The organism is uncultured Treponema sp., assembly GCF_945873775.1.
Taxonomy (GTDB): domain Bacteria; phylum Spirochaetota; class Spirochaetia; order Treponematales; family Treponemataceae; genus Treponema_D.
In genome coordinates, this window is the sequence record NZ_CAMCEC010000004.1 from 57672 (window position 1) to 115342 (window position 57671).

Genomic DNA, 57671 nt, shown 5'->3' on the forward strand with positions numbered 1-57671 from the left:
TTAAAAGGCGACATTCCGATTTTGATGAACGAAGACAGCGTTGACTGCTGGACTTACCCTGAATTCTTTAGACAGGACTTGCGCGCTGGTTCTCCGCCAGATGGAGAAAATCCGCTTGGACAAAACTGGGGATTTCCAACTTATGACTGGGAGCGTCTTGAAGCAGACGGATTTGCTTGGTGGAAAGACAGAATAAAAGTTTCTTCTCAATATTATGACGCATTCCGAATCGACCATGTTTTGGGCTTTTTTAGAATTTGGGCTGCAAAAGAATCTGAAACAACCGCTTATCTTGGACACACAGTTCCATATTCTGATTTTTCAAGAAAAGCCTTGAACGACTTGGGATTTTCTGACGACAGAATCAAATGGATTTCTGAGCCACATATTCCGACCGGGCTTATTGAAGAGATAACTTGGAACCATGACGAAGCTGTTGCGTTCCTTGAGCAAGTTTGCGACCGTGTGAACAACGAGGAGCTTTGGAACTTTAAAAAAGAAATTTCTGGCGACAAGGAAATTTATTCCAAGAAGTTCTGCGATGATGAGCGCAAGGATTCCGCAGTGAAAAATGCGCTTGCTGAAAAATGGCGCGACCGTTCATTGATTCAAATTAAAAAAGACAGATTCATAAAAGTCTTTACGTTTGAAAAATCTTCAGCCTGGAAAACTTTAAGCTGGGATGAGCAGGAAAAACTGAAAAATCTTTTTGCCCAGACAGAAGAAAAAGAAAACGAGCTTTGGAAGCAGCAGGCTCTTTCTACTTTGGGCGCGATTGTCCATGCTTCTGACATGATTCCTTGCGCGGAAGATTTGGGCGTTAATTTAAAAGTTATGCCTGAAGTTCTTCAAAAACTTGAAATTCTTTCGCTTAAAGTTGTGCGCTGGTGCCGTGAGTGGGAAAAAGACGGACAGCCTTACATTCCGTTTGACCAGTATCCATCTTTGAGCGTTGCAACAACTTCTGTGCATGACAGTTCAACTTTGCGCCAGTGGTGGAATTCCGAAAAAGACAGCGTAAGAGCGTTCTTGTCTGCCTGCAAAACTGAAAACTGTCCTGATGCGAATTCAGCTTTTACTCCTGACATTGCAGAATTTATCTTGAAGACTGTTGCAAAATGCGAAAGCTCACTTCTTATAAATCCGCTTCAGGATTATTTGTTCCTTGAGCATTGCTTTTATCTTGAAAATGAAAATGACGAGCGCATCAATGTTCCGGGCAGCGTAAACAGCTTTAACTGGACTTATAGAATTCCTGCTTTAATTGAAGAAATGTCTGAAAACAAATCTTTGATGAACAAGATAAAAACTGTGGTTCAGCTGCACGACAAATAAAATAAAACTTTTTTATTGGAGTTAAATATGAAGATTTCTTACAATGAATTTCACATCAGCCGGAAAGTAAGAGAGGAATGCAATTTTGAAGATTCGCTTTTTTCTTCTGCTGGAAATGTTGTTTTTGCAAACTTCAAGGCTGTGCATAAATTTCAGACAAAACTGAATGAGCTTTTTGACAAACGCGGTCAAAGTGAAAAAAAAGTTTCCGCAGGCTCTTTGAACGCAATGGGACTTATCGATGAAATTTTCCATTACGTTTGCATGATTTATAGAAGAGACAAAGCTCCTGATTGCTTTAAAAATCTTCTTGCTGATTTGGACAGAAATTTTTCACAAGTAAAAATTGACAAATTGCTTTTGCAGTTCATGGAAGAATTTCCGCCTGTGGAAGTGTTTAAAAATAAAATTTCCGCGGAAGAATTTTTAGCGCAGAACTGCATTGATGCCGGCACAAAAATGGAACGCTCAAACCGGGAGCAGGTTTTGGAAGAGCTTGTGATGCTTCATCTTGCAAATGAAAATCCGGCGTTTTATCCGTTTGCAATTTTGTTTGACGATTCAAATCTTGCCGCCAATGCTGACTACATTAAAACTTGGAATCAGATTAAGGCGTTCTTTTTAACTCAGCCTGTCTTTGGTCCTAAAAATAATTCGCTTATAAATATGCTTAAAGAGCCGGTTGTTGCTTCTCCGACTTCTTTAAAAGGCCAGTTGGATTATATCCGCACTTACTGGAGCGATGTTCTTGGCGAATGGATTCGTCGTCTTCTTGAGGGAATCGATACAATTTCCGAGGAAGAAAAAGCTGCGTGGCATCCTACAAACGGCGGTGAGGTTTCCATGGAAGCCTACACTTACGATGAAGAAAATCTGATGAAAGAATACGAGCGGTTCAGTCCTGACCGTGAATGGATGCCAAAAGTTGTTTTGATGGCAAAAACTGTTCTTGTATGGCTTTATCAGCTTTCTAAAAAATACAACCGCGATATTTCACGCCTTGACCAGATTCCAGATGAAGAGCTTGATGCTTTGCGCGATGAAGGATTTACAGGGCTTTGGCTGATTGGACTTTGGGAGCGCAGTTATGCTTCAAAAAGAATCAAGCAGATAAACGGAAATCCAGAGGCAGCCGCTTCTGCATATTCTTTGCTTGACTATGAAATTGCAGGAAATCTTGGCGGATGGCAGGCTTTGGAAAATCTTCGCTACAGATGCTGGATCCGCGGAATTCGTCTTGCAAGCGACATGGTTCCAAACCACACTGGAATGGACGGAACTTGGGTTACAGAGCATCCTGATTATTTTATAACAACAAAGGAATGTCCGTTTCCTGGCTACACTTTTAATGGAGAAAATTTGAGCCGCGATGGTCGTGTTTCAATTTACCTTGAAGACCATTATTATTCAAAAAGCGACTGCGCAGTTTGCTTTAAGCGCGTGGACAATGCGACAGGAGACGTTACTTATATTTACCACGGAAACGACGGAACTGGAATGCCTTGGAATGACACAGCCCAAATTGACTTTTTGAATCCAGTTGCGCGCGAAGCCGTTATGCAGCAAATTTTAAAAGTTGCCCGGAATTTCCCGATTATCAGATTTGATGCCGCGATGGTTCTTGCAAAAAAACATATCCGCCGCCTTTGGTATCCAGAGCCAGGACACGGAGGAGACATTGCAAGCCGTAGCCGTTATGCTTTGACTTCCGCGGAATTTGAAAAACGCATTCCAAATGAATTCTGGCGCGAAGTTGTTGACCGTTGCGCTCAGGAAATGCCGGACACGCTTTTGCTTGCTGAAGCGTTCTGGATGATGGAAGGATATTTTACACGAACTCTTGGAATGCACCGTGTTTACAATTCCGCCTTTATGAATATGCTCAAGAAGGAAGAAAATCAAAAGTACCGCGACACTGTAAAAAACACAATAAAATTTGATCCGCAGATTCTAAAGCGTTTTGTAAACTTTATGAACAACCCGGATGAAGAAACTGCTGTGGCTCAATTCGGAAAGGGCGACAAATATTTTGGTGTCTGCACGCTGATGATTACAATGCCTGGACTTCCAATGTTCGGACACGGTCAGCTTGAAGGCTTTGAAGAAAAGTACGGAATGGAATACACAAAGGCCTACAAAGATGAAAAAGTTGATCAGGATTTGATGAACCGCCATTGGCACGATATTTTCCCTCTCATGCACAAGCGTTATCTTTTTGCGCCTGTTGAAAACTTTTTGTTCTATGATGTTTGGGACAACGGAACTGTAAATGAAAATATTTTTGCTTACTCAAATGTCGTAGGCAACGAGCGCACAATTGTTTTCTATAACAATAAATATGAACGTGCCCAAGGCTGGATAAAGCAGTCGTGCGAGTACGCTGTAAAAACCGGCTCTGACGAAAATGACAAAGTGATGGTTTCAAAATCTTTGGCTGAAAGCATGGGATTCACTTATGGTTACAATCACTATGTAATTTTCCGTGAGCACAGAAGCGGACTTTGGTTTGTACGCAGAAGCGATGATTTGATTAACAACGGAATGTTTGTTGCTCTCAATGGATTTGAATATCAGGTTTATCTTGATGTGCAGCAGGTTGTTGACGGCGCGGATGGAAAATACTTTAAGCTTAATGAACTTTTGAACGGTTCTGGTGTTCCTGACCTTGAAATTGCATGGCAGGAATTCCGCTACAAGGATTTGTTTGCCGCTCTTAAAAATTTCGTCACAAAAGAATTTATTCAGGATATTCATGCTTTGTTCTCTAGCGATTCTTCAAAAGAATTCAAGCTTGAAAACAAAGAGCCAACATCGCTCAAAAAAGTTCTAAAATCTGCAAAAGAAGCCGCTCTTGCTTACTACGAAAAAGAAAGCGAGTTTGCGCTTGAAGAAGAAAAACTTGCATCTGAAAATTCCAAGAAGAAAGCAAAGTCAAAGAAAACTGAATCATCTCTTGACCTTGATCAGAAATTCAAGGCATTTGAAAAGTGCGTTGAATATTTATACGAAGCTTATTCTGCGCCGGAAGATGAAGATTCTCCAAACAACTTGGAGCTTGAAATTTCTTCTGGAATCAAGTCGAATGAATTTAGCGCGGAAATTCTGTGTGCCTTTGCAGCAGTTGCTTCAGCTGGCGGTGAAAACTGCAAGAAGTGGGGCTACAGCCGCAAACTTTCTGAAATAATCGAAAGCGCAGGTTTCTTCAATTCAGAAATGAGAAACAACTTTATCCGCATTTTTGAAAGCATGAAGATAAGCGACTTGAACTTTGGAACTTCTGGATTTGTAAAGTCAACATATACTGTGGCGAAATCACTTGTGGACTCTGAAAATTCATTTGTTCTTACAGGCGCAAATGAATTCAACGGAGTGCGCTGGTTCAACAAGGAAAAAATGGATGCCACACTTTGGTATGCGTTTGCTTCCAACTGCATGACAAGCAAAAGAATTCTCCGCGAGCAGATTTTCAGACTTTACAGAACTTTGTTTGCTTCAAAGGAACTTGCTGAATACAAGTGCGAGCAGTTTACAGAAGCCGTAAAGCCCGTGAAGATGCCAGCTCCAAAAACAGAGAAGGCAAAAGCAAAAAAATCTTCCGCGGAAAAAACTGATGCTAAAAAATCAGCTGTGAAAAAAACTAAGAAAGATTCAAAGAGTTCAAAATCGAAATAACTGAATCTATATCGTCCGGGGCAATTGGAGCTTTGTCAAGTTTGACTGGCTTGAATGCCTCGGTGATATTGTTCGGCATTGCAGGAGATTCTCCTAAGTTGTGCATAAGAAAATCTTTGCTAAGCGCAGGCGAGTCTCTTGCAACAAGAACAATTGCTCCGTCTTCTTCCGCGGCAACATCACTTCTTTTTAGAACTGCCGCATAAGTTGCCGCTGTGTCATGGTCTGCATAGACTTTGTATTGCATAAAAAGCTTTTTGCAGGCTGCTTCAACTTCTTTTTCCGAAACTGCCGCTGGGTAAACAAAGCTTCTAAGCATAAGCGAATTTGCCTTGAAAATCTGTTCAAGCCTTTCTATGTTTGAAGGCGAAGCTGGATCTGCAGGCGTGCGTTTTTCAAGAGGAATCATGCTGTTCATAACCATGCAGTTTCCGCCGGCATCAAGAGTAAGTTCCGGTGTTGAAGGAACGATGAATCCGTTTACAGGAAGTGCCATTCTCCAGCCGTAAAGACCTGAAACAAGATTTCCGTAGTTGCCAGCAGGAACGGCATAAAAAATGTCTCCGTTTATAATTCCCTTGAGCCTTGAAAATGCGAATGTGTAGAAAAATGACTGCGGTAAAAGCCGCCCGATGTTTGCTGTGTTTGCCACTGTCAGGCTGAGTTTTTTTACAAGCTGCTTGTCTGCAAAAATTTTCCTTACGATTTTGTGGCAGTCCTGTTCTGTTCCGTCTATTTCAATTGGATAAATATTTCCGCCGTTCCAAACAAAGCTTTTTTCATCAATTCCGCGCAATTTTCCTTTTGGCGCAAGAAGCACAGATTTTAGAAGTTTTTTTCCGTCGATAGCTTTTGCCATGCACGCTCCAAGTTCGCCCGTAGTCGCATCGAGCAGAATGGCTTTTTTTCCGTCCATCTGTAGAATCGTTTCCAATGCAGAAGTTAAATAAGAAACTCCGAAGTCTTTAAAAGTTCCAGTTGCGCCGTGATAAAGCTCAAGAATAAAAAGATTTTTGTCCAGCTGCCTAAAAACTGGATCTTTTGGAAATGCGTGAGTTGCAATTGCTTCGCATATTACAGGGCTGAATTCTTCATTTATCATTGCGGAAGTGAGCGCGCCTGAAAGAGAAGCGAATGTTGTTTTTTCGTTTGTATAATAAATCCAGCGGCGCAAATCGTCTGTGTCGTCTGGAACGTAAAGTCCGCCATCAGAAGGAATGCAGTCCAAAACTGCCTGTTTGAATCCTACGATATTCCGGGCATCACGTGTGCTAAAAAATTTCATTTATGTATCCCCAACCATTTTTATTATTCAAAATAATAACATTTTTAGGGGCTTCTTTCAATTGAAAGGCTTGATATGGAAAATTTTACTATTCCTGCTTTGGCTGTTCTTCTGGTTTTGGGGTAGGAGCGGCTGCGGTCTTTGGAGCGGATTTTTTCTTCTTTGGCTTAGGCGGACGTTTTCTGTACCTTACGACGTAGTTTCCGAGCGAGATAAAAAAAATTGTAAGAATTGCAGCTGTAATAACGCGTATATCTTTTAAAACTGAAATGCAAAGATTAACAAGAGCCGTAATGTCCATATTGAATTTATCGGCAGTTTTTAATATAAACTTACTTGAAACATTCAATCTTTCATTGGAGCAAAAAATGACTGGAATCATAGATTACAATGCAGGAAATATAAAAAGCGTGGAGCATGCGCTTGAATCCCTTGGTGCTCCTTATATTCTTTCTGGAAATCCCAGCGACTTGAAAAATGTTGAGCGTGTGATTTTCCCCGGAGTAGGAGATGCGGCTTATGCAATGCAGCAGCTTAAGTTAACCGGCTTTGATTCTTTTCTGAAAGACTGGGCGGAATCAGGAAAGCCGATTTTAGGAATTTGCCTTGGCTCTCAGATTGTGTTTGACTACAGCGAGGAAGGCGACACTGAATGTCTTGGGCTTTTAAAAGGAAGCATAAAGCATTTTTCATCTTTAAAGGAAAGTGGATTTGATTCAAGTTTAAAAGTTCCGCATATTGGATGGAACAATGTTTCGTTTGCAAATGGCGGCTCTTCACTTTTGAATGGAGTTGTTCAGGATTCAGACTTTTATTTTGTGCATTCCTATGTGATTCAGCCGGAAGATTCTTCTATAGTAAAAGGCTATGCGGATTACGGAATAAAAGTTCCTGCCATAGTTGAAAAAGACAATATTGCGGTTTTTCAGTTTCACCCGGAAAAATCAGGAAATCCCGGACTTAGAATTTTGAGAAACTTTGCGGCTTCTGACCTTTCTGCAAAGGAGGAATTTTAAAATGCTAAAAAAACGAATTATAATTTGCCTTGATGTAAAAGACGGACGCACAACAAAAGGAATAAAATTTCAGAACAATATAGACATTGGCGATCCTGTGGAAATGGCCGCTGAATATTACCGTCAAGGTGTAGATGAGCTTGTGTTTTACGACATAATGGCGAGCGCGCGCGGAAGAGGTCCTATTCTTGATTTGATTGCAAGAGTCGCTTCACAAGTTTTTATTCCGTTTTGTGTTGGCGGCGGAATTGGAACTCTTGACGATATACGTTCTACAATTCTTGCTGGAGCTGAAAAAGTTTCGCTTAATTCTCAGGCTGTAAAAAATCCAGAGCTTATAAAGCAAGGCGCGCGTGTCTTTGGAAATCAGTGCATTGTTCTTGGAATGGACGCTGCAAAAGATTCTCAAATGCCAAGCGGCTACAGAGTTTACATTAACGGCGGAAGAACAAAGACTGAGCTTGATGCAAGGGAATGGGCGCAGAAAGCAGTTGAGCTTGGAGCTGGTGAAATAGTTTTAAATTCAATTGATGCTGACGGAACAAAAGAAGGCTATGAACTGAATCTTACAAAAATGATTGCTGAGTCTGTTCCGGTTCCTGTAATTGCAAGCGGCGGCGGCGGAACTCCTTCTCATCTTGCGGATGTTCTTACAAAAGGAAAAGCTGACGCTGCCCTGATTGCCTCAATGGTTCATTCAGGAGCGTACACAGTTTCTTCTATAAAGAATGAGCTTTCCAAAGAAGGAATTCCTGTAAGACTTGTTTAGCTTTACTTTAGCAGATTGCTCCCTCGTAAATAAGTCCCTGTTCTCCGTCTATGGAAACAGAAAGATTGTCTTCAAGAATTTTGCAGGCATCGGGAACATTCTGTATATAGACTAAGTTCGGATTTACAAGTTTCAGGTTTTCCTCTTGCAAGTCGCTTCCGGATTCAGAAATAACTCCGTCTATAATTCTTAATACTGGAATAAGTTCTTCTGTTATTCTTTCGCAGACGAGAATTGTTCTGTGGTTCAGCTTTACGGTATCGCGGATTTCAACAATGTCTTCCGCGTGAATTATTCTTCCGCAGATTTTTTGTTTTTCGCTGTTGCAGAATCCGAATGAAGTTCCTCTTGCGATTATGTTTCCTACAACAAGCACACGGATTGTGTTTACCATGAGCGGACTTGAAAGCGGAATTCCTGCGCACACAACAACTCTGTCTGAAAGTTTTACGAGGTTGTTTTCAATTGCAAGTTTTACAGCATTCTGAATCATCATGTCGGAATCTCCTGCGATTCTGCAAAGAACCGGAGTTACGCCCCACTGAATCATAAGCTGCCGCTGAACTTTTTTATCTGGAGTTACCGCAATTACAATTTGCTCCGGCCGGAAGCTTCCAATCATTCTTGCTGTGTTTCCGTGCAATGTCGGAATTATGATTGCCTTTGCCTTTATGTTTTTTGAAAGTTTGTATGCGCTGTGGGCAACCATGTGTCCTACTTCTGTTCCGGGAACATAGTCTGAATCTATTTTTCTCATGTGCTCTTTGTATTCAACTGAATCTTCTGTTGTGCGGGCAATCAGAGCCATAGTCTTTACAGATTCAACTGGATATTTTCCGCCAGCAGTTTCCCCGGAAAGCATGAGCGCGTCTGTTCCGTCAAAAATTGCGTTTGCGACATCTGTAAGTTCTGCTCTTGTTGGTCGCGGATTTACAATCATCGAGTCAAGCATTTGTGTTGCAGTGATTACAGGTTTTCCGGCGGTGTGGCAGCATCTTATAATGGCTTTTTGCGCAAGCGGAATTCTTTCTGTCGGAAGCTGAACTCCCAAGTCTCCGCGCGCAACCATTATTCCGTCTGCCTCGCGTGTAATTTTTTCAATGTTGTTCAAGCCTTCTTCGTTTTCGATTTTTGCAATGACACGGGCTTTTGCGCCTACGGATTTTAAGTATTCCTTAATCTGTACAACTTCTTCCGGGAAACTTACAAAGCTTGCCGCAACAAAATCAATATCCTGTGTTGCTCCGAATTTCAAATCTTCCTTGTCTTTTTCTGACATGATTGGAAGCCCTGCATGAACTCCGATTAAATTTACATTTTTTCTGCTGCCAAAAGTTCCGGCGTTTGAAGCCTTGCATATAATTTCTTCGCCTTCAATTTTTTGAACAACAAGTTCAATCAGTCCGTCAGCAATTAAAATTTTTATTCCCGGGGAAACTTTTTTTGCAGCTTCTTTCCATGAAATTGAAATTCTGCACGGTTTCCCTTCCGAAGCATTTACACAAGTGCAGTCGTCTGTTGTAACAATTACTGTTTCACCCGCGGAAAGCTTGATGTTGTTTGTGCCGTCTATAAGTCCAGTGCGGATTTCAGGTCCTTTTGTATCCAAAAGAATTGCAACAGGAACATCTATTTCTGCGGAAACTCTGCGCACTCTGTCCATCGCTTGTTTGTGCCAGTCGTAAGTTCCGTGCGAAAAGTTGAATCTGGCTATGTTCATTCCTGCTTTTATCATTTCGCGGATTGTGTCGTCGTTGTCGCAGGCAGGCCCGATTGAGCATACGATTTTTGTTTTTCTTGTAAGCATTTTGTTCTCCGATAAAAATTATTCAGCAATATACCTTGCGCGGCTTGTTTCTGTTTCAAAAACATCGATTGCATAAAGCCATGCTTTTTTTCCGTCTGTTTTTTTTAGTGAAGGAATTTCTTCTATAATATGATTGTATATGTAAACAGCAATTCTTTCTGCGCTTGGATTTTGGTCAAAGAATTCTATGTCGTTTAAATTTGTGTGGTCAATTTTGCCGCAAACTTCCCGAAGCGTTTTTTTCAGCTTTGTAAAATCCAAAAGCATTCCGCCTTTGTCAAGTTCTGTTCCGCGGACGTGCGCATAAACTTTGTAATTGTGTCCGTGAAGATTTTCGCATTTTCCGTTGTAGTCTTTTAAAAAATGTGCCGCGCTAAAATCAGCAGTAACTCTAACTTCAAACATATCGGTTTTTATTATACAGTTTTTCCTCTTTTATGAAAATTGAATTTTCAAACTTATTGTCTTTGTTTTAAAAATGAAATAGCCAGGCTTTGCAAAAAAGTTTATAATTAAATATTATTATCAGACTCGATCCGATAATCTATTAAAATTTTAAAATAGATTATCATGCGTTATTGAAAAAAGTCATATAAAAAGGGTGTTTTATGAAAAAGCTTTTGTTTTTGATTTTAATTCAGTTTGCCTGCGTTTTTTCTTTTGCGGATGATTCTGAATTTTCTCAGCCTTATGAAGAAAAAATTCTTGTGCCTTTTGGAAGTTCCAGAAAAAAATTGCAAGAATCCAAGCAGCAAATTGTGCGTGAAAAAAGTTTTCCATTTTTCTCTGAATATAAATTTTCAGAAGGAACAAAAATTTCAGAAGAAGAAGCAATGAAACTTATCGGCGGAATTTCAGAAAACAAGTCAGTCATAAAAAAAGAAAAATTTTGGTATTGGACAACTGTTGTAAATGCGGCAGCCGCAGGCGGACTTTCCGTAGGATGCATTGACGCGGATAGCACAAAAGAACTTGGCACATTTGGAATTCCTGCCGCAATTTTCTTTTTGGGAGCAGTTGCAACAAACCGCCTCTCTGCCCATTACGAAAAAAAATCCTTGCAGAACTACAACGACTATGTTGAAGAATATAACAAAAGGATAACAAATCACGCTGAAAATATAACAGAATAAGGTTTTGCCCTATGAGAAAATTTGTTTTAGGTTTTATAATGATATTTTGCTTTTCTGTTTTTGCGCAGGAGAAGGAAAACTGCGGAATTATTTTTTCAGAGCAGGCTGCTTTTCAAAAAACGGTTAATCAAGATGGGCTTTTTTCTTTGGACGAATTTCAGTTTGCCAGCGGGAAAAATATAGGAACAAAAACGGACTTTAACGTTGTTTTACTCGTTATTGAAGAATCTAAGTTTTTGTCAGAAAAAGCTGATTTTTGTCGGAACATGACTTTTGCATCTGTCATTGGCGCAGTTGGCTGTACAGCTGTTGGCGCGTTTAATGAAAATCTTTCTTGCGATACAGGAGATGCTTTGTTCGATATTGCTTCTAATTGTGTGCTTTCGCTTTTTTATTTTCCTTTGTGCGAATCTTCCTACAAAAATGACGCGGCAAATAAATATAATCAGTTTGGAGAAATTAATTGACAAAGAGAATAACGTGTGTTATAAAAGATACACAGGAGATTTTCTTTATGAACAGAAATGGATTTTTGTTTTCATTGTCAGCTTTGCTAGATGCCGTAGACTGCGATTCTTCTTTTGATTCAGAATTATTTGAAGAAAACTTGGACAGAACCGAATGCTGTTCAAGCCGGGACTGGGAAGATTACACGGAAGATGCTTTGTGGGACAGAGGATTTTTTTTGCAAAGCGGATTTAGCGCGTAAAAATTAAAACTAAAATATTCCCTGTGCTGTTTTTTTCTCCTTATTCTTTCAGTGCAGGGATTTTCTTTTTTAAAGGCCTGTTGCTTCGTCAATTCCCATCATTATGTTCATGCACTGAACTGCTGCTCCGCTTGCGCCTTTTCCAAGGTTGTCGAAACGGCTTGTTATTGTGATGCGCTCATCGTTTCCGCAGACAAAAATTTGCATATTGTTTGTCCCAGCCAAAGTGTTTGCCGCAATAAAATTGTCCTGCAAAATTCCTTCACCAAGAAAATCCGCAGTTTTTACAAAATGGCAGTTCTTGTAATGCTCCTTGAATGTTTCGCAGATTTCTTTTGCGCTCATTTTCTTTTCCAAAAGCCTTGAATAAAGCGAAATTGTAACGGTCATTCCTTGAAAATAGTCGCATACATAAGGATTGAAAATTGGCTTGTAATTTAATCCGCTTACTTTTTGCATTTCAGGCAAGTGCTTGTGTTCCTGTGTAAGGGCATAAAGGCGCGGGCTTTTTAGTTCTGGATTGCGGTTTGGATCTTCGTACTGCGCGATTGCTTTTTTTCCGGCACCTGAATATCCAGAAACCGCATGGCAGACAACAGGATAGTCCGCAGAAATTATTCCATGTTTTACAAGCGGAAAGCAAATTGAGGCGAATCCTGAAGCATAGCAGCCCGGCACTGCGACTCTGCTGGAATTTGCGATTTTTTCACGGTGCGCAGGAGAAAGCTCTGGAAATCCATAAGCCCAGTCTGGATTTACACGGTGCGCTGTGGAAGCGTCTATGATTTTTGTCTTTGGATTTGTGCAAAGGCTTACAGCTTCTATGCTGGCGGCATCTGGAAGGCACAAAAATGTAAAATCAGACTCATTGATAAACTTTGCGCGTTCTGCAGGATCTTTGCGTTTGTCTTCATCGATAAGCAGGATTTCAATGTCTTTTCTGTTTTCAAAACGCTCAAAAATTTTTAAGCCTGTAGTTCCTTCTTTTCCGTCGATAAAAATTTTGTATGCCATAAGACGCCTCTTTTTGATGTAACTTTATAAAGCCAGTTTTTTTATAAAAGATATATAGCCTGAATGTCGAATTTTGAAAAGAACAGTCATTTATGTGTCATTCTCGTGCTACGACACGGGAATCTGTTGTAAACTTTCAATAGATTATCGGGTCAAGCCCGATAATGACATTAAACTATAAAACTCGAAGTTTAGGCTATATAGAATAAAAACTTAGATTGTGCATCAAGTGCTGAAATGATATACTTTAGGAATGAAAGATTCAATATTTATGAAAAAAATTGTTTTTAGCTTTTTAATTTCTTTTGCTTCAGTTTGTTTTTTTTCATGTGCGTCAACAAAGGTTGAAGTTCCAGACAATGCTTCGAGCCTTGAAATAATTCAGCTTGCGCAGACTGCATTGGACAAGGGAAGCACAAAAAAATCTTTGCAGTATTATGAAATTCTTTTGCAGCGTTACGGAATGAACACTGCTTTTTATATTGAAGGCCGCTACGAAATTGCGCATATTTATGTAAAGCAGAAAAAATACAGCAAGGCAGAGCCAATTATAAACGAAATTCTTGAAATTTATAATGCAAGCCAGCCTGGACAATTCCCCGGCGCATACAGAAAACTTGCCCAGAAAGACTTTGAAAAAATTCAGAACGGAAAACGCAATTAGTCTGCGGATTTTCCTTTTTCGTCAGGAACGATAATGCAGTCGAGCGTGATTCCTTTTTCATTTGCAAGCTGCATTACTTTTTCCTGCGTTATTTTTCTTGGGCCTCTTGGCTTTGGATGCGGTTCTGCGTCTCCAAGAAGAATGATTTTTCTTTGCGCGTCATTTCTCCATTCGTAGAAATTTATTGAGGCAAAAAGAGCTTCGTGAACGGCTTCTGGAATGTCTCCGCCTTCGTTTCCGTGGATTATTACGGAATCCAGCTGCTTTTTGATTTTTTCAGGCTCTCTTGTGAAGTCAAAGAATTTTACGGGAAGCCCTTTGTAGTTGTAGGAATCGTTGTAATCCCTGTAAAGCAAAAGCGCAATTCTTAAGTCTTCAAATTCCTTTGCCTGCTCAATGAACGCCGGAATCCATTTTCCGCGCAAAACTTCCATGTCGTCTTTCATGCTGCCGGTTGTGTCTATTGCAAGCACAATGTCCGCCTTTGTTTTTGGCGTGATTCTTTCAACTGAATCCAGCAAGTCCTGAACAAGATTTTCCGGCTTGGAATAATACAAAAGTCCGCCGCCTTCATTTGCAAGCTGCGAAAATTTTTCTACCGCCAAAGGATTGTAGTCGTCCGTTAAAATTTGCTTTTCTTCTTTCTGCGGAATTATTTGCGGCTCTTCATTTACTTCTGGCTCTGGAATTTCTTCAAGCGCGGTTTCAACTTTTTGTGGCTCTTTTTTCTTTGGAGCTTCGCCTATATCGAACATAAACGGATTGTCCATGTATTTGCCAGTGTAGTCTCCGTAAGGTTTTTCAAATGTGCGGATATTTATAAAAACGCCTTTTCCGATTTGCACAGAACCGTTGCGCGACCAAGGATAGCCAAAGTAAAGCGTGTTCGGAATAAAAATGTGGAAGGCTTGTCCAAGTTCAGGATGGTTTTCTACAGTTGAAGAAATAAGGCTGTATTTTGAATATTCAGAGTGAAGTTCCTGTCCGTTCAAATAGCGGATTTCGTTTCCGTTTGTTTCGTTCCATTCTGCGGCGCGGTAAGCGTAGTTTGGCTCTTTGCCGTTTGGATCTTTTGTGGTTTCAACCAGCATTACGCTGTTTATTGCAGGCTTTTTTCTTATAAAAAGGTCAACTCCTTCACGCTCACCTGAATCTGAAAATCTTTCCTTTACTGATATGTCGCTTGCTAGAATTTGCATTTGCGGCTGTTCAACAATTCGTGTCTGCTGCGCGAAAGCAATTCCTGCCAAAATCATGGTAAAAAACAAAATGCGCTTTTTCATGCTTTTATTATCGGAGCGAATTTCCTTGAGTTAAAGCGTAAAATTTATTTCTATTTTTTTTTACGCCATAAAAGGGATTGCCCAATTATGTCGGGCAATGACAATAAAAATCAAGCAAGCGAATGTTTTTCTTTGTAATAAAAAAATGTTTTGAAAATTTATACGTTGAAAATTGAAAAATGTGTGTTATAATGAGAATCTATAAAAAATGCAATTTTCAAGGACAATTTTAGCATTTTAAAGATGCCGTAAATAGTTCCGATTTAAAAATAAAGGCGAAGGTATTTTGGACACAAGCAAAATTAAAAATTCAGATTTTTCTCAAGTTGATATTTCTTATTTTTTTAACAATGATGAAAATATAAAGAATGAAATTATTCAGACTGGAATTATTGTTTTTACAGATTATCAGCAGAAACTTATAAAAAAACTTCAGGATGCGCTTGAAAAAACTGCTCCAGACAGACTGGCGCGGCTTCAGGAAAGGCTTGATGACGTTACAAGTCTTGCGCAATCGATTGCACGGTTTCCGTCTTTGCTTGAGCGGGCGAACACAACAACTTCCACAAGAACACCGATGGCTTTGGTTGAAAGCATCATTTCGTATCAGGAGGAAGGCGATACAGTTCTTCACATGCCGTCAAAGGCTATTCTGGGAAAAGGTTTCCTTGTGGCGAAAATTCATACTTTTTTTTCAATGTCGAAGCTTGCCAAAAACTATGCTTTAATGGACGAAAAAGAAGTCAAGGAATATTATGACGAAACTGTTTCCATGATGTTTACGCTTATGGCGGAAGATGTCTACATGAACCTTATAAAGGACAAGTCTGTTTCTATTGATTTGCGCCGGGAACTTGCAAATTCTCTTATAATTCTTTGGGAGCACAGAAGCGACCAGACGATTTCTGATATTGCGCCAGTTTTGCAGTCGGTTTGGTCTGCCCGCCGCCGTCTTGCTCCAGCTTTTGGTTCTATGATGGGAACAAGCGAGCTTATGATGGTTACGTTTCAGATGGATGACCAGTGGGGCGCATTTATAAAGGAAAAACTTAGCGAGCCGGATGTTGCCCAGGCAATGGAAGAGTTCCTTTTTGGCGTTTCTTACGAGCAGATTTTGCGTTTAAAAGGAATTTTGCGTGATCAGGGCGTAAAGTCGATTGGCCGTGATGAAGTAAGCTCTTATCTTGGCGAGCGTGTAAAAACAGATATAAATCTTGATTACAGGGATTTTTACCTTTTGTATACAGTCCGCCGTGATAATGCAAGAGCAAGGCAAAGGCTTCATATTGAAGGTCCCAAAAACACGCTTGAAGACCATTTTATCCGCTTTATAATGGAAAAAAATCAGGAAAAGCAGAAAAATGATACTTTTGCAAAAGTTTGAAACTCATTAAGATATTTCAGGTAAAAAAAATGAGTGAAGACGAAAATAAAAGACAATACCAGTTCGGGGAAAAATTAAGAGCCGTCCGCGAAAGAAAGCATTTGACGTTAAAAGCTGTGGCTGCACACGCAAAAGTGAGCGAAAGCCTTGTTTCTCAGATTGAACGGAATAAAGTTTCTCCTGCAATAGATACTTTGCTTGATATTGCCGATGCCCTGGATATAAGCCTTGAATTTCTTTTTGAAGAATACAGTCGCCGCCGTCCAGTTTCTGTAATTCACCGTGAAGACCGCCGCAAAATCAATGAAGAGGATGTTGTTTACGAAGAACTTTCCGATCCGTTTTCCGGCAATGGTGAAAATTCATTTGAAAGCTATACGATAAATATTCCAGTTGGAAGCCGCACTCACCGCGGAAGCTACGGACATCTTGGAAAAGAAATGGGGCTTGTTGTTCAAGGCGAAGGAATTCTTCACTACGGAAACAAAGAAATTGCTTTAAAAGAAGGCGACAGCATCACGTTCAACGCAGGTTCTCCTCACACTTTGGAAAACACAGGCTCAACTGAATTAAAGGCAATTTGGATGGTTACTCCCGCCCAGAAATTTAACGCATAAGTTTTTTATCTTAGCGTCGTCATATTTAATTGTAAAAAACTGCCTGCTACATTTTTCACGTTGAATTTTTAATTGCTCTCCTATATATTATAATATGAATTCTTATTTTTAAATAAAAAAGGTGATTTTTGTATGGAAAATAATAGCTTGGGTGAGATTTCTTCATTGACTCCTGCAGTCCGTCCAATCAGGATGGGAATCGATGTTGGTTCAACTACGGTAAAAGTTGTTGCGCTTGGAGAAAATGATGAGCTTTTGTACGGAGCCTATGAGCGGCACCGGGCTGATATTAGAAATACAATTATTACTGTTGTAAATAAAGCCTTTGATTCGCTTGAAGAAGTTCTTCCGGCGAAGGAAAATCAGACTGTCAGCGTAAAAGTTACTGGTTCTGGCGGACTTTCAGTTTCTCAGTGGCTGAATATTCCGTTTATTCAGGAAGTTGTTGCCGCTACTACTGCTGTAAGAAAAATTATTCCGCAGACAGATGTTGTAATTGAGCTTGGCGGTGAAGATGCAAAAATCACTTATTTTAAAGGCGGAGTTGAACAGCGCATGAACGGAACTTGCGCCGGCGGAACTGGAGCTTTTATTGACCAGATGGCGGCTCTTTTGGAAACTGACGCTTCTGGACTGAACGAGCTTGCCCGTGGAGCAACCACAATTTATCCGATTGCCGCCCGTTGCGGAGTTTTTGCAAAGACAGATGTTCAGCCTTTAATTAACGAAGGCGCGCGCCGTGAAGATATTGCGGCTTCTATTTTTCAGGCAGTTGTAAGCCAGACAATTTCGGGGCTTGCTTGCGGAAAGCCAATCCGCGGAAACGTTGCATTTTTGGGCGGACCGCTTCACTTTTTGGATCAGCTTAGAGAACGATTTGTAATTACATTGAAGCTTGGGGCGGAACAGACAATTGTTCCAGAAAACAGCCAGCTTTTTGTTGCTTCGGGAGCGGCTTATTCAGCTGAGCGGGAAATAAAATGCGTAACTCCTTCTAGCAAAAATGGAACATTTCCTACTATAAAACAGTTCCGGGAAAGCCTTAAAAATCTTGTGGGCGCAGAAATGCAGGAAGTACAGCGTCTTGAGCCGTTGTTTACAACTCAGGAAGAACTGGACGAATTCAATAAGCGACATTCACAGGAAAAAGCCAGCACAGGAGGCTTGGAGTCAACTGAAGGTCCGGTTTTCCTTGGACTTGATGCCGGCTCTACAACAACAAAGGCGGTTTTGATTGATACAAAAGGACGCATTTTGTGGCGTTTCTACGATGTTAATGCTGGAAATCCTGTTGACTTGGCTGTAAAAGTTCTGAAAAGCCTTTATAAAATTCTTCCTGAAAAATGCTACATTGCGCGCTCTGTTTCCACTGGTTACGGCGAAGCTTTGTTTCAGGCTGCACTTGGAGTTGACGCTGGCGAAGTTGAAACTATAACGCATTACCGTGCGGCAGATTTCTTTGTTCCTGGCGTTGAATTCCTTTTGGATATCGGCGGACAGGACATGAAGTGCCTTAGAATGAAAGACGGCGCGATTGTTTCTATTCAGCTTAATGAAGCTTGCTCTGCAGGCTGCGGTTCGTTCCTTGACAATTTTGCGCGCACAATGGGAATGAGCGTTCAGGAATTTTCAAAGATTGCGCTGATGGCAAAAAAGCCGGTTGACCTTGGAACTCGCTGCACAGTTTTTATGAATAGCCGTGTAAAGCAAGCTCAAAAGGAAGGCGCGGAAGTTGCGGATATTTCTGCGGGACTTTCTTATTCAGTAATAAAAAATGCGCTCTTTAAAGTAATAAAACTTCGCAAGGCAAGCGACATTGGCAAAAAAGTTGTCGTTCAAGGCGGAACTTTCTTTAACGATGCGGTTCTTCGTGCGTTTGAAAAAATTGCCGGTGTAAATGTTTATCGCCCGGATGTTGCGGGGCTTATGGGAGCTTACGGTTCTGCGCTTATTGCAATGGATCAGTGGGAAGATTTGCGCCGTCCAAAGCCAGACGATCCTGACCAGACGCCAAAATTTGTAAAAAGCGGCATTGCGACTTTGAATCAGCTTGAGTCATTTAAAGTTGCCCTTGAGCTTCGCCGCTGCGGAAAATGCTCTAACAATTGCCTTCTTACAATAAATACATTTTCTACTTCTGGAACTGAAGGCGAAGAAAAACGCGCTGTAAGAAAATTTGTTACAGGAAACAGATGCGAGCGCGGGGCGGAGCTTGAAGAAAAAACTTCAGTTGTAGATGCAAGCAACAAGCCTTCCGAAGATGAAACTGAAAAAAATCTTCCGAATCTTTTTGAATGGAAATACAAGCGGCTTTTTGGATATTACATTCCGCTTAAGCCAGATGAAGCCGTTATGGGCGACGTTGGAATTCCGCGCGTTTTAAATATGTATGAAAATTATCCGCTGTGGTTTACTTTCTTTACAAAGCTTGGATTCCGAGTACGCCTTTCGCCTCGTTCTAGCCGCGCGATTTACGAAAAAGGCCTTGAGACAATCCCGTCGGAAAGCGTTTGTTATCCTGGAAAAATTTCCCACGGTCATGTGGAAAGCCTTCTTCAGCAGGGAATAAAATTTATTTTTTATCCGTGTGTTCCTTACGAAACAAAAGAAGATCCGGGCGCTGGAAATCACTACAACTGTCCGATTGTTACAAGCTACCCTGAAGTTTTGCGCAATAACGTTGAGCAGCTTCGTCAGGATGATTCTGTTTTGTTTATGAATCCGTTCCTGCCTGTTTATGACAAGCAGCGTTTAAAGGAGCGTCTTTTTGAAGAGCTTTCTCCAAAGTTTAAAAAACTTACCCGGCAGAAAATAAATGAAGCTGTGGATGCGGCTTGGGCTGAGCAGGAAAAATTCAGAAAGGATGTTCAGGAAAAAGGCGAGGAAGCTCTTGAAGAAACAATCCGCCGCGGTGCAAATGGAATTGTTCTTGCAGGACGTCCGTATCACCTTGACCCGGAAATCAACCATGGAATTCCAGAAATGATAAATGGTCTGGGCATGGCTGTGTTCACGGAAGATTCTGTTGCGCATCTTGGTTCTATTGAGCGTCCTTTAAGAATTATTGACCAGTGGACTTATCACAACAGGCTTTACCGCGCCGGAGCTTTTGTAAGCGGAATGGCAAACTTGGAGCTTGTTCAGCTTACATCTTTTGGCTGCGGACTTGATGCCGTTACTTCTGATCAAGTTGACGAAATTATGAAGTCAAAAAGCAGAATGTATACGCTCATAAAAATTGATGAAGGCTCAAATCTTGGCGCGGTAAGAATTAGAATCCGCTCGTTGATTGCTGCTGTAAAAGCCCGCGAAAGAAACAGAACAAAACTTTCTATAAAATCAGCTTCATATAAACGTCAGATTTTCACCAAGGAAATGAAAAAGAAGCATACGATTATTGGACCGCAGATGAGTCCGATTCACTTTAAGCTTCTTCAAAAAGCAATGGAATATTCCGGCTACAATTTTGTTGTCCTTGACGCTGTAGATCCAATGGCTGTTGAAACTGGACTTAAATATGTAAACAACGACGCTTGCTACCCTTCAATTCTTGTTGCAGGCCAGATGATTGCTGCTCTTCAAAGTGGAAAATTCGACTTGAACAATACAAGCCTGATTATTACGCAGACTGGAGGCGGCTGCCGTGCCACAAACTACATTGGATTTATCCGCCGTGCCTTGAATGACGCAGGATTCAGCCAAATTCCAGTTATTTCTATGAGCACTCAGGGGTTTGAAAAAAATCCGGGTTGGACTTATACTCCGGGAATGCTTATAAGACTTGTTCGTTCTATTATGCTTGGCGACCTGCTTATGCGCGTTTTGTATAGAACTCGTCCTTACGAAGCTGTTTCTGGAAGCGCAAATGCTCTTTATGAAAAATGGAATGCAAGGTGCGAAATTGCATTGAAGTCTCTTTCCGTGCTTAAATATAGAAAACTTATCCGCGGAATTATAAAAGACTTTGACAATCTTCCTCTGCTTCCTGTTAAAAAGCCACGTGTCGGTGTTGTTGGTGAAATTCTTGTTAAGTTCCATCCGACGGCAAACAACGATATTGTAAATGTAATTGAAAGTGAAGGCGCGGAATGTGTTATGCCTGATTTGGCGGACTTCTTGTTCTATACTTTCAGCACTGGAATTTTCCGGCACAAGCAGCTTGCGTTTGACAAAAAAACTGAAAAAAATGCACGGCTTATGGTTTGGGCTGTTGAGCTTTTCCGTGGATACATAAAAAAGCAGCTTAAAAAGAGCCACCGCTTTGATCCGCCGAATTTGATTTACGACATGATGAAAGGCGTTGACGACATCGTTCAGCTTGGAAACATTACTGGCGAAGGCTGGTTCCTTACTGCGGAAATGGTCGAGCTGATTCATTCAGGCTGTCCTAGCATTGCCTGTGTTCAGCCTTTTGCTTGTCTTCCGAACCACGTTACTGGAAAAGGAATGATAAAGGAATTGCGCCGCCGTTACCCTGAATCAAATATTTCCGCGATTGACTATGATCCGGGTTCAAGCGAAGTTAACCAGTTGAACCGCTTAAAGCTTCTTTTGAGCAATGCGCCTGTTGGCAAGCATCCAGATGAAGAGGCGGACGGAATGATTCATCAGCCTGATAAAAAAGTTGTCAAGCCTGAAATTCAAATGGCGGAAGGCGCTTTTATAGATCCAGAGCCTGTTGAAATGAAAGATGTGCCTGTAATCTAAAGGCTTTTGTATTGTTTATAAAATTAACTGGAGCTTATTTTGAAAAAAAAAATTTTAGCTTTTTCTTTTGCCTTTTTGTTTTTTGGATTTGCGTTTGCTGAATACAACAGTTTTGCAATTCCAGATTCTGCGGAAATACGGCGGACTATAGTTGATTCTTGGATTTCCGCGCCAGTTTCCGAAGTTAGAAATTACAAAGAGGATTTAAGAAAAAATAGAATCGGTGAAACTTTTCAAATCCGAATGGAAGAAAACGAAACTGAATTTTCAGTGATTGTTGCTCCGCGTTCAGAGCTTGATGTTAATTTGATAAACGGGGACAGCCATAGAATTGTGCGTGCGGCTGTTTATCCAAGAGGAGCGGCAGGAAGCTGGATTCTTTTTAGGGAAAAAAAGAGCGGCAAACCTTTACGCATTGAATGGCATTTTAATCCTGATTCAGATGTTTTTCTTGTGTTCCGTCCGCAAGCTCAAAAAACTTTAGTGGACATGAGCGTGTTTGGCTCTTTTGTTGCACGTTCAGTTCCGCTTGGAGTTCCTTTTGAGCGTATTTATACAGCCGGATTTCAGGATGTAAAAAACTGGACTCAAAAAACTCTTCCCTGGGAAAAAGTTACGGTTGAAACTGGACTTTACCGCGATTCTCTTATGATGGCGGGAATTGTAAAGTCGAATTTAGATTCAATTGTTTTTGCAGAAGATGCCTGCTACGATTCAAAAGGAAAACTGAAATCTGTTATTACGGGCAAAGATTATGTTTTAAAAGATGAAAGTGGATTTGAAATTCCGTTTGATGAGAAAAAACTTTATTTGTCTGGCGCAGGATTTTTAAAGTGGATTATCGATGGAATTGTTGAGCCTGCAACTGGACTTGGAACTTCAATTTCTGATTTGACAGAGCCGACTGCTGAATTTGCTCCTGTTGGAAAAATCGGAGTAATGTCGCAGGAATGGAATTTGTATTTTACTTTGGACTGGTGCAGAAATCTTGCGGCAAAAGCATATTCCGTCCGTTCAAGAAGAAATGTTGATTTTAAATCTGCCGGACTTGACGTGAATAAAAATTATTTTGCGTCGGAAGTTTCAGGCGGAAAAATTTCAAATTCCTCTGGCTACATAAAAAACACAGGATATTCAGCTGAAAAAATAAAATCCGTGCTTTATGTTCTTGCTGTAACAGAACCTTCTTGGTTTTATCTTGCTGCAATTCGCCAAGGTTCTTATTTAAAGCCTGACGAGCTTGTTTTTAATAATTGCGCTGTTTTCTTTCCTTATTTTGACAACAATGGAAAATTCGGCTGCTTTGTTTTTGAGCAGGGCAAAGAAATTTCATTGGAAAAATTTTTAGAAAAATACAAAGATGCATACATTCATCTTGATCGAGTAAAGTCGTTAGAGGCTTTTTTCCCTTATGAAAAAAAATAAAGTTCTAAAAAATTTATTACTATGTTTTTTTGCTGTGGCTGGAGGAGCTTGCTTTTCTTTTTCAAAAGATTCCGCTTTGTTTAAAAAGATTGATTCAGCTTATTCAGGCGCATCTTATCCGGCTGTCGTTGAATATTCTTCCCAGCTGCAAAAAGAATTTCCTTCTTCTCCATTTTTGGAAAAAGCCTTGCTTTATAAAGGCGAAAGTTTTTTTTATCTTGGACGTTTTGAAGATTCGATTCAAGTTTTAAACGGATTGTCTTCTTCTGAAAACAATGAAACAAAAATTTTTGCCCAGTATTGGAAAGGTCGTTCAGAATTTTCTTTGCAGGATTTTAGCGCGGCGTTAAATTCTTTTTATGCTGTTGCTTCAATTTCTTCTGGCTTTAATAAAAAAAACAAAGAAATAAATTTTGTTTATAAAAATTCAATTTATTATGCAGGACTTTGCAGCTATTCTTTGCGGCAATATGAAAAATGCATTCCGATTTTTGAATCAATAATTTCAAGCAATGAATATGAAAATAGTATTTTTTGCAATTCCTTGGAAATTCTTTTTGACTGCTACACAAATGAAAACGAGCATTCAAAGCTTGTAAAAAAATATGAAGAGCTTTCGCCGCAAAATATTTCTTGCTATTGGAATCTTTCTTTTGCCGCCGGAAACTCTTTTGAAAAACTTGGACGAAAAAAAGAAGCGTTTGCTTGCTATGAAAAAATTGCTTTAAATGCGGAACTTCCTTTGTCTGCTTGGGCTTTGCAAAAAGCGTATTATGTTTCTGAAAAAGATTTTCCAGTGCTGATTGAAAAAGCGAAATTTGCATTGTCAGGTGAAAATTCTCTTTTGTCAGAATTCTGGATTCGGCTTGGAATTGACTCTTTTGAAAAAAATGATTTTGATTCCGCGCAAAAATATTTTTCAAGTGCGGAAGAATCTGATTCAGAAAAAAAATATTCATCGTTGATAGGACTTTATAAAGCTGAACTTGCTTCTGAAGATAAAATCGCAATTCTTGATTATTATTCATCAGAAAATTTTGATAAAAAATATTACGCGGAATATGAACTTGCTTATGCGCAGCAATATGCGGCTTTGGGAGATTTTGAAAATTCTCTTGTTCATGCAAAAAATGCTTATGAAAAAAGTTTGCCAGAAAAAAAACAGCTTAAGCAAAAATCTTTCTATTATTACTGCTTGGGACTTTATTCAACAGGAAAATCAAAGCAGGCAATTTCTCTTATAGAAAAGTCAAAAGAAAATGCTGAAATAGAAAGCAAATATTTTTTTGCGCAGAAAATTTTATATGCAAGATGTCTTGCTGAAAATGGAAGCCTTGAGTCTGCTGAAAAAATTTATAAAGATTTTTTTGAAAAGTCCCACTTGAATAATGAGCAAAAATATGACTACGCAAAAATACTTTTTTCACTTGGAAATATGAGCGAATGTAAAAAGGTTGCGGACTCTTCTTCTGTTTATGACGCAGTTTACATTTCTGCTTTGGCTTCGTTCAATATGCAGGACTGGAAAAATTCTTCAGCAGGATTTTCTAAGTTCATTGCAGAAAATTCAAAGTCCCCTAAAATTTCATTTGCGGAATTCTATTACGGATATTCTTTGTACAAAATGGAAAAAACTTCGGAAGCTTTTAACGCTCTTAAAAATTTTTCTGAAAAATATCCAGAAAGCTCTTTGTGCTATTCATCTTGCATTGTGTCTGCAAATTCCGCGCTCAAGAATTTTGATTTTGAAAATGCAATTGTTCAGGCAAAGAAAGCCTTGAATTTTTCTTCATCGCAGAAAGAAAAAGAAAATGCAGTTTTGCTTTGCGCTTCGATTTATTCTGATGCGGAAAAATATCAGGACGCTATAAAATTTCTTGAGCCTTATGCAAAAGATTCCTCCGAATTTTCTATTCGTTGCCGTTATCAAATTGCGCTTTTGAATTCGCGTATTGGAAAAATTTCTGAAGCTGATAAAATTTTTTCTGAAATACAAAATAAATTTTACAACTCTCCTTTTGCGGATGAAAGTTCTTTTAGACGTGCGGACTTGTATTACAATTCAAAAAATTATGAAATGGCATCAATGCGTTTTTCTGAATATCAAAAAAAATTTCCTAAAGGAAAATTTATTGATGCTTCGTATTATTATTCAGCTGATTCATATAGAAAACTGAATCAAAATGAAAAGTCTGTTTTGCAATATAAAATTCTTGTGGAAAATTTTCCGAAAAGCACTTTCATTTATAATGCCAGAAAAAATCTTTCAGAAATTTTTGAAGAGCAGAAAAAGTATGAAGACGCGCTTGAGCAGCAAAATGCAATTCTTTCAATTGCTGATTCCGAAGAACAAAGAAAAACTGCGGAACAAAAAATCAGTTTCTTGAAGAATTTGATTTCTGGAGAAAATTCAGAACTTGCATTTCTTGAAAAACGTTATACTGAAAATTCTAAAACTTCAACCTTGGAAGGAAGAATAGCAGGAACTGAGCTTGCGGAATTTTTAATGCAAACTGAGCAGTCCAAAAAAAATGCTTTTGAGCTTGCGGAATCACTTTTTAAAATTCAATCATCTGAAAAAAATCAGACTTTGGAAAGTTCTTACGCTGCAAGAACTGCGTTTGTCTGCGCAAGATATTTGAGATTTCAAAATAAAAATAAAGAAGCCGCGCAAAGATTTTTGACCTGCGCCGAGTTTGCTAGAAAATCTGGAAACGACGAGCTTGCGCAAAAATCAATCTACGGGGCTGCTGAATCTTTTGACGCTGCAAAACTTTATGCTGATTCTGAGAACTCTGCAAAAACTTTGCTGGAACTTTATCCGGAAAGCAGTTACAAATCCGCTGTTCAGAAATTTATAAAAAATAATTAGGAGCAAGTGAAAGTTAAAATGAAAATTGTTAAGAATATATTTTATTTTTTTTGTGTTGCTTTTTTTTCTGCGCCTCTGTTTTCACAAACTGAAAATGTAACTTTGCCAGATATAACGACGACTGTTTCTGGTGAAATTGTTACAGCCGGAAATGAAGCGGTTCCTGATTTTTCTAAAATTATTCCAGTTGATAAAAAAGATGATTCTTCGCTTCCTGTTTTTTCGGAAGAAAATATTAGCTTTGATGAAGAGCCAATTGCTGATTTTTCTTTTGGGGAGGCAAAGACAATTTTTGCGCAAGGACTTGTTGGCGGTGGATTTCCGGGAGATTTTATCGGAGATTTTTCTGTTTATAAATCCATTGGAGAAAATCCGTTTAAAATTGAATTTTCACATTTTAGCAAAAATGGATACGGAAAGCACAAGGCTGGAGATGGATTTTTCAACAGCAGTACAAGGCTTTTCGCTGAAAAAACTATTACTGCAAAAAACACCGATTTTGTAATTGGCGGCGAATACAAAAAAAATGAAACTGGTCTTCAGTCAGTAAGTCCGTTTTTTTATGATTTGAATTCTCAAGAAGCTTTTGGAAATTTTTCTGTAAGAAAAAATTTTTCGCATGGATTTGGATTTGAATCTAAAACAGGCGGCTCTTGGTATAACCGATATGCTGGAATTGCTGATGGCGAAAATGATTTTTTGAAACAAGAAAAAAATATTGACGTTGTATATTTAAATCAAAAGTTAAATTTTTCATGGAGCGGAAAAAATTTCTTTTTTGATTTGAATGGCAAACTTGATTATGGCACTCTGGCTGGAAAATTTGATTCTGTTGAAATTGAAAATATTTTTAGAGCGGAAGCTTCTGCATCTGCTGGATGGAAAAATGATTTTCTTGAAATTTCGGCATCGGGAGGAGTTGCTGGCGGAACTGAAATGGGAACGGAAAATTCAATTCCATTTTTTGATGTAGGAATTTCTTTTGCAGGAAAAGATTCTCCTTTGAAAAATAGTTTTTCTTTTGAAGTTCGCGGCGGTCTTGATACATATTTAAATTCAGTTTCAGAACTTGAAAATAAATACAAATTTTCGCAGCTTGTTTCTTTGCCTTCTGAAACTTCTGATTGGTTCGCAAATGCGAAAATTTCTGTTCCTGTTTCAAAATTTGCTTCAATTTATTCTTCCGCAGAATTTAGAAAAACAGCTTTTGAAAACGGAATTTGGGAATCTGCTTATGATTCTGAAACAGATTCTGGAATTTTTGAAATAGTTTCATCAGACAGAACTCTTTTTTCTACTGATTCAGGACTTTCTTATTTGTGGAATGTTTTTACTTTGAGCGCAGGATGGAAATCGCATTGGATTCATGTTCCGGCTGATGAATTTAAAAATTATATTTCAACTTCCATTTCATTTGATTCAAAAGAAAAATCTTGGGGCTTTTCAGTTTCTTTGCAGGAAGATATAGATTCGTCTTCTGACAAATGTCCTTTGCTTGGCGGTGAAATTTATTACAATGTAAAAGAATCAATAAAACTTTCATTTGAACTTTCTGACGCTATAAAATTGTTTGCCGTAAAAGACAGAAACTTTATGGAAACTGATTATTTTGTTCGTGCAGGATGCGCATCTTTGTTTGCAAAATTTTATTTTTAAGTTGAAATTTTTATTTCGATTTTTTATAGGAGCTAAAAATGTTTGAGGTTTTAAAGAGTGGCGGAATTGTTATGATTCCGATTATTGCTTGCGGATTGGTTGCTGTGTTTATTATTGTTGAGCGGTTTCATTATTTTTTTTCAATAAAGAAGCGTGATGAAAAATTCAGCAGTGATATTGAAAATTGCATTTTAAAAAATGATTTTCAGACTGCGGAATCGGTTTGTGTTCTTGCAGATACTCCTTGCGCAAAAGTTGTAAAGAGTGCGATTGAGCATAGAAATTTTTCGGAACGTGATTTAAAGGAATTTGTTCAGTCAAAGCTGGATCTTGCTGTTCCTGAATTTGAACACAATCTTTCTGCGTTGAGTACGATTTCAAATGTTTCAACTTTGCTTGGCTTGCTTGGAACTGTTACAGGAAATATCAAGGCTTTTGGTGTGCTTGGAAATGGCGGAACAATGGGCGACCCTGCTTTGCTTGCCGGCGCGATTGCTGAAGCCTTAGTTACTACTGTTGCCGGACTTGTTGTTGCAATTCCTGCGATTGTTTTTAGCAGCTATTTTAATTCGCAAGTTAACCATAGCATTACGAGAATGGAGCAAACTGTTACTTCTGTTTTGTTCCGTCTTACAAAAAAGGTCGAGGCTTGAAATGAAAGTTTCCGTGCGCAAAAAAACAAAGCCGGTAGTTGATTTGTCTCCGATGCTAGATGTTATTTTTCAGCTCATTTTATTTTTTTTAGTTTCAACAACATTTAATTTGTTTCCTGCAATAAATGTTAATTTGCCAAAAAGTTCCACTTCGTCCGAAGCGGAATCAAGCGGCATAACAATTTCAGTAGAGGAGAACGGAAAACTTTGGTTTAACGACGAAAAAGTTTCTGAAAAAGAATTGTCGGATTTGCTTTCGAAGTTTGACACAAAAGAAATTGAGCGCAAAAATTTTCCTATTTTAATTTCAGCTGATGAAAATGTAAGAAATGGAAAAATTGTTGAGCTTTTCGATATAATCAGAATGAGCGGTTTTGCTTCTGTAAGTTTAAGGACAAGCGGAAAAAAATGACAAGTCTTGAACGGCGCGGAAATGCAATTGCTTTTGCATTTACTGCATTTTTCTTTGCGGCTTTTTTAATTTTTTCTCTTGCTGTAAAATTTAAACCGCAGAAAAAATTTCAAGCCTTGACGATAAACCTTGCGTCTCCTCCTGTTGAAAAAAAATCTCTTCCAGAAACTACTTTGCAGAAAAAAAATCTTCCTTCAGAAAATCAAAGTTCTAAAGATGTTGAAAAAATAAAACCTGTTGAGCCAAAGAAAATTCCTGAAGAAAAATCAAGTTCTCAAAAAAATAAAATTGTAAAAAATGGATTGCCTGTTTCTTCTGAAAAACAAAAAACTTTTGAAGAGCCAAAAATTAAAAAAAGCGTTGAGCAGCTTATGGCGGAAAACAATTCTTCTGCAAAAAAAACTGCTGAATGGAATGAAGGTTTTTTTGACGATTCGCAAACTGTGCAAAGCAAAAATATTTCCGAAGCGCAAAATAAATCTTCTGTAAAAAGTTCAGTTGAAGGAACTGCTGCAAAAAGTTCGGCTGAAAAAACTTCTGGAGTTTCATCTTCTTCCGAATCGGCTAGAAGTGGAAATGCAGATGTTTCAGAAGAGACAAAAAGTTCTTTGGCTAATATTAAAAATACTTTTTCTTCATCTGTTTCTGGAAATATAAAAAGCAAGACATCTGTTGCTTCTCAAAATTCAGGCGGAAAACTTTCTATAAAAATGTCAGACGGAAAATCAAGAGAGCTTTTGTATCCAAAAAATCCTGTTATATTTATTTCAGAAGAAAATGCAAAACTTGTTGATGAAACAAAAAAAGTAATTGTCCGTTTTAAAGTTCGTGCGGACGGAACTGTTCCTGTAACAGGAATTTCCATACTACCGTCATCGCTTTTGCCTCTGCAGATTCAGGCTGAAATAAAAGAACAAATTCAACTTTGGAGATTTTCCGAGGAATCTTCCGGACTGGACGGAACGGCTTCTTTTGATTATACGCTTGAGATTCGATAATTATTTTTATATAATTGAAATGTATGTTCGAAGGAATAGAAGCAGTCGCATTTGATATTGACGGAACTCTTTATCCGTCTTGGAGACTTTATCTTCTTATGCCGCTGTATGTGATCAAGCATTTAAAGTTTTATCTTCATTATAATAAAATCCGCAAGATTCTTCATAGGACTGCGCCGCTGTCTGATTTTTATGAATTTCAGGCAAGGCTTTTTGCGGAGGAAACAAAATTTCCTGTTGCTGAATCAAAAAAAATCATAAATGATGTTTGCTATGAAGGAATAAAAAAATTTTTCAAAAAGATAAAACCGTACAGTCATGCTTACGAATGTATAAAAAACATGAAATCTGCCGGATTAAAAATCGGAATTCTTTCTGATTTTCCGCCGTCACAAAAAGGCGATATTTGGGGAATAAAAGAACTTTGCGATGTTTGCATTGGCTCAGAAGAATCGGGAGCTTTAAAACCTTCTGTTTATTCTTTTGGAATTTTGAGCAGAAAACTTGATGTTCCGCCGGAAAAAATTCTTTATGTGGGAAACAGCAAAAAATACGATGTTCTTGGTGCAAACAATGCAAAAATGAAAAGCGCATATATTTTAACTGGTTTTCGCCGGATGTTTGGAATAAAACTTCCAGAGGCTGATATTTCATTTAAAAATTATCGTCAGCTTGAAAAAATTGTGTTAAAATAGATAAAACTTCTTTTTAAATAAATTTGGGCGGGAAATAAAAAGTGATTACTATATTAGGAATTGTCATTGCGGTAGTTTTGTCTGCGATTGTTTCTGTTGTTATTCAGCAGACTGGTAAAAATGAAAATTCAATGGAAAAAGTCAAACGCTATGCAAACCAGCGTCAGGCTGAATTTGATGAGTATTTTGAAAAGCAGACGGAATCCATAAAACTTCTTGCAAACGATTTGGACACAAAAGATATTCAAGTTAAGGCTGCGATAAAAAGAATGCAGATGCAGATTGACGAGTGCCGCCAGACTACAGAAAATTTTGAAAATCCTGTTCAGAATATTGAGAACATAAAAAATAAAATTGAAGCTTATGATAAAGTTTTGCAGAATCTTATGGAAATGACAGCCGCAGTTGAACAAAATCTTGATTCTGTAAAAAAAGAAGCCCTTGTTGTGGACAAAGTAAATTCCAGGCTTTCCCGCCAAAATCAAATTCTTGAAGCTGTAGAGAAAAAAGTTTCTGATGTTACAAAACAATTCTCTGTAAAAAATTCTGAGCAGCTCAAGACGATTGGTTCTGATTTGCTGAATCAGTATGAGCAGCGCGCTTCGGAAATTGATGCGACAACAGAAAAAGCCATAAAGCAAAATCAGGCTATTATGGAAAAAATTGAAGACGACATCCGTCAGGCATATTCCAAGGCGATTGAAAATGCAAAGCGGCTTGAAGACGAGTCGTTTGCAAAACTCAAAGATGAATCTCAAAAAAGAACTTCCGCTTGTCTTGATGAAGTTGAAGCTCAGACAAAACAAATCACTGCGATTATTGATTCAAGAATTTCTGAAACGCAAAAAAGCCTCGATGATAAAACAAAAATATTCAGTGATTCTTTGAAAGAGCAGACTTCCGCAATTGAAGAAAAATTCAATGAGCGCACACAACGCATTTCAGAAATGATTGACGCGCGTACAAATGTTCTTACCGGCACTTGGACTGAAAAAATTGAATCGCTTGAGCAGGACTTAAAAGAAAGTTCTGAAAACTTTGATTCACGTTTGGAAGATGCCGTTGCTGGTCTTGATAATTCTCTTGCTGAAAAAACTGGTGCGCTTGAAGATAAAATAAATGAATCCGCAGGAACTTTTGAAAGTGAGTTTGCTGACAAAATAAAAGAACTTTCTGACATTGTTGAAAATTCTACTTCAAGGATTGAAGACGAATGTTCTGGAAGAATTTCTGAAATTGAAGAAAAACTTGAGCAGTCATCGTCAGGCATTCAAAATAAATTTTCAGAAAAACTTTCACAGATTGAATCTTATTTCAATGAAACTTCAAATTCTATTGAAGCCGGTTATAAAGAGCGCGCTGATTCTCTTCAAAATGAATTGGAAAATAAATTTTCTTCCTTGCTTGAAACTTTCACAAAGCAAGCGAAAATTTTTGAGGACAAGACTTCAGTCTTTGAAGACAATGTGAAACAAAAATCTGATATTTTCTCTTCTGAACTTGAGTCGAATATTTCTGATTTTTCGGAGCGGCTCAATTCTGAAATTTCTTCACTTGATTCTCAGTTGGAAGAAAAAACTTCACGGTTGGAAGAGTTTTTCAAAACTAACGTGGCTTCCCTTGAAACTGAATACAACTCAAAAACTTCTGACCTTGAAAATTCTTTAGAGCAAAGCTACTCCGATATGTTCTCGAATATTGAAGAAAAAATGAAGGATCTTTCAAAATCTTATGAGGAAAAATGTTCTTCCATGGATTCGACCTTTGCAGATAAAAGCCGTAACGTTATTCAGTTTTTTGAAGATAAAACACGAGAGCTTGAAGAAAACTATGATTTAAAAACAAAGAAGCTGAAAGAATCTTTGGATTTAAATAATGAAAATGCAGAATCCGAAATGAAGAAAAAATCCCAGGCGCTTATTGCTTTGTTCAATGAAAAGTCTTCAAATTTGGATTCAAAACTCAAGGAAAAAATGCGTTCCCTTGATGCTGATTTGGATAAAAATGTTGATGAGCTTAATGCAAAAATAAAACAAAAAACAGGAGCTTCAAACACTTCATTTGAAAATTCTATTTCAAAAATTGAAAATGAAATCCGCCAGAAAACAGCAGCACTTAATACAAGTTTAATTGATAAGTTTGATTCGATTGACAGCATATTTAAAAAGAAACTTGAAGACATAAATAACAAGGCTCTTTCAATTTCCACTGAAATTAAAAACCGCACAGACGGACTTGAAGATGATGTCCGCAGAAAACTTTCAAATCTTACAGAAGATGTAAAAAATCAGACAGCGCAAGCCATTGAAAAATACAAAACGACGACTTCAAGTTATACGCAGGATATTGAAGATAGAACTGTTGTTTTGCGCAAAGAACTTGCGGAACGAACAGAGGCTCTTGAACGTCAAATTCATGAACGTGCTCAGGAAATTGAAAAGAAACTTGCTGATCTTGAAAATAATGTTGAAACTCAAACTTACGGAGCGATGGAGCAGTATAAGTCCACAACTTCTGAGTACACGCAAAAAATTGAGCAGAATACTAACTCTTTAAAAGAAGAGCTTGAAAACAAAACCCGCGATTTGCAGGAACTTATTAATCGGCGCACAAATGAAATTCAGTCTCTTTCAGAAGATGCGATTGTAGATGCAAAGAGTCGTTTTGAAGATGTCCAGAAAATAATTTCTACAAAAACGGATGAAGTTTCTGGAAACGCTCTTGCTTATGTTGAAGATGCGCAAAAGCAGATTGAAGAAAAAACTGACAGCCTTGTTTTAGATGCGAAAACTGCAATTGAAAAAGTTCAAGAACAGATTTCAAGAGCAACAGAAAATGTAAATGAAATTACATTGGCGTTAAAGCAGGATGTGAAAGTTAATTCTGAAAAATTGGAAGCTTTGCAGAATTCTGTTGAAAATCAGTCTTCTGAACTTGAAAAAAAATACAACGGAATATTTTCTTCTATACTTGAAAAAGCAGAAAAAGATGAAAACGATGCTTATGAAAAATTCAGCAGTTTGAGTTCTGCAAATCTTGACAAGTACAAAGGCGATGTTCAAAAGCGCGTGGACGAAATGCATTCCGATATAAAAACTTCCCTTGGTTCTCTTGATGCGCAGACAAAATCGATAAAGGAAAATATTGACGAAACGCTTTCTTCTATTCTTTCCCGCTACGAGCAAATTGAAAATAATGCAAAAGAAATTTCCGAGCGAATTGAAAATGAAAATGAAAGCAATTCTGAAAAACTCAAGGAATTTTCTTTGTCAATGCAAAATCAGATTGATGAACTTAATGGAAGTTTGCTTTCCTCTACAAAAAATGTTGCCGCTGAATGTGATGCCCGCCAGACAAAATATCTTGAAGCCTTGGACAAGCAGCTCGATGCTTACAAAAAAGAAATGGAGTATAGGTTTAAAAAATTGAATACTGCCGGAGCTGACGTTGACAAACTTGAATCATCTTTAAGAAAACTTATGGATCAAAGCCAGAAAAAAGTTATAGGCGACTTTGAAAAATTTTCTGAAGGCGCGGAAAAAACTCAGGCTGACTTTGAAAAATCAATTGTTGCAAAATATGAAAAACTAAAAGTTGACTTGGATTCTGTTCAGACTTCACTTGATGAAATTAAAAAAGATTCCGCTGCTAAACTTAGCGCAAAAGTCAAAGTGTTCGAAGATTCATTTACAACTGATCTTGCAAAACGTCAGGATGATGTTGTTCTAAAACTTTCTGACTGGAAAAATAAATTTGACGCGCAGTTTTCTGATTTTACAGCTGAGTATGAAGTTAAACGTGCAGCTTTGGAGAAGCAATATGATGATGCTCTTGCAAAACGAATTTCCGAACTTACAAAGAAAACACTTGAACAGGAAAAGAAATTCCAGACAGCGTTGCTTTCCGGTCAGACAACTATTCAGGAGCAGATTAATACAGTGAATCAGAAAATTCATGATTTTATTGAGCAGTATAGAAACGAAATTCAAAAAACGATTGAAAATGCGGATGAATATTTAAAGACAGAAACTGACAGTTATAATGAGCGCATGAATGGTCAGCTTGATAAAATTGAGAATGATTTGAATTCCAAGTTTGAAAATTTCCGCGAGATTCTTCTTTCAAAGCAGGAATCTCAGTCGGCAACAATCGATGCGGCTGTGCAGGAATTTACAGCTTGGAAAAACAGTCTTAAAGGAAAATACGAGGATGCCTCGCAGCAAATTGAAGATCAGCTCAAGCTTCTTGCCGATACAAATGATCAAAAAATAAATGACTTGCAAAAAGATTTTTCTGTTGCGGCAAATAAAGCTACAGATGTTCTTGATGATTACGATAAAAAGTCCAAGGCGGCTCTTGCTGATTTCCGTGAGCAATATGAAAATATGCTTGCAAATGTAAAGAAATCAACGGCTGACCAGGAAGATTATGCTGACAAAAAAAGCAAGGAACTCAAAAGCAGATTTGACAAGCAGACTGACGAATATATGCGTGTTTACAACAATGCCTTTGATAAAATCGGCGAGGAGGCGAATAAGCTTCAGTTCCAAATTGATGAAATCAACAAAAGCATTGGAACTTTCAAAACTGAAACGGCGGTCTTTGACAAAGCAGATATTTTGAAAAAACAGCTTGAAACTTCTATTGATGATTTAAACAAAAAAATTTCAGCAGTGAAAAATTTTGAAGAAAAATTAAATGACTTGTCTGCTCAGGCGAAGCGTCTTGAAAAGTTCGGCGATGATGTTAATTCACGTTTGAATGCGTATAGCTCGGATAAATCTCGTTTGGACAGCATTGAATATAAATTCAATACGCTTATGAATTTGAGCAGTGGCATGGATTCAAAGATTCAGGAACTCACTTCTATGAGCGATGATATTTTAAATATGCAGGCAAAGGTTGGAAAATTTCAGGACAGCATTTCAAATGTTCAGTCAAAACTTGAGCGGATAGAAAATAAAAAAGAAACTTACGATCGTGTCGCAGAAGAAGTTGACAGGTCTTTTGAAAATATTTCACAGCTTGAAAAACGTCTTGAAGAATGCTCAGGCAAAGTTAATTCTCTGCCGGATGAAATCAAGTCAATGCAAAACCATATTGATAAGATTATGAAGAACAGCGGAAAAATTAATGATGCCGTTGATAAAATAACTTCTTTGCAAAGTTTGATTGATGATGCGGAAGAACGTATTGCGAAAATCAAAGATTCGCGTGATGGAATTCTTAACACAGAAGTCAGGCTGCAAAAACTTTATTCTGATGCTGATAGCAAGTTGAAACTTCTTCATGATATTACAGCGAAGGAAGTTGGAAGCAAGCCATCTGCTGTAACTGGTTCAAATATTACTCCGCAGCTAAAATCGAATGTTATTAAGCTGAAAAAAGACGGATGGAAAAATGCTGAAATTGCAAAGCGTTTGAAGATTGAAGAAAATATAGTAAATCTTATTCTTGAGATGGGAACTGATGAATAGAAAAAAGTCCGCAATGATTATTGCGGACTTTTTTGCCCCGACTTAATCGGAAAATTTCTTTTAAAAATTTAAAGAGCTAATTCTACTGCGCATTTTGCATGAATTTCTGTTGTGTCAAATAGCGGAAGTTCAAAATCATTTTGTTTTACAAGCAAGCCTATTTCTGTGCAACCAAGAATTATTCCAGCGGCTCCTTTGTTTTTCAAGCGCGTCATTATTTCAATCATTTTCTTTTTAGAGCATTCTTCTATTTTTCCAAGGCAGAGTTCATTAAAAATAATTTTGTTGATTTGCTCAATATCTTCTTCGTTTGGAACAATGACATTTATTCCCTGTTCAATTAAGCGTTGTTTATAAAAGTTTTGAGTCAGTGTATATTTTGTTCCTAGAAGTCCGGCATTGAAAATTTTCTTCTTTTTTAGTTCGGAAACTGTTGCATCGGCAATGTGAATCACAGGAATTTTTACCATTGATTGAATCTGCGTGCAAACTTTGTGCATTGTGTTTGTGCAGATTAAAATAAAATTTGCTCCCGCCATCTCAAGTTTTTTTGCGGCATCACCAAGTATTAAAGCACTTTTCTCCCAATTTCCGCTTGACTGGCATTTTTCGATTTCGTCAAAGTCAACGCTGTAAAGAATTATTTTTGCAGAATGAAAACCGCCGAGTTTCGTTTTGATTTCTTCATTTATTATTTTGTAATATGGAATTGTGCTTTCCCAACTCATTCCGCCGATAAGTCCGATTGTTTTCAACTTAATCTCCTGATAAAATATTTTTGTAACAAATGTTATTTTTTTATGAAATTTACATTAAAAAGAAAAAACAATCAACAGAAAGATTCTGCTGATTGTTTTTATATAAGTTAATTTTTTTTACATCATTATGATAACTATGATAATGACGTATCACTCCACCTCTTCAATCGAAAGCGTCATGTTTGAAAGTCCGTGGTAGTAGTTTACGGTTTTTGCTGTGAAGCGGTAGACGCAGTAGTCTGGATCGTCCACGCCTTTCGGGTAGTACATTTCAAATCCGTCGCGCCAGAGCATTGCTTTTGTTTCATGGTCGGTGCAGACTTCGATTGTGCCGGTGAAGAGCGCGCCCTTGTATTTGTCCTTGGTGTCGTCAACGTAGTAAACGCAGGCTTTTGGATTCGCCCTGAACTGAGCGACTCTCCGTGAGCTTGTGTTCGTTGAAAAATACTGAACCTTCATGCTTTCATTTTCGAGAACAAGCATTCCCTTGATCTGCGGAAATCCCTCTCCGTTCACTGAGCCGACGTAGGCGACATTCGCGCCTTTTCTGAGAGAGATGATTTCCTCTCTGACTTTTTCTTTGTTCATTATTATCCTCCTATAAATAATTATTAAGATTCTCAAGCACTTTCCCAAGAGCCGATTCAAAGCTGAAAATTTCCTCATCTGAAAATCCCCTGTAAAAAATTCTGTTCATCTGCTCGGAAACTTTGTCGTACTTTTTCCGCAATTTTCTTGCCTTCTGAGTCAGCCTGATTCTGACCGTCCGCCTGTCCTCCGCGCTATACGTGCGCACCGCAAGTTCCTGCGACTCAAGCCGGTCGAGCATTCCGGTGAGTGTCGTCTTTGCAAGCCCTGTTTTTTCCGAAAGTTCCCTGATTGGAATGTCGTCGTTTTCCCAGAGCACAAAAAGAATTCTTCCCTGCGCTCCGTTGAATTCCGCAATTCCCTGCTCATCCAGAAGCCGCTCAAAAATACGCCCCTGAATCTGCTTTATCTTGCTGATGTAAAACCCTCCGTTCGTTTTCTTTAGCAATCTGATTTCCTTCTGTTTGGGATTATATGATAGAGTATAGTACTATATAGAACTATTTGTCAAGATAAAAGTCTGCGATGTGCGAAAAATTGAAGGGTAGTGTGGCAAGAAAATTTTCAAAAAGTTTTTGACGTATTTTGTTTGCCCGATTTTACAGCTTGTACTGCATGAAATTTTCGTTATGTACAAAACCGAAATCTGTGTACAGTTTTACGCCCATGTCGGATGCCGTTATCTGAACTGTTCCGCAGCCGAAGTCTTTTGCTTCTTTTACGACGCGGCTTAAAAGTTCCTTTGCAATTCCTTTTCTTCGGTAATCCGTATTTGTGAACATGCTTGAAAGCAGTCCGATTCTTCCGCTTGGGCAGGCGAAATACGGCGGTTTTTCCACGAAAGACATTCCGCTTGTTCCCACAATTTTTTCTCCGTCAAACGCAAGCCAGGAGACAAAAGTTCCGTCCACAAGATGGCGGAGATAGTAATCTTTTAGTGCAGGCCGCAAATCAATGTTTTCCTTCGAGCCTTCTTCCCGAAGTTGATTTATTCTCATTTCGATAAAAGTGTCCAGCTCATTTTCTGTAAGCCGTCTGTATTCTATTGGCATTTTGGACTCTCCTGATAAAAATCTTTGAATCTTTTTTTTGTATAATTTTAAAGCTGCTACTCAAGCCACTGAATAAATGCGGTTTTGTCGCTGCTGTTGTAGCCGGCGCGCTCATAGAATTTTTTGGTGGATTCCTTTTTTGAGCCGGTGAGGAGCATCATTTTGTAGCAGTTTTCGGTTTTGGCGATTTGCCTTGCGTAGTCGAGACATTCGGTCGCGTAGCCTTTTGCGCGGTAATCTTTGTGCGTGACGACGTTTTCGATAAAGGCGTAGGGGCGCACGTTTCTTGTTAGGTTCGGAATGACAACGCACACACATGAAGAAACGATTTTTCCGTCTACAACATTTATGATGATGTGATGATTTTTGTCCTGAACGATGGTTTTCCAAGTTTTGCTCAAATGCTCCGACATCGCCGGAACAGAATCCTCGTGCAGGTGCAGATACAATTCCAAAAGCTCGTTCAGCTCATTTTCAAAAATTTCCCGAACCAATTTTTCGCCTCCTTCCGTAAAAAGTCAGGGAGAATTTATACAAATCCTCTTTTTTGCGCTTCTTGGATTAATTTAGGCTGAATCAAGGGATATGTCCAGTTGTCAATCAGTTCATCTGTAAGAATTATTTTTTCTATTTCGCTGCGGATTTCTTCAAAGGAGTGAATGTCGGCGACGAACAACATTCCGAAAGTTTCATCATCTGCGTTTTTGTTTACTCTTGTTTTGCCTTTTACGGAATATGCGCAGACTGGCTTGATTGTAAAATCTACGGCTCCAGTTTCTTCTTTCAGCTCGCGTTTTGCGGCTTCTAAAATTGATTCGCCTTTTTCGCGATGTCCGCCGGGAACTTCATAAGTTTCCCTTTCTTTGTGTTTGCAGAACACCCATTTTCCATTTGACTTTGAAATAATCACTGCGAATTTCAACAAGCTGTCATCCGCATTATCATAAAATTTTACTTCAAGCATTTTTTCTCCGTTGCAAAATCCAACTTTATCTTTCCAGAACAAATCTTGCAAGCTCAACGTTGCCGTCTTTTTCTGTGGAAACGATTTTGAATCCGCATTTTTGCGTGTAGAACTTTACGTTTTCAGTTTTGTCGATGGGCGTTACCAAAGTGAATTTCTTCCAGTTTTTATAGAAGGTTTTTACAAACTGAATTGCCTGCGTGCCCAAGCCTTTTCCCTGAAACTCCGGGATGATGCACAAGTTGCCGATTTCATAAACGTTTTCTTCAAGCTCCTTGCAGGAAATACAGCCGACAGGTTTGCCATCGCACAAAATTACAAACTTTGGATATTTTCGTATTGAATCTTCCATCATTTCTTTTGTTTTGCCATAGCCCGGACATTCGCCGTATTTTATATAGTCGCTGTAAAACGCGGCGTTGTAAATTTGAACTAGAAGTTCTGCGTCTTGTGGAGTTGCTTGTCGATATTCTATTTTCATGATTTTTCCTTTGTGCAACTTACGGTTTGAGTTTTCAAAAAAAGTCTTGGACAAAACCGCTTTATTCCCAGCGGAAGAAGCAGGCGGAAAGGACTGTGCAGAGTGCGCCAACTCCAACCATTACGCAGACCGGCAACAGAATGCCAGCTGTTACGATTCCGAGAAATGTGTTCTTCATCATCGTTATTCCCTGCGTCAGTGGAAAAAAGCTGACGATATTCTGCATTGTTTTCGGCATGACTTCAAGGGGAAGCGTCGTGCCAGAAAAGACGAGCATCGGAAAATAGAGGACACACGCAATGACGCTAGCCTGCTTGGTGTCTTTTGCCACGCCGCCCACCAGCATACCGATGGAAAGGGTCGAGAGCATGGTAAGCGCCCAGCTTGCAAGAAAAGCCAAAATCGAGCCGTGCAGTTTCACGCCCCACAAAAGTGCGACAACCGAGAGCGTTGCAAGGGACACGGCGCAGTAGACAACATACATCGCAAGTTCCACGCCCAGAATGAACACCGGGCTGACAGGCGTAACACGCAGACGCTTGAGAATTTTCATCTCACGTAAGCCCGAAACCGCCAGCGGCAGTCCCATCAGTCCGCCTGCGCAGATTGCAATTGCGCCGACCGCTCCGAAAGACTGCTCCAAAAACGTATAATCCGCGCCGTCGTAAGCTGGTTTTCTTCCATATATAATGCCGAAAATTATGAATATTACAAGCGGCATGATTACGGCGAAAATCACCATGTTCATGTCCCGCAGGCTGAGCTTAAGCTCGGTTTTCAAAAAAGTAAAAAATCGTTTCATTCGTCCGCCTCCTCGTCTGAAAGTTTTAAGTATGCATCCTCAAAATGTTCAAAGCCGCACTTCGCCTTTGCCTGTTCAACAGTTCCGCGGAAAACGGCTGTGCCTTTTTTCAGGATGCAGATTTCATCGCACAACGCCTCAACTTCATCCATAAAGTGCGATGTCAGAAAAATCGTAAGCCCCTGTTCTTTAAGCGATTCAAGAGTTTTCCACACGCCACGCCGTGCCTTTGCGTCAAGTCCGGTTGTAAGTTCGTCAAGAAAAACAAGCTGTGGCTGCCCAATCAGTGCCAGCACGATGAAAAGCCGCTGACGCTCTCCGCCCGAAAGACTTTTGACCGCAGCATTTTCCTTGTCTCCGATTCCGAACTGATTGCAAAGCGTGCGCCAGTCAGCTGGGTTGCGGTAAAGGCTTGCTGTCTCCTCGCAAAGTTCACAGACCTTGATTTCTTTATGATAGTCGCCTTCCTGAAACTGAACGCCGATTTTCTGGAAAAGCTCGCGGCGGCATTTTTTCGGGTCTTGTCCCAAAAGACGGACTGTTCCGCTGTCCGCCTGCTTTGTGCCGAGCATACATTCAATCGTTGTGCTTTTTCCGGCTCCGTTTGCGCCCAAAAGTCCGAACACAGTTCCGGTTTTAACCGAAAGGTTCAAGTGATTTACAACGGTTTTCTCTCCATATTTTTTCGTTAGTCCTTCAACAAAAATTGCCTCGCTCATTTTTTAATCCTCTTAATTGCCCGCAGTTCGATGTAGCCGCGCTCGCCCCGTGGTTCGAGCTGAATCCGCGGATTTTCGTCATCCCACTGGTAGCCGATGACGGACGGATTGTAGCTGTCCATTGCCGCCTGAACAGTGCGGATTGCCTCGCAGTAATCTTCTTCGCGGAATGGCTGACCTTGGAACATCAGATATTCCGCTTCCAGCAGGTGAATTGTGTCGAAGCCTTCGGGAATCATTCCCATATAGCCGGTTTCGACTTCCACGCCCTGAACGTAGGTTGATGTTTCGGGCTTTTTGTACTTTTCAGGCAGCCACATTGAGACAGGTTCTCCGCAGAGCGACTTCATGCTCATAAGAATTCCCCAAACGTCGCAGCTGACTTCCTCGCAGTATGGAAAATAATCTTCTGCCCGCTTGCCGCGTTTGATAATGCACAGGCGTTCCGGCTTTTTGACGACCTGAATGAAAATCGGTTGAATGTTGGACACGTCGATGTTCTCCTTTCGTAATTCACGGTATTTTGCGCCATAAGGAATGAAGAATCGGATAGGAACTGGACTTTTCATGTAATCGCTCGGATTCAAGCCGAATTCCCGGTAAAACGCCCGCGTAAAAGTGTCCACATTGGAAAAGCCTGCATCGAATGCCGCATCGATGACCTTGACATTTCCGCTTTGAAGCTGCTTTGCCGCCTGCGTTAGCCGGTATTTTCGGATATATTCCGTCGGCGTAAGTCCAAGAGCTGCCCGGAACAGTCGGTAAGAATGCCAGGGAGAAAACAGCGACGCGCGTGCCAAATCCGACAAGCTGATTTCTTCCGCATTGTTCTTTTCGATATAATCCTGCATCCGCTGGACAGCCAAAATCTGTTCCTTCATTCTTTTTCCTTATAAAACTCCGCGTTACTACGTAAAACTAGAGCCTTGGATGGCGAGAATCACAGTTTGTGAAAGCAACGCTTGAACAAACTGTAATGATAAAAATTACACGGATGTGATTTTTATCATGTCTCCTTATTGGTGGACATTATACTGCGGCGGAAAATTATTCTCTCGACTTTTTTTGCTGTTTTTTTCTGTCTGATCGGAAAATGAGTTTTACGGAATTTGCTTAGGATTCTGATTCGTGCGCCGGAGACCGTTCATTTATTCAGCCTCAAAAACTGGAAGAGAAGGCTATTCATAAGGATAATTGTGCTCAGATTTTGACTGGAATTCTTTTAAGCTGACGATTTTCATGTTTTTGTTGAATTCAATAATGGATACTCCGTCAAATCCGCTGATTTCATTGTTGTAATCACATTCAAAATACCATTCCACAACCGTGAACGCGCCTTGGTGAATAAAATTTTTTATTTCCCACTTCAGGACTGTACCGTTTCTGTTCCAGTCAGCGAACCATTTTAAAACCTGAGGCAATCCGTGATATTCCGGTCCGTAGCACTCACTGTAAACAATATCATCCGCAAAAATATTTTCTAATGGTCCGATGTTTTTATCAAGCCAGGCTTGGAAATAGCTTTTTACAATGTCTTCTTTTTGCATTTTGCACAGCTCCTTCATATTTTTTCAGTTCACCAGAAATGGCACGAGATAAAACGGTTTCAGCAGCAGATTCTCTTCGCTTCCTACGTCCTTTTGTGATATTAAATATGTCTTGTTGATATTCTGTGAAAATTTTTTGCGGAATTCGTTTATTGATTCATGCTTTCCTGAGCCGGAAGATTTAATCTCAAGCGCATCTATTTTGCTTCCGTCGGAAATCAGAAAATCCACCTCGTAATAGTGCGTGCTTCCGGATTTTTCCCAAGTGTGATAATAAAGTTCCCTTCCGGCCGCTGCAATCATCTGCGCAACAAGATTTTCATAGAGATAGCCAAGATTCGCCGGCAATTTATCCGAAAGAAGTTTTGCGTAAAGTTTATTTTCCGTCACCGGTCGGTCAATAAACATCAGCGTTACAAACAAACCTGTGTCGGAAAGATACAATTTATAGCTGTTGAAGTCCTTTGTGTCGGCAAGGCTTGCTCTTGGATTTGTGGAATTGTAGCACGGAAGAATTGTCTTGGAATCGATTAGCTCATACAGCAATTCATCCGCTTTGGTGTTATTTCTTTTTCCGATTGCCGTGGTAATCCTGTATTTTCTCGCGTCCTTTGCCAGCTGAGCCGGAACCGCATGATACAATGCCGAAATTCTTCCCGACGGATCAATCTTTTTGAAATCCTCTTCATAAAGACTGATTATCTGCCTTTTCACCATGTCAATTTCCGAAAAATTCTTACCATTTATATACGATTCCACAGCCTGCGGCATTCCGCCCACCGCCATGTAAAGTCTCAAATCTCTCATCAGCTTGCGGTTTGTCGCCTGGCCGATTGCTGAGCCCGTTTGAAAAATCTGCCGCAGAAGTTCAAAATTTCCGCCTGTCGCATCGCAGAATTCCTCATAGTCCATAGGATAGACTTGAATTTTCATCTCTTCTGACGGAATCAGAATGTCCTTTACATTTTTTCGTATCGAAATGAGTGAGCCGGTTTCCAGATAACTGTATCTTCCGTCCGCCACAAGGTGCTTGATCGCCTGCCGCGCCTTCGGAAAAAGCTGCACTTCATCAAAAATTATAAGAGATTCATGTTCGTAAAGCGTTGTTCCTGTTTCCGCCTGAAGACGCAGAAAAAACACATTCAGATTTCCCATATCGTCGAAACATTCAAGAATATTTGCTGATGCCTTCGAAAAATCTATCAGAATGTAGGATTTATATTCATTCTGTGCAAAATTTTCCGCGATTGTTGATTTTCCTACACGTCTTTCGCCTTCAAGCATGACGGCGTATTTGTCCGCATATTTTTCTTTCCATTCTAAAAGTTTTTGGTATGCTTTTCTTTCAAAATACATAATTACATCTCGGATATAATTATGTTGTATCACAAAATGTACGTTTCTTCAATTTGTTTATTCTGTGTTTTGTGCATTTCTTCAAGATTATATGTGGCCGTATTTGTGCGTTTCTTCGCTTTTTTTTATTATGTTCCGCTCTCTTCAATTAGGCGGCAACACGGAATTTACAGCTTCTTTTCCATCAAATCAAAGCGGCCTTTTCTCCATTCGGCGAATCCGCGGACTTCGTAGCCATTGTTGCGGTACAGCTTTTGCGCATACGGATTTTTTGTGAATACATCAAGTCGGAGCGAATCATAACCCATGCTCCTGATTTGCGATTCAATTTTGTTTAGCACTTTTTTTCCGATGCCTCTGTTTTGAAAGCCGGGAGAAACACAAAACCTGTGGAGAACCAGCGAGGTTTCGCGCGGATATTTCCATTCGGCATTGTTGTACGCTTCATCTGATTCACCGCTTATCACGTACAAGGCGATTATTTTTTCATTTTCCTCCGCAACGTACAGATTTCCTTTTCTGATGTCGTCCTCAAAATCCGCTGCGGCAGGGTAGAGTTCGTCCCACTGATATATGCCATGCTTTTCCATTTCCTGAATCGCTTCCTGAATCAGGACGGTGATTGCCTCAATATCTTCCGGTTTTCCCAATCTGTATTTTATGCCGTCAAGGGCTGAATTCTTGTTTTCCTCTGATTCAACTGCATCTGTCATTTCTGTAATGTCTCCTGTGTTGGTTCATGAAGATTTATTAAAGCTAAAAAAATCAAGTTTACTTTCTTCAGCTGTGCGGCAAACTGGAAGCCGGATGCTAAATGATTTAAAGATATTTTTCCATATATCCGCAGGTAAATGGGAAAAAATCAAATTTTTGTGTGCCTGTATGAACAAAGCCAAACGATTCATACCATTTTTTCAGCACGTTGTTCTCCTCAACGATACCGATATTAATCTTGTTGCAATTTAGTTCTTCCGCAGTCTTAAAAGCATGCTTCAAAAGTTCCTCTCCAATTCCTCGGTGCCTGTATGCGGGGATTACAGATAAATTAGTCAGCTCACACTCGTTGTTATTCTGCACGGACAGGGAATAATACCCCACGATATTCCCCTTGTCATAAAAAGCATACATGGGTCTATGTTCTTCAATCAAATGATACTTCAATCTGTCTTCTGTCGTGGCGAATGCCGTAAATCTCGGCGCGTTCTCGACAGTAAAGCCGAATTCCTCTGCAACCGTGGCAAAACTCTCTCTGATTATTTTTGCACATTCAGCAAGATTCTGTTCTTCTACTTTTTTAATCATAGTATATGCTCCTTAAATTCCGCGTAGCGGTGAGCTACGGATGCCTCCTTATTAAATTCCGATTTGCTTATTTCTTTTCTCTGATTTTCTTTTGCAAAATCTTTTATATCTTCTCTAAATCCAAGATTGAAACGTAATGCAGAATATCAAATTCTTCCGGCAGTGATTGCATATATTCCCAATGTTCCTGCTCCCATTTCTGAATTTCACTTTCCTTGAGTCCACTCGCGCCAATTCCCCGGCAGGCTTTCATCCTTCCATGCCATGATCCTCTTGTAAAATGTATCGGCAAATCGTATGTCAGCATATTTGCAGCCTTGAACATTCCTGCACACCAAGTCGGCTCCTGCAGTTCATATCTTGTCATTCTTCCACCGGTCCATGCAGGGTTATATTTTAAAACAAGATTTTCGCTTGTTTTGGCAATCTCACTTTCTTCCGGCAGCCATGCCATAAACAAAATCGCAAAATGACCATGCTCCTTTAACATGCGGTGAAATTTCGGCAAGACAACCGATTTATCAAAATACATAAAACATTGGCACGCTGTAATCACATCAAATGTTCTGTCAGGAAAATCAACATCTTCTGCCGCAGCAACAATATAATCAATGTCCATCCCCGCATTTTTGCTGAGTTTCTCCGCATATATAATCTGATTCTCCGAAATATCCGCCCCTGTCCATTTTGCTCCGTAGGAATGCATATTTCTTGGAATTACACCAGTTCCTGTTCCCAAATCAAGTACATTTTGCCCTTTTACTCCTAACGATAATTCCGCTAGTTTTGCATAAAATTCTTTTGGATAAATATCACGGTACTTTGCATAGTCTGCGGAGGTTTTTCCCCAGTCAAATGCTCTTCCATGATCAATGTTCTTGTTGATTATTTCCATGATATTTCGCCTCCCATATAAAACCTGACTTTGCTGTAACATTTTGATTTTATCATACTCAATCAAACTTAAATACATTAAGCCCTGTTTCTTTATCATAAACTCTGTCAACTTTTCCATCAATGACCGTAATTACCAGCTCACAGGTTGCACTCACAACAGCCCGGTTCAGATGTCCTCCAAACACTTCACCTTTCTCATTTCCTGCGCTCAAATGAAGATGCGCATAATATTCTCCATCCATCGTATTGATTGTACCTGTCAACGACGTGATCTCATAATATCCTTTAAAACTGTTTGAGTAATATTTCTTCTCATCCGTCTTATATACTCCGACGGTGAAATCATTGATGGCTCCAAGAGCATTGATACTGGCAAGCTTTATATTCTCATTTATGGCAATTGCTTTCAGTTGCTCTAAAATCTCCTCCCCTTTGTCAATCCTTGCTACTATTGTATTTTCAAATTTTCTGTATTCCATTTTATTTCTCCATTCTGATAGTGGCTTATTACTGCCTGTATTTTTTATTGTTTTCAAAAAAGAATTTATCGCTCCGACAAACTAAAACAGCTTTTCAATTATTCGCAATACATGCAAATACTCCCATTTGACAACTTAAATCCGTTTTTTTCATAAAACTTAGCTGCCGGGGGCATACTCACTTGTATGAAGAACAATTTCTGCAAGTTTTTTATCTTTGCTGTAACATTTAACAGCATTCAATAGTTGCTTGTCTATTCCTTGTCCTTGTCGCATTCGGGAAGTACCGCCATCACATAAATCTGGCACGATGAATAAACAAAGTTCCCCGAGCACGGATTCAACGTTCGCTCATGTATTTTTCTGTTTCGGCGGAAGTCAGTTTTCGCACTTGTGTTTGCGGATATTCTTTGTATTCTTCAACTCTGAAAACCGGAGACATTCGGCTGCATTTTTTGTCTTTGTTCTTTTTGAGGAACAGTTTTAAATCCTCGTTTGTGGCGAAAATTTTATAGGATTTTCTGCCTTTGCTGTTTTCTATTTCGTAAATGCCGCATGAGCTTTTTGTTGTGAAGTCGGCTGTCCGCAAGTAAAGTTTTGCGATTTCCAATGACTTGAAGGGAAAATTCCACCTTTGCAGGCCTCTGACCGGGTCGTGTTCAATGCAAATGCAGCGTCCGCAAGTTCCACAGATATATTGAGTGTGGTTTTTCAAACATTCCAAAGGATTCAGCAAGGGCGTTATTCTGCTTTTGTCGGAGTAACATTCTTCGCACATTTTTCGTTTTTCTTCCATAAATATATTCGGATTATGGTTTATACCGTAACGTTCGGGTTCGTGTATTGACCATGCCTCTTTGTATTTTTCCCATATTGAATTGCAAATTTTGGACAGCGGTGTAAGCAGCCAAGGCACATGACACATTTTTCCTTGCTCCAGACAGGTCTTTTGTTCTGCATTTCAATTGCCTGCACAGGACATTTTTTGGCACAGAGTCCGCAACCTATACAAGTGTCATCAACTGAAAAATGCTTTGTTTTACGCATCGAATCATATTCGATATTATAGCCTATCTTTGCAAGCGGATAAGGCAGCTTGTTTTTCATAAAATCCCCTACGGTAAAATTCTTTATTTGCTTGATAATATAATCAATTTCAAGCTCAGCGTTATCATTTATACGCCGAACTTTTTCTTTATTGCTCAAATCAAAAATCGGAGTCCAAGTATCCGGCATTTTCACGCTGAATTTTGCGGACAATGACAAGCCTTTAGGAGCAAGAATATTATCTGCAAATCTCCCGGTTTGTCCCGGAGTTGTTCCATAGGTTGCAATAAAAAACAGATAGTCCGGCTTGTGGCTTAAATCTAATCTTTGTAAAAATTCAGTTACGATAACAGGCAATCCCCAAGAGTATGTGGGGCTTACTATACCAAGTGTTTTGTATTTCTCATCAAATGAGAAAATTTGTTTTTTATAGTAATCTGTAATAGAAACGGCAATATCGCCTGTTTCGGCTGCAATCCTTTGGGCAACATATTCGCTGTTTCCGGTTGCTGAAAAATATAAAATCATAATCTGTCTCCCATAAAAAGTCAAAATTAAAACTTCAGTTTTTGGATTGACTTTTTAATGCAATTTCGCAACAAAGTGAGAAATTGCAGATGATAAGAAAGTTTGCAACGCAAACTTAAAAAGATAAAAACTGACAGTATATTGGCAGTTTTTATCTTACCTCCTTATCCAAGACCTGCAAACTTAACAAGAAGTGTATGCGGAATAAGCTTCGCAAGCAATCGGTAGCATTTATAAAATGCTCCGGTAGTGTAAACGGCTCTGCCTTTCTTTGCTGCCTTTAATGATTTCAATGCAGCGGTATTTGGGTCGATTACAGGCAAGCGGCTTTGCCCCTTTGTAAGTTCGGACTTTGTCATTTCCGTAAGCATAAAACCCGGACACACAGCACATACATTTATGTGTCTGTCTTTCAGCTCCTCACGCAGTCCAAGAGAAAGTGTGGATACATAGGACTTTGATGCACAATAAATGATTAAGTTTGTGTTCGGAAGAAATGCAGAGGTTGAGGATACTTCCAAAATTGTACCACCGTTCATGATATATGGCAGACATACCTTTGCTATCGCCGTTGCTCCTTTGCAGTTCAGGTCAATGATTTTTAACATACTTTCAAGCTCCATATCCTCAAAAGGAGAACCGATTGACATACCTGCATCATTTATTAAAACTTCAACCTGAGCATTATTGGTTTTTAATTTTTCTTCCAGTATTTTGAAACTGCTCATATCAGCCATATACATAGGAAAAATTACACAATGTTTATCGGGATATTTCATAGCAACTTCTTTTAATCGTTCTTCACGACGGGCAATCAGCCATAGTTCATCTATTTCAGGAAATAATTTTGTGACGGCGTCAATATAGCAGACACCGAGTCCGGAAGATGCTCCGGTTATAACTGCAATACTCATAAAAGCACTCCCATAAAAAGTCAAGATTAAAACTTCAGTTTTAGGATTGACTTTTTAAGTTGTTTCGCAACAAAGTGAAAAACAACAGTTGAAAAGAAAGTTTGCAACGCAAACTTAAAAAGATAAAAACTGACAGCATTTTGGCAATTTTTATCTTACCTCCTTATAAAACTCTGCGTTAGCGGTGAGCCATGGATGGCGAGAATCACAGTTTTTGGAAGCATCGCTTGAGCAAACTGTAATGATAAAAATTACACGGATGTAATTTTTATCATGCCTCCTAATGACTGACTTATCTCCTAATTTATATTATATTTTAGGAGATAAATTTGGTTTCTATCTATTCATTTTATTCCATTTTTCTACAATGATTTCCGCGTTGCTTTCGAGGCTGTTTGTGCCGTTCAGTTCGATTTTTGCGCATGGCAGATTTTTTATCCATTTTTTCTGTTCATTAAGATTCGGAGAGCCGTCGGTTTCGTATCTGCGGTTGCTTTCCAGAAATTTTCGGTGGCTTTCGTACAGGTCTCCGCCTTCAAGAATTCTTTCGCCGAACCGTTCAATTGCCCTGCTGTGGACGCGCTGCAAACGGATTTCAGGCCCGGCATAAAGAAAGACCATCAGCTCAAACTTGTCGTCGAACGCCTGATGAAAGGAACTCATTGAACCTGCCATCACAAAATGCTCACAAGGCTCAATGTCGCCACTCAGCCGGCTTATCTTTTCCGCCTTGGAATACATCTGCGTGAATGGTTCGGGCGTGTCCTTTTTCCAGATATAATCGTCCACATCAAAATACGGAAATCCCAGTTTTTCCGCAACGATTTTTCCAAGCGAGCTTTTTCCGCTTCCGGACGGACCTGCAATCATTATTCCTGTTGACATATTCTACATTCCTCCCAAAAATCCCATTATTATTCCGCCGATGACAAGCGAGCCTATTTGACCGGAAACATTCGCGCTTACGGCGTGCATGAGGATGAAATTCTGATTGTCCTCCTCAAGGGCGATTTTCTGGACGACGCGGCTTGCCATGGGAAACGCTGAGATTCCGCACGCGCCGATCATCGGGTTCAGCTTGTCGTCTTTTTTGCGGAAAAGGTTCAGGAATTTTGCGAACAGAATTCCGCAGACCGTGTCGCCTGCAAACGCAATCAGACCAAGCAGCATAATCAGAAGCGTCCGGACGGTAAGGAAATTCTGCGCCGTCATGCTCGCGCCCACGCTAATTCCCAGAAGCAAAGTCACAATGTTTGAAAGCTCATTCTGTGCCGCCGCCGAAAGTTTTTCAAGGACACCGCACTCGCGGATTAAATTTCCGAACATCAGAAAACCGATTAAGGCCGCAGCGTCCGGAATCAGAATGCTTACCGCAATCGTAACCGCCACCGGGAAAACGACCATCACCCAATGCGGAATGTTCTTGTTCTTCGCCAGAATCCTTGTCGTCCGCTCCTTTTTTGTTGTAAGAAGTTTGATTACAGGGGGCATGATAATCGGAACAAGGCTCATGTACGAGTAGGCGACAACTGTAATCTGACCGAGAAGATTTTTTGCGAAGCGGCTTGCGACAACAATCGCAGTCGGACCGTCCGCAGCCCCGATAACACCGATGCTCAGCGCTTCCTTTATGCTGAATCCGAATCCCCAGTAAGCGATCGCCGCCGCAATAAAAATTCCAAAATGCGCCACAATCCCGAAAATCAAAAGCCAAGGACGCTCAAGCAGCGGTCTAAAGTCAATCATCGCGCCCATGCCAACAAAAATCAGAAGCGGAAAAAGTTCCGTCATGATTCCGCAGTCAAAAAGAATCTGAAGTGCGCCCGGATGTTCCGCCGTTCCAAGCACAATCGCCAGCGGAAGATTCACCAGAATCGCTCCGAAACCAATCGGCAGAAGCAGCATCGGCTCGTACTTTTTGTACACCGCAAGAAAAATCAGCAGTGCGCCCACTGCAATCATCGCGAAATTCTGCCAGGACATAGCCCCGATTCCGCTCGAAAAATAATCCAAAATCCGTTCCATTTCAAAACCTCCGTATGAAAAAAATCCGCCGACGCAAAAAAAGACCTCTTGCCCGGTCACCCTGAAATTAACAGGATAATCAGGCAAAAGGTCTTGTTTCCCCGGCCGAGCCGAAGCCTAAGAACCAGACTCAAAGAGCCGGCTGTTGATTCTTAAGGAAGTAACTACTCCCCCTTTGCTTTTTGCAGTATGCACGGAAAAGGGGAGCAGTGTCAAGAGTGAAATCTAAAATTTGAAGTCCGACATTTTTTCGCTTAATGATTTTACATTTGCGGAATTTTCCAGAACGTGTTCCTTTGAATCCGCCAAAGTTTCAGTAACTTTTTGAACAGACTCATTTATGGAATTTACTTTTGTGTTTGTCTCTGAAGTTACTTTGTTCAAATTCTTCATTTCTACAGAAATCTGCTCGCCGCCTTTCAGCATTTCCGCCGCGCCGTCTTTTACGCTTGCAGTTGATTCTGTTAAGCGGCTGATTCCTTCAAGAATCTGCTTGTTGCCTTCAGTCTGCTCTGCCATTGCATTGGAAATTATAAGCTCTTCATTCTGAACTTTTTTTATGAGAGAATAAATATTGTTGAACTGAGCAGAAACATCGTTTGCGTTTGTGGCAACCGAGTTGATTGATTCAGAAAGACTTCTAAGGTTATTTTCAATTGATTTTGCGCGCTCATTGCTCTGTTCTGCGAGTTTTCTGATTTCGTCTGCAACAACAGAGAATCCTTTGCCCGCATCGCCGGCATGGGCAGCTTCAATCGCGGCATTCATAGAAAGAAGGTTTGTCTGGCTTGCAATGTCCTGGATGACTTTGCTTGCGTCCATAAGCAATGTTGATTTTTCCAGAACTTCTTCGGAAAGCTCGCTTGCAATGTGGACTTTTTTCATTCCGGCTTCGGATGCGCTTTCAAGCTCCTGGACTGTGCCGTTGTTTTTCTTAAGGCTTGAAGTTACACCGTTTACGTTCGCAACCATCTGCTCGATCGCGGCCGACGACTGGTCAATTGCAGATGTCTGCTTTTCAATTTCATTGTTCAAATGGCGGATGTGCTTGATGATTTCTTCAACTGTCGCGCTCGTCTCTTCAACAGAAGCAACCTGATTTATCATTTCATTTTTTACAGAATTTGAAATGCTTTTTACGTTTGCAATTTCAGAAATCGACTGGTCAACGTGCTCCGAAACTTCAGACGAAACAGACAGCGTGGAATTTACGTCCTTGCTGATTTCCTGAAAAATCGTTCTTATGATTCTGTACGCATTGTTCAAGTCGTTTATGATGATTCCAAAGTCATTTCTTGTAACAACTTGCGCACGTTTTATTGCGTAGTTTTTTTCAGCAAGTGCGCCCAAAATCTGCTTTTCCTGCTGAAGATTGTTCTTTATGTCGTAAGCTGTAACGGAAGTTGTAAGTCCGACTGAAATAAAGCTGAATACCGCCGCCGGGAATATAACTTTTAGAACGCCTGAAACAGAAGAGTCAGAAGCAACGCTAGGAACTAAAAATGATGCCGTGATAATGAGGAAGCAGCCCAAAAGGTTTACAAGCGTCATCAGTATGATTCTTTCGCGGTTTGATGAAGTTACAACGGATTTGTCAAACGGAAGCCAGTGCAAAAAGTGCTCGAAGCGGCTGTTAAAAACTGTGTAAAAACTTATTCCGTACAACAGCATAAAGCCTGTGCAGATAAGAATGATTGAAAGATACGGCGAGCTTCCTTCAAATGCGGCGAACTGCGTGTCTTTTAAATGAATTACAAAACAAGCAAGAAAAGGTATTACAATTCCTAAAACTAGGTTTATTGCAAAAAGCATTTTGCCGGAATATTTTAATAGAAGATTTATTTTTCTAATGCGTTCATCAGTTCCATCATAAGTTTCTATTTTTCCCCGAAGAAATCTGTAAAAACCAAACGGATACAAAGCGGCAATCACATAGGCAAGAATAGTGTAAGGTGAAAGCAAGATAGTGATAAATTCATCAATCGTAGCAATTCCTGTAATAAATAAATAAGCCGGAGCTAGCAAAAATGGTGAAAATGAAGATAAAAGCAACAGCAAAGGAAGCTTTACATAAAATAATTTTCTGTCAGTTTCTGAAAGTTTTTGTTCCATAAAAAATAATCCTCATAAACAGTATATTTTTATAATTATTCTGTATCAAGTAAATTTTAATTTTTTTACAGAAAATAAATATCAAATTAACAATGCGAAAAATTTTACACATCGCCCAACGAACTTTCAGCTCATGCGGAAATTTTTATGACTTCCCCAACGCATTTTTTTGGCTATGAAATAATTTCGCGCGGCAAACTGGCGTGATTTCTTCAAATGGAGCGTCTTTCCGCCGGAATTTTACTAAAAATCATTCTTGACAACCGAAATTGAGTTTATTATATTCTTTATTAGTTACATTGTGTAACTAATTTTGCATAACGGGGCGTTTTATGAAAAAACTGATTTCACTTTTGATTGCACTTTTTGCTTCTGCCTGCATTTTTGCGCAGTCCCAAGTGCAGAAAATGAGCGTTGAATTCGGCGGAAAGTCCTACGAGCTGAATCTTGCTTCAAACAAAACTGCCGAAACTTTCACAAAAGCCGTGATCGGAAAAAGCCTTTCAATGACAAAATACGGCGGCTTTGAGTTTTACAGCTACACCGCGCTTGACTACGGCAAAAGCGACGCGACAACTTCCGTTTACAAGACGGGGCGCGTCTACTACAACTTGAATTTTCAGGCGGTTTCCGTTGCTTACGATGACCACAGCATCGGTTTCGCAAAGGCCGTTGAAATCGGAGAATTTGCGGATAAATCAGCCTGCGACACTCTGAAAAATCTTTCCAACGGAAGCGTTTTTTCTTTCAAAAAGTCTGAATCTGTTGCGGCGGCTTCTGTAAAATCTCTTTCTGATTCAAAAAAGCTCGTCGTTTTCTATAGCCTTACCGAAACAACCGCAAAACTTGCGAATCGGATTGCAAAAGAGAGCGGCGCGGTCACACAAAGCAAAGCCTTGAAAATCCAGTGATTAAAAAAATCGCCGCCACCCATAAAAAAACTTCCGCACAGGTGATTGTCCGCTGGCACATTCAAAGCGGATTTATCGCGATTCCCGGCAGCTCCAATCCAAAACACATTGTGGAAAACTACGATGTGTGGGATTTTTCTCTGACCGATGAAGAGATGGCGGCGATTGCAAAACTGAACACCGGGAAAAGGTATGAGAATTGGTGAGAATCGTTTTTTTCACAAACCGTTCTTTGTAAACTATCTTAAATTCTCAATCGCTTTTTCAAGCAGGCGGATGGTTTCGGTGTTGTCGGCTCGAAATTTCTCATCGCGGCCGGTCACCAAAAATTCAACAGTTGTTCCGAGCGCGCGAGAAATTCGCACTGCCTGAACTGCATTCGGAAGCCGGTCGCGGTTAATCCAGGACTGGAGCGTGTTGTAGCTTTCGCTGATTTCTGCGGCAAGCTCTTTCTGTGAGATTCCCCTGTATTCAAGTTCGCTTTTTACATTGCTCCAAAAGTCTAACATCAGTTTAAAAAGTAGCACAAATGTACAAATTGTAGGTTGATTTAAATACGAATGTCATTTATTCTGTCTGTTGATAGTACAAACGTACCAATTAAGGATACTAAAAATGACAAAAGGAACTGTATTTTCAGAAAAAAATCAGGACATTTCAGAAACCAAACCTTCCGCACTTATCGACGGCGGGACTTCCGGCAGAATAACTTCGCTTCGTTACATTCTGAGCGTGCTGGTGGTCTTTATTCACAACAATTTTACGGCGGAAAAACTTGCCGATTCTCTGGCGGAAGGAAACAGAATTCCTGTTTTTGTGCAGAGCGTGGCAGGGGAATGGATTCAGTTTGTGATTTCATCCGGGTTTGGAAGCTGCGCCGTTCCGCTTTTTTTCATGTTCAGCGCATATCTGTTTTTCAAAAAAGACACGCCATATAAAACCATGCTTAAGAAAAAGGCGAAAGGTCTGCTGCTTCCGTATTTTGTGTGGATTGCCCTGAACATTGCGCTTGTAACGTTCGGAAAACTTTTTGCGGCAAGACTGAATCTTTCGCTTCTTGGGAATCCGGAGAAAATTCCTGTTTTGACCTGGGGCGTTCTAGACTGGCTCAAGGCGTTCAGCGGATTCGGCTTTGACAAATACAATCATCCTTATGTCGGGCAGTTTTGGTTTGTTCGCGACCTTCTGATTCTCTTTCTGATTTCGCCGGTTCTGCGCATTGTATATAGAAGATTTCCGAAAACTTCGCTGATTTTCTGCGTGTTCGTCTATATTTCGGGCGTTACGCCGCAATGCTTTGAGTCGGACAGGGCGGCTCTTCTTTTCTTTACGCTCGGATATTTCTGGGCGGAGCGGGATTTTTCGCCGTTCGCCTTTGCCGACTCTTTCCGCTGGACGGAGCTTTTGGCGATGTTTGCGTTCTCCTCTCTCGGCTGCAACCTGATTTTCAAGGGAAATTCCGTCTGTTCCGCACTTATGGTTCTGTTTTCCGCCCTGATTTTCCTGAAACTTTCCGGCTTAATTTCCAGAAACAAGAAGATTTTTGACTTTGCCGAAAAAATTTCACCGTTCTCATTCTTCCTGTTTGCGGTTCACATGCCGTTCCTTCTTGCCTGCGTCCAGAATCTATGGCTTCGTTTTTTGCCGATGAAAAATCCCGCGTTCTGTCAGCTTGAATATTTTGGGGCAAACATTGTGATTGTCGCGCTCGGAACTTTCGCAGGATTTATTTTGAGAAAAATCTGCCCTCCGCTGTTCAGTATCTTGAACGGAGGAAGAGGGTAAAGAGTGTGAGGAAGAACCCCATGTGTTAAATTCAGCCTTCTTTGAGATGAATAAAGTCAGAAGGTCATGTACGTTCGCGGTTAACTGATTTCAACTTTCCATCAAAAATATTACCATTCATTTTGTTCTATTCTCCTGCACTTTTGAACCGCCTGCAACATTTTTTCGCTGATTGTTCCGAAGAATTTATCTATGATTTTGATTCTTATTGTTGGAATTTCTGTATTGTCTTGACAACTGAAATTAAGTTTATTATATTCTTTGTTAGTTACGCTATGTAACTAATTTTCTTGAGGTATAAAACTTTTTCAGGAGCGTATAAAAACTATGACAAAAGAAGAATTTTCTAAAATCGATAGGTTTGGAGTTGGTGCGCCGAATGACGCGTTTGCGAAGTATTTTATCGGGCAGTCGTTTTTGAAGCCGCTCACGGACGCGAAGAAGGACGAGATTCCGATTTTCAATGTTACGTTTGAGCCGGGCTGCCGCAACAACTGGCACGTTCATCATGCGGAAAAGGGCGGCGGTCAGGTTTTGATTTGCACGGCTGGAAGCGGGTGGTATCAGGAATGGGGAAAAGAGGCGGTTTCGATGGAAGCCGGAAGCGTTGTTGTGATTCCTGCGAACGTCAAGCACTGGCACGGCGCGAAAAAGAACAGCTGGTTCAGCCACATCACATTTGAACCTGCGGGCGAAGGAACTTCCAACGAATGGCTTGAACCTGTGAGCGACGAGGAATACGGAAAACTTGGGGAATAAAATCAATTGACAATTTGCGTTTTGTGAGCCATAAATTAACCGATTTTAATTTTTATGGGAGTAAAAATGCAGATTGTTGAATACGACCCGAAATATAAAAGCGAATTTGTGCGGCTGAACACTGAATGGCTTGAAAAACTTTACTACATCGAATCCTACGACCAGTATGCGATGGATCATGTTGAAGAGCTTATCGAAAAAGGCTCTATGGTTTATTTTGCTGTTGAGGACGAAAAAGTCCTTGCAACCTGCATGATTGAGCCGCTCGGAGACGATGTCTGGGAAGTCTGCAAACTGGCGGCGGCTGGTCAATACACGGGAACTGGAGCCGGTTCTGCGGTGCTGAAAGCCTGCATGGATTACGCAATTTCTCACGGCGCAAAAAAGCTGTGCCTTATTACAATTTCCGGGCTGAAACCTGCGATTCATCTTTACAAAAAATTCGGATTTGTTGAAATTCCGTACAGGAAAGACGTCTGGCATTCAGAAAAAGCCGATGTTGAGATGGAATATATTGTAAAAAAATAAATTTGTGATTTTGCGTGATGTTTGTTTTTGAAATATCAATATTAAACAATCATAAAACCTGAAAAATCAAATGGAAGCAAAAAATATTTTGGACATCAGAACCCGCGCTGAATTCCGCAAATGGCTTTTGGAAAATCACGGCACGGAAAGCGAATGTTGGATTGTCGCGAAAAAAGGAAAAAATCCTCCTGAGGGCTGCGTCTGGTATCTGGACGCGGTTGAAGAGGCACTTTGCTTCGGCTGGATTGACACGACCCACAAAAATATCGGCGGCGTTGATATGCAGCGGTTCACGCCAAGAAGCGCGAGAAGTCCGTGGTCGGAGCTGAACAAGGAGCGTTGCCGCCGTCTTGAAAAGCTCGGTCTTATGACGGATTTCGGGCGCGCGGTTTTGCCGGACATGAGCGAAAGCGGATTTGTGATTGATTCTGAAATCGCAAAGGCTTTTTCGGAAAATCCTGACGCATGGAGAAATTTCTGCGGATTTCCGGCCTTGTATCAGCGTGTAAGAATCGATTCAATTCAGCGCGACAA

54 protein-coding genes (2 of these 54 cut by a window edge) are annotated in these 57671 nt (G+C 39.8%); 25 read left to right on the forward strand and 29 right to left on the reverse strand.

Going from position 1 to position 57671, the window contains the following annotated elements:
* Together Q0N70_RS03310 and Q0N70_RS03315 are read left to right on the forward strand one after the other, a co-directional pair.
* Positions 1 to 1335 carry the 3' portion of a 4-alpha-glucanotransferase gene (locus Q0N70_RS03310; protein ID WP_294013848.1) on the forward strand. The gene continues 684 nt to the left of window position 1, outside the view, so the window shows 1335 of its 2019 coding nt (coding positions 685-2019); the start codon falls outside the window, past its left edge; the stop codon is at positions 1333 to 1335.
* Between the two features lie 27 nt (positions 1336 to 1362).
* On the forward strand, positions 1363 to 5007 hold the full coding sequence (locus Q0N70_RS03315; RefSeq protein ID WP_294013850.1) for an alpha-amylase family glycosyl hydrolase: 3645 nt from the start codon (positions 1363 to 1365) through the stop codon (positions 5005 to 5007).
* On the opposite strand, the gene Q0N70_RS03320 is transcribed toward Q0N70_RS03315, so the two are convergent.
* Together Q0N70_RS03320 and Q0N70_RS03325 are read right to left on the reverse strand one after the other, a co-directional pair.
* A complete protein-coding gene (locus Q0N70_RS03320) occupies positions 4973 to 6292 on the reverse strand; it encodes a threonine synthase (RefSeq protein WP_294013852.1) in 1320 nt (439 codons plus the stop codon). The two genes, Q0N70_RS03315 and Q0N70_RS03320, sit on opposite strands and share 35 nt — an antisense overlap.
* Before the next feature lie 88 nt (positions 6293 to 6380).
* Positions 6381 to 6593, reverse strand: coding sequence for a hypothetical protein (locus tag Q0N70_RS03325; RefSeq protein ID WP_294013854.1), 213 nt, complete (start codon positions 6591 to 6593; stop codon positions 6381 to 6383).
* Between the two features lie 67 nt (positions 6594 to 6660).
* Between Q0N70_RS03325 and hisH the strand changes: the two genes are divergently transcribed.
* Together hisH and hisF are read left to right on the forward strand one after the other, a co-directional pair.
* Positions 6661 to 7308: an imidazole glycerol phosphate synthase subunit HisH gene (hisH, locus tag Q0N70_RS03330; RefSeq protein WP_294013856.1), complete on the forward strand. Its 648-nt coding sequence runs from the start codon at positions 6661 to 6663 to the stop codon at positions 7306 to 7308.
* A 1-nt stretch (position 7309) separates the two neighbouring features.
* Positions 7310 to 8077, forward strand: coding sequence for an imidazole glycerol phosphate synthase subunit HisF (gene hisF / locus Q0N70_RS03335; protein ID WP_276779405.1), 768 nt, complete (start codon positions 7310 to 7312; stop codon positions 8075 to 8077).
* Positions 8078 to 8084: 7 nt separating this feature from the next.
* On the opposite strand, the gene pyk is transcribed toward hisF, so the two are convergent.
* Together pyk and queD are read right to left on the reverse strand one after the other, a co-directional pair.
* A complete protein-coding gene (gene pyk, locus Q0N70_RS03340) occupies positions 8085 to 9884 on the reverse strand; it encodes a pyruvate kinase (protein WP_294013861.1) in 1800 nt (599 codons plus the stop codon).
* 18 nt (positions 9885 to 9902) lie between these two features.
* Entirely contained in the window at positions 9903 to 10289 is a 387-nt protein-coding gene (queD, locus tag Q0N70_RS03345; RefSeq protein WP_294013862.1) for a 6-carboxytetrahydropterin synthase QueD, read from the reverse strand.
* A gap of 203 nt (positions 10290 to 10492) precedes the next feature.
* Between queD and Q0N70_RS03350 the strand changes: the two genes are divergently transcribed.
* The 3 genes from Q0N70_RS03350 to Q0N70_RS03360 are packed head-to-tail and all read left to right on the forward strand — an operon-like array spanning position 10493 to position 11726.
* Positions 10493 to 11017 (forward strand): hypothetical protein, encoded by a 525-nt coding sequence (locus Q0N70_RS03350; protein WP_294013863.1) that lies wholly within the window; start codon positions 10493 to 10495, stop codon positions 11015 to 11017.
* Positions 11018 to 11028: 11 nt separating this feature from the next.
* Positions 11029 to 11484 (forward strand): hypothetical protein, encoded by a 456-nt coding sequence (locus Q0N70_RS03355; protein ID WP_294013864.1) that lies wholly within the window; start codon positions 11029 to 11031, stop codon positions 11482 to 11484.
* Positions 11481 to 11726: a hypothetical protein gene (locus Q0N70_RS03360; RefSeq protein ID WP_294013865.1), complete on the forward strand. Its 246-nt coding sequence runs from the start codon at positions 11481 to 11483 to the stop codon at positions 11724 to 11726. Before Q0N70_RS03355 ends, Q0N70_RS03360 begins: the two co-directional genes overlap by 4 nt.
* A gap of 69 nt (positions 11727 to 11795) precedes the next feature.
* Here the strand turns inward: Q0N70_RS03360 and argC are convergent, their stop codons facing one another.
* The gene (argC, locus tag Q0N70_RS03365) at positions 11796 to 12740 is read right to left on the reverse strand and encodes an N-acetyl-gamma-glutamyl-phosphate reductase (RefSeq protein WP_294013866.1); all 945 of its coding nucleotides are present in this window, start codon (positions 12738 to 12740) and stop codon (positions 11796 to 11798) included.
* A 253-nt stretch (positions 12741 to 12993) separates the two neighbouring features.
* Between argC and Q0N70_RS03370 the strand changes: the two genes are divergently transcribed.
* Positions 12994 to 13404: a hypothetical protein gene (locus Q0N70_RS03370; RefSeq protein WP_294013867.1), complete on the forward strand. Its 411-nt coding sequence runs from the start codon at positions 12994 to 12996 to the stop codon at positions 13402 to 13404.
* Here Q0N70_RS03370 and Q0N70_RS03375 read toward each other — a convergent pair.
* Positions 13401 to 14687, reverse strand: coding sequence for a vWA domain-containing protein (locus Q0N70_RS03375; RefSeq protein ID WP_294013868.1), 1287 nt, complete (start codon positions 14685 to 14687; stop codon positions 13401 to 13403). The genes Q0N70_RS03370 and Q0N70_RS03375 overlap by 4 nt on opposite strands.
* Positions 14688 to 14973: 286 nt before the next feature.
* On the opposite strand from Q0N70_RS03375, the gene Q0N70_RS03380 reads away from it, so the two are divergent.
* The 11 genes from Q0N70_RS03380 to Q0N70_RS03430 all read left to right on the forward strand — a co-directional run bounded on the left by Q0N70_RS03380 (position 14974) and on the right by Q0N70_RS03430 (position 35583).
* Positions 14974 to 16071 carry a hypothetical protein gene (locus Q0N70_RS03380; protein ID WP_294013869.1) on the forward strand — a complete coding sequence of 366 codons (1098 nt, stop codon included), beginning with the start codon at positions 14974 to 14976 and terminating at the stop codon, positions 16069 to 16071.
* Between the two features lie 29 nt (positions 16072 to 16100).
* On the forward strand, positions 16101 to 16688 hold the full coding sequence (locus tag Q0N70_RS03385; protein WP_294013870.1) for a cupin domain-containing protein: 588 nt from the start codon (positions 16101 to 16103) through the stop codon (positions 16686 to 16688).
* Positions 16689 to 16820: 132 nt separating this feature from the next.
* A complete protein-coding gene (locus tag Q0N70_RS03390; protein ID WP_294013871.1) occupies positions 16821 to 21395 on the forward strand; it encodes a 2-hydroxyacyl-CoA dehydratase in 4575 nt (1524 codons plus the stop codon).
* A gap of 39 nt (positions 21396 to 21434) precedes the next feature.
* Positions 21435 to 22820, forward strand: a complete 1386-nt coding sequence (locus Q0N70_RS03395; RefSeq protein ID WP_294013872.1) for a hypothetical protein — start codon at positions 21435 to 21437, stop codon at positions 22818 to 22820.
* On the forward strand, positions 22807 to 25692 hold the full coding sequence (locus tag Q0N70_RS03400; RefSeq protein WP_294013873.1) for a tetratricopeptide repeat protein: 2886 nt from the start codon (positions 22807 to 22809) through the stop codon (positions 25690 to 25692). The genes Q0N70_RS03395 and Q0N70_RS03400 overlap by 14 nt, the downstream gene beginning before the upstream one ends.
* An 18-nt stretch (positions 25693 to 25710) precedes the next feature.
* Positions 25711 to 27348, forward strand: a complete 1638-nt coding sequence (locus Q0N70_RS03405; protein WP_294013874.1) for a hypothetical protein — start codon at positions 25711 to 25713, stop codon at positions 27346 to 27348.
* A 38-nt stretch (positions 27349 to 27386) separates the two neighbouring features.
* Positions 27387 to 28001, forward strand: coding sequence for a MotA/TolQ/ExbB proton channel family protein (locus Q0N70_RS03410; protein ID WP_294013875.1), 615 nt, complete (start codon positions 27387 to 27389; stop codon positions 27999 to 28001).
* Between the two features lies 1 nt (position 28002).
* A complete protein-coding gene (locus tag Q0N70_RS03415) occupies positions 28003 to 28413 on the forward strand; it encodes a biopolymer transporter ExbD (RefSeq protein WP_294013876.1) in 411 nt (136 codons plus the stop codon).
* Positions 28410 to 29411, forward strand: coding sequence for a hypothetical protein (locus Q0N70_RS03420; protein WP_294013877.1), 1002 nt, complete (start codon positions 28410 to 28412; stop codon positions 29409 to 29411). Before Q0N70_RS03415 ends, Q0N70_RS03420 begins: the two co-directional genes overlap by 4 nt.
* A gap of 23 nt (positions 29412 to 29434) precedes the next feature.
* The gene (locus Q0N70_RS03425; RefSeq protein ID WP_273351901.1) at positions 29435 to 30106 is read left to right on the forward strand and encodes an HAD family hydrolase; all 672 of its coding nucleotides are present in this window, start codon (positions 29435 to 29437) and stop codon (positions 30104 to 30106) included.
* Between the two features lie 41 nt (positions 30107 to 30147).
* Positions 30148 to 35583, forward strand: coding sequence for a hypothetical protein (locus tag Q0N70_RS03430; protein WP_294013878.1), 5436 nt, complete (start codon positions 30148 to 30150; stop codon positions 35581 to 35583).
* Between the two features lie 68 nt (positions 35584 to 35651).
* Here Q0N70_RS03430 and Q0N70_RS03435 read toward each other — a convergent pair whose 3' ends face one another.
* From Q0N70_RS03435 to Q0N70_RS03540, 22 genes are all read right to left on the reverse strand, one after another.
* The gene (locus tag Q0N70_RS03435) at positions 35652 to 36338 is read right to left on the reverse strand and encodes an aspartate/glutamate racemase family protein (protein ID WP_294013879.1); all 687 of its coding nucleotides are present in this window, start codon (positions 36336 to 36338) and stop codon (positions 35652 to 35654) included.
* A 153-nt stretch (positions 36339 to 36491) separates the two neighbouring features.
* Positions 36492 to 36929 carry a pyridoxamine 5'-phosphate oxidase family protein gene (locus tag Q0N70_RS03440; RefSeq protein WP_294013880.1) on the reverse strand — a complete coding sequence of 146 codons (438 nt, stop codon included), beginning with the start codon at positions 36927 to 36929 and terminating at the stop codon, positions 36492 to 36494.
* A gap of 10 nt (positions 36930 to 36939) precedes the next feature.
* The gene (locus tag Q0N70_RS03445; protein WP_294013881.1) at positions 36940 to 37377 is read right to left on the reverse strand and encodes a MarR family transcriptional regulator; all 438 of its coding nucleotides are present in this window, start codon (positions 37375 to 37377) and stop codon (positions 36940 to 36942) included.
* 151 nt (positions 37378 to 37528) lie between these two features.
* Positions 37529 to 37981: a GNAT family N-acetyltransferase gene (locus Q0N70_RS03450; RefSeq protein ID WP_294013882.1), complete on the reverse strand. Its 453-nt coding sequence runs from the start codon at positions 37979 to 37981 to the stop codon at positions 37529 to 37531.
* A 56-nt stretch (positions 37982 to 38037) separates the two neighbouring features.
* Positions 38038 to 38475 carry a GNAT family N-acetyltransferase gene (locus Q0N70_RS03455; protein WP_294013883.1) on the reverse strand — a complete coding sequence of 146 codons (438 nt, stop codon included), beginning with the start codon at positions 38473 to 38475 and terminating at the stop codon, positions 38038 to 38040.
* Positions 38476 to 38510: 35 nt separating this feature from the next.
* Complete coding sequence (locus Q0N70_RS03460; protein ID WP_294013884.1) at positions 38511 to 38945, reverse strand: NUDIX domain-containing protein; 435 nt, start codon at positions 38943 to 38945, stop codon at positions 38511 to 38513.
* Positions 38946 to 38970: 25 nt separating this feature from the next.
* Positions 38971 to 39426: a GNAT family N-acetyltransferase gene (locus Q0N70_RS03465; protein ID WP_294013885.1), complete on the reverse strand. Its 456-nt coding sequence runs from the start codon at positions 39424 to 39426 to the stop codon at positions 38971 to 38973.
* Between the two features lie 61 nt (positions 39427 to 39487).
* On the reverse strand, positions 39488 to 40228 hold the full coding sequence (locus Q0N70_RS03470; RefSeq protein WP_294013886.1) for an ABC transporter permease: 741 nt from the start codon (positions 40226 to 40228) through the stop codon (positions 39488 to 39490).
* Positions 40225 to 40947 (reverse strand): ABC transporter ATP-binding protein, encoded by a 723-nt coding sequence (locus tag Q0N70_RS03475; RefSeq protein WP_294013887.1) that lies wholly within the window; start codon positions 40945 to 40947, stop codon positions 40225 to 40227. Before Q0N70_RS03475 ends, Q0N70_RS03470 begins: the two co-directional genes overlap by 4 nt.
* Positions 40944 to 41828, reverse strand: coding sequence for a helix-turn-helix transcriptional regulator (locus Q0N70_RS03480; RefSeq protein WP_294013888.1), 885 nt, complete (start codon positions 41826 to 41828; stop codon positions 40944 to 40946). Before Q0N70_RS03480 ends, Q0N70_RS03475 begins: the two co-directional genes overlap by 4 nt.
* A gap of 297 nt (positions 41829 to 42125) precedes the next feature.
* A complete protein-coding gene (locus tag Q0N70_RS03485) occupies positions 42126 to 42494 on the reverse strand; it encodes a nuclear transport factor 2 family protein (RefSeq protein ID WP_294013889.1) in 369 nt (122 codons plus the stop codon).
* A 24-nt stretch (positions 42495 to 42518) separates the two neighbouring features.
* Entirely contained in the window at positions 42519 to 43850 is a 1332-nt protein-coding gene (locus Q0N70_RS03490) for an AAA family ATPase (protein ID WP_294013891.1), read from the reverse strand.
* A 167-nt stretch (positions 43851 to 44017) separates the two neighbouring features.
* The gene (locus Q0N70_RS03495; protein ID WP_294013894.1) at positions 44018 to 44563 is read right to left on the reverse strand and encodes a GNAT family N-acetyltransferase; all 546 of its coding nucleotides are present in this window, start codon (positions 44561 to 44563) and stop codon (positions 44018 to 44020) included.
* A 106-nt stretch (positions 44564 to 44669) separates the two neighbouring features.
* Positions 44670 to 45152, reverse strand: a complete 483-nt coding sequence (locus Q0N70_RS03500; RefSeq protein WP_294013896.1) for a GNAT family N-acetyltransferase — start codon at positions 45150 to 45152, stop codon at positions 44670 to 44672.
* Between the two features lie 103 nt (positions 45153 to 45255).
* Complete coding sequence (locus Q0N70_RS03505) at positions 45256 to 46047, reverse strand: class I SAM-dependent methyltransferase (RefSeq protein ID WP_294013898.1); 792 nt, start codon at positions 46045 to 46047, stop codon at positions 45256 to 45258.
* 58 nt (positions 46048 to 46105) lie between these two features.
* Positions 46106 to 46528, reverse strand: coding sequence for a PPC domain-containing DNA-binding protein (locus Q0N70_RS03510; protein ID WP_294013900.1), 423 nt, complete (start codon positions 46526 to 46528; stop codon positions 46106 to 46108).
* Positions 46529 to 46868: 340 nt separating this feature from the next.
* Positions 46869 to 47306, reverse strand: coding sequence for a hypothetical protein (locus Q0N70_RS03515; protein WP_294013978.1), 438 nt, complete (start codon positions 47304 to 47306; stop codon positions 46869 to 46871).
* Between the two features lie 38 nt (positions 47307 to 47344).
* A complete protein-coding gene (locus Q0N70_RS03520) occupies positions 47345 to 48103 on the reverse strand; it encodes an EFR1 family ferrodoxin (RefSeq protein WP_294013903.1) in 759 nt (252 codons plus the stop codon).
* Between the two features lie 164 nt (positions 48104 to 48267).
* Positions 48268 to 49017: an SDR family oxidoreductase gene (locus Q0N70_RS03525; protein ID WP_294013904.1), complete on the reverse strand. Its 750-nt coding sequence runs from the start codon at positions 49015 to 49017 to the stop codon at positions 48268 to 48270.
* A 336-nt stretch (positions 49018 to 49353) separates the two neighbouring features.
* A complete protein-coding gene (locus Q0N70_RS03530; protein WP_294013906.1) occupies positions 49354 to 49902 on the reverse strand; it encodes an AAA family ATPase in 549 nt (182 codons plus the stop codon).
* A 3-nt stretch (positions 49903 to 49905) separates the two neighbouring features.
* The gene (locus Q0N70_RS03535) at positions 49906 to 51042 is read right to left on the reverse strand and encodes a sodium ion-translocating decarboxylase subunit beta (protein WP_294013908.1); all 1137 of its coding nucleotides are present in this window, start codon (positions 51040 to 51042) and stop codon (positions 49906 to 49908) included.
* Between the two features lie 225 nt (positions 51043 to 51267).
* Positions 51268 to 53154 carry a methyl-accepting chemotaxis protein gene (locus Q0N70_RS03540; protein WP_294013910.1) on the reverse strand — a complete coding sequence of 629 codons (1887 nt, stop codon included), beginning with the start codon at positions 53152 to 53154 and terminating at the stop codon, positions 51268 to 51270.
* A 332-nt stretch (positions 53155 to 53486) separates the two neighbouring features.
* Here Q0N70_RS03540 and Q0N70_RS03545 point away from each other — a divergent pair, with 332 nt between their 5' ends.
* Together Q0N70_RS03545 and Q0N70_RS03550 are read left to right on the forward strand one after the other, a co-directional pair.
* Entirely contained in the window at positions 53487 to 54065 is a 579-nt protein-coding gene (locus Q0N70_RS03545; RefSeq protein WP_294013912.1) for a cyclophilin-like fold protein, read from the forward strand.
* Positions 54062 to 54271, forward strand: a complete 210-nt coding sequence (locus Q0N70_RS03550) for an aldo/keto reductase (protein WP_294013914.1) — start codon at positions 54062 to 54064, stop codon at positions 54269 to 54271. The genes Q0N70_RS03545 and Q0N70_RS03550 overlap by 4 nt, the downstream gene beginning before the upstream one ends.
* A gap of 33 nt (positions 54272 to 54304) precedes the next feature.
* On the opposite strand, the gene Q0N70_RS03555 is transcribed toward Q0N70_RS03550, so the two are convergent.
* Positions 54305 to 54574, reverse strand: a complete 270-nt coding sequence (locus tag Q0N70_RS03555; protein WP_294013916.1) for a helix-turn-helix transcriptional regulator — start codon at positions 54572 to 54574, stop codon at positions 54305 to 54307.
* Between the two features lie 106 nt (positions 54575 to 54680).
* On the opposite strand from Q0N70_RS03555, the gene Q0N70_RS03560 reads away from it, so the two are divergent.
* The 4 genes from Q0N70_RS03560 to Q0N70_RS03575 form a co-directional block, all read left to right on the forward strand.
* Positions 54681 to 55850: an acyltransferase family protein gene (locus Q0N70_RS03560; protein WP_294013918.1), complete on the forward strand. Its 1170-nt coding sequence runs from the start codon at positions 54681 to 54683 to the stop codon at positions 55848 to 55850.
* A gap of 327 nt (positions 55851 to 56177) precedes the next feature.
* Entirely contained in the window at positions 56178 to 56609 is a 432-nt protein-coding gene (locus tag Q0N70_RS03565; protein WP_294013920.1) for a cupin domain-containing protein, read from the forward strand.
* 54 nt (positions 56610 to 56663) lie between these two features.
* On the forward strand, positions 56664 to 57137 hold the full coding sequence (locus Q0N70_RS03570) for a GNAT family N-acetyltransferase (protein WP_294013922.1): 474 nt from the start codon (positions 56664 to 56666) through the stop codon (positions 57135 to 57137).
* A gap of 70 nt (positions 57138 to 57207) precedes the next feature.
* Positions 57208 to 57671, forward strand: partial view of a YdeI family protein gene (locus Q0N70_RS03575; protein WP_294013924.1) — the 5' portion only. 112 nt of this gene lie beyond the right edge of the window; 464 of the gene's 576 nt are visible here — the first part of the coding sequence; the start codon lies at positions 57208 to 57210; the stop codon falls past the right edge of the window.

What these genes read in the sequence shown, in the direction of transcription:
- hisH (WP_294013856.1), top strand. Translation starts at nt 6,661, where the DNA reads ATGACTGGAATCATAGATTACAATGCAGGAAATATAAAAAGCGTGGAG.
- Q0N70_RS03545 (WP_294013912.1), top strand. Translation starts at nt 53,487, where the DNA reads ATGAAAAAACTGATTTCACTTTTGATTGCACTTTTTGCTTCTGCCTGC.
- Q0N70_RS03325 (WP_294013854.1), bottom strand. Translation starts at nt 6,593, where the DNA reads ATGGACATTACGGCTCTTGTTAATCTTTGCATTTCAGTTTTAAAAGAT.
- Q0N70_RS03425 (WP_273351901.1), top strand. Translation starts at nt 29,435, where the DNA reads ATGTTCGAAGGAATAGAAGCAGTCGCATTTGATATTGACGGAACTCTT.
- Q0N70_RS03505 (WP_294013898.1), bottom strand. Translation starts at nt 46,047, where the DNA reads ATGGAAATAATCAACAAGAACATTGATCATGGAAGAGCATTTGACTGG.
- queD (WP_294013862.1), bottom strand. Translation starts at nt 10,289, where the DNA reads ATGTTTGAAGTTAGAGTTACTGCTGATTTTAGCGCGGCACATTTTTTA.
- Q0N70_RS03315 (WP_294013850.1), top strand. Translation starts at nt 1,363, where the DNA reads ATGAAGATTTCTTACAATGAATTTCACATCAGCCGGAAAGTAAGAGAG.
- Q0N70_RS03390 (WP_294013871.1), top strand. Translation starts at nt 16,821, where the DNA reads ATGGAAAATAATAGCTTGGGTGAGATTTCTTCATTGACTCCTGCAGTC.
- pyk (WP_294013861.1), bottom strand. Translation starts at nt 9,884, where the DNA reads ATGCTTACAAGAAAAACAAAAATCGTATGCTCAATCGGGCCTGCCTGC.
- Q0N70_RS03520 (WP_294013903.1), bottom strand. Translation starts at nt 48,103, where the DNA reads ATGATTTTATATTTTTCAGCAACCGGAAACAGCGAATATGTTGCCCAA.
- Q0N70_RS03500 (WP_294013896.1), bottom strand. Translation starts at nt 45,152, where the DNA reads ATGATTAAAAAAGTAGAAGAACAGAATCTTGCTGAATGTGCAAAAATA.
- Q0N70_RS03525 (WP_294013904.1), bottom strand. Translation starts at nt 49,017, where the DNA reads ATGAGTATTGCAGTTATAACCGGAGCATCTTCCGGACTCGGTGTCTGC.
- hisF (WP_276779405.1), top strand. Translation starts at nt 7,310, where the DNA reads ATGCTAAAAAAACGAATTATAATTTGCCTTGATGTAAAAGACGGACGC.
- Q0N70_RS03565 (WP_294013920.1), top strand. Translation starts at nt 56,178, where the DNA reads ATGACAAAAGAAGAATTTTCTAAAATCGATAGGTTTGGAGTTGGTGCG.
- Q0N70_RS03540 (WP_294013910.1), bottom strand. Translation starts at nt 53,154, where the DNA reads ATGGAACAAAAACTTTCAGAAACTGACAGAAAATTATTTTATGTAAAG.
- Q0N70_RS03355 (WP_294013864.1), top strand. Translation starts at nt 11,029, where the DNA reads ATGAGAAAATTTGTTTTAGGTTTTATAATGATATTTTGCTTTTCTGTT.
- Q0N70_RS03400 (WP_294013873.1), top strand. Translation starts at nt 22,807, where the DNA reads ATGAAAAAAAATAAAGTTCTAAAAAATTTATTACTATGTTTTTTTGCT.
- Q0N70_RS03385 (WP_294013870.1), top strand. Translation starts at nt 16,101, where the DNA reads ATGAGTGAAGACGAAAATAAAAGACAATACCAGTTCGGGGAAAAATTA.
- Q0N70_RS03515 (WP_294013978.1), bottom strand. Translation starts at nt 47,306, where the DNA reads ATGTGCGAAGAATGTTACTCCGACAAAAGCAGAATAACGCCCTTGCTG.
- Q0N70_RS03570 (WP_294013922.1), top strand. Translation starts at nt 56,664, where the DNA reads ATGGGAGTAAAAATGCAGATTGTTGAATACGACCCGAAATATAAAAGC.
- Q0N70_RS03405 (WP_294013874.1), top strand. Translation starts at nt 25,711, where the DNA reads ATGAAAATTGTTAAGAATATATTTTATTTTTTTTGTGTTGCTTTTTTT.
- Q0N70_RS03470 (WP_294013886.1), bottom strand. Translation starts at nt 40,228, where the DNA reads ATGAAACGATTTTTTACTTTTTTGAAAACCGAGCTTAAGCTCAGCCTG.
- Q0N70_RS03535 (WP_294013908.1), bottom strand. Translation starts at nt 51,042, where the DNA reads ATGGAACGGATTTTGGATTATTTTTCGAGCGGAATCGGGGCTATGTCC.
- Q0N70_RS03320 (WP_294013852.1), bottom strand. Translation starts at nt 6,292, where the DNA reads ATGAAATTTTTTAGCACACGTGATGCCCGGAATATCGTAGGATTCAAA.
- Q0N70_RS03480 (WP_294013888.1), bottom strand. Translation starts at nt 41,828, where the DNA reads ATGAAGGAACAGATTTTGGCTGTCCAGCGGATGCAGGATTATATCGAA.
- Q0N70_RS03450 (WP_294013882.1), bottom strand. Translation starts at nt 37,981, where the DNA reads ATGCCAATAGAATACAGACGGCTTACAGAAAATGAGCTGGACACTTTT.
- Q0N70_RS03375 (WP_294013868.1), bottom strand. Translation starts at nt 14,687, where the DNA reads ATGAAAAAGCGCATTTTGTTTTTTACCATGATTTTGGCAGGAATTGCT.
- Q0N70_RS03530 (WP_294013906.1), bottom strand. Translation starts at nt 49,902, where the DNA reads ATGTCAACAGGAATAATGATTGCAGGTCCGTCCGGAAGCGGAAAAAGC.
- Q0N70_RS03420 (WP_294013877.1), top strand. Translation starts at nt 28,410, where the DNA reads ATGACAAGTCTTGAACGGCGCGGAAATGCAATTGCTTTTGCATTTACT.
- Q0N70_RS03460 (WP_294013884.1), bottom strand. Translation starts at nt 38,945, where the DNA reads ATGCTTGAAGTAAAATTTTATGATAATGCGGATGACAGCTTGTTGAAA.
- Q0N70_RS03510 (WP_294013900.1), bottom strand. Translation starts at nt 46,528, where the DNA reads ATGGAATACAGAAAATTTGAAAATACAATAGTAGCAAGGATTGACAAA.
- Q0N70_RS03475 (WP_294013887.1), bottom strand. Translation starts at nt 40,947, where the DNA reads ATGAGCGAGGCAATTTTTGTTGAAGGACTAACGAAAAAATATGGAGAG.
- Q0N70_RS03555 (WP_294013916.1), bottom strand. Translation starts at nt 54,574, where the DNA reads ATGTTAGACTTTTGGAGCAATGTAAAAAGCGAACTTGAATACAGGGGA.
- argC (WP_294013866.1), bottom strand. Translation starts at nt 12,740, where the DNA reads ATGGCATACAAAATTTTTATCGACGGAAAAGAAGGAACTACAGGCTTA.
- Q0N70_RS03465 (WP_294013885.1), bottom strand. Translation starts at nt 39,426, where the DNA reads ATGAAAATAGAATATCGACAAGCAACTCCACAAGACGCAGAACTTCTA.
- Q0N70_RS03350 (WP_294013863.1), top strand. Translation starts at nt 10,493, where the DNA reads ATGAAAAAGCTTTTGTTTTTGATTTTAATTCAGTTTGCCTGCGTTTTT.
- Q0N70_RS03440 (WP_294013880.1), bottom strand. Translation starts at nt 36,929, where the DNA reads ATGAACAAAGAAAAAGTCAGAGAGGAAATCATCTCTCTCAGAAAAGGC.
- Q0N70_RS03495 (WP_294013894.1), bottom strand. Translation starts at nt 44,563, where the DNA reads ATGACAGATGCAGTTGAATCAGAGGAAAACAAGAATTCAGCCCTTGAC.
- Q0N70_RS03560 (WP_294013918.1), top strand. Translation starts at nt 54,681, where the DNA reads ATGACAAAAGGAACTGTATTTTCAGAAAAAAATCAGGACATTTCAGAA.
- Q0N70_RS03370 (WP_294013867.1), top strand. Translation starts at nt 12,994, where the DNA reads ATGAAAGATTCAATATTTATGAAAAAAATTGTTTTTAGCTTTTTAATT.
- Q0N70_RS03490 (WP_294013891.1), bottom strand. Translation starts at nt 43,850, where the DNA reads ATGTATTTTGAAAGAAAAGCATACCAAAAACTTTTAGAATGGAAAGAA.
- Q0N70_RS03485 (WP_294013889.1), bottom strand. Translation starts at nt 42,494, where the DNA reads ATGCAAAAAGAAGACATTGTAAAAAGCTATTTCCAAGCCTGGCTTGAT.
- Q0N70_RS03415 (WP_294013876.1), top strand. Translation starts at nt 28,003, where the DNA reads ATGAAAGTTTCCGTGCGCAAAAAAACAAAGCCGGTAGTTGATTTGTCT.
- Q0N70_RS03410 (WP_294013875.1), top strand. Translation starts at nt 27,387, where the DNA reads ATGTTTGAGGTTTTAAAGAGTGGCGGAATTGTTATGATTCCGATTATT.